Origin of the sequence: Arcicella gelida (assembly GCF_034931025.1) — a bacterium.
Taxonomy (GTDB): domain Bacteria; phylum Bacteroidota; class Bacteroidia; order Cytophagales; family Spirosomataceae; genus Arcicella; species Arcicella gelida.
In genome coordinates, this window is sequence record NZ_JAYGIL010000031.1 from 1 (window position 1) to 57,671 (window position 57,671).

The window sequence follows — 57,671 nt, forward strand, 5'->3', positions numbered from 1 at the left end:
TGTTCTGCCATATTAAGATTCTCTGCTTTGTAAACAAGCTGTAAATCCTTTACAAATTCTCTTAAATGCTTATCATAGACAAAGCGGGTAGAGTAACGGATTTGGTGAACTACACAAAGCTGTATTTGCGTTTTAGGGAATACCGCTTCAATGGCTTGTGGAAAACCTTTGAGTCCGTCAACACAACTAATTAAAATATCCTCAACTCCTCTTGCTTTAAAGTCAGTTAATACTGATAGCCAGAACTTAGCACCCTCTGTTTCAGCTAAATATATTCCTAATACTTCTTTTTTACCGTCTAAACCCAAGCCTATTACACTATACATGGCTCTGGAACTTACCTTCCCATCAACACGAACTTTGTAAAACATCGCATCCATCCAGACTACTGCATAAACCCTTGAAAGAGGTCTGGATTGCCATTCTTGAAGCCGTGGAATTACTCTATCAGTAATGTTTGAGAGTTCTCCCACTGAAAGATGATAGCCATAAAGTTCTTCCAACTGCTCATTAATGGATGAATAACTCATTCCATGTGAGTACATAGAGATAATCTGACGCTCTAAAGTATCTGTTAACACTAACTGACGTTTAGCGACTACTTGAGGGTTAAAACTACCGTCTCGGTCACGTGGAGTCTCTAATTCAAAGCTACCTCCATTACTCTTAATAGTCTTCTTTGATAAACCATTTTTGCGATTTTTAATTCCCTCAGCCTTGTTAGCATTGAGGTGATTATCCAATTCTCCTTGTAAAGCACTTTCTAAAAAATGCTTCAACATCGGAGCAAAAATACCATTCTCTCCAGTGAGAGGTTTGCCAGAATAAAGACCTTTTATCGCTTCTTGCTTAAAAGTCTCAAAATCAAAATTGTCAGGAGTATCCATAATAAAGTGTGTCTGAGTAAAAGTAAAAAAATAAACTTAATTTTAAACTGACACAGTTGGATGAACAGACTCTTAAAAAGATAGAAAATCCTATCTCGGAGATAAGACAACCTATCAGAAACAAGGAAAATCCCATCTCGAAGACGGAACAAGCTATCAAAAAGATGGGGAAACCTATCTCGGAGACAGGACAAGCTATCAAAATGATGCGACAATCCATTTCAGAGACAGGATAACTTATCAAAAAGATGGAAAATCCTATCTCTGAGATAGGATTTATTTGGTTTTAGATTCAATAGTGAATTGAATGCCAAATAATATTCTGAATTTACTTTAACAGCCCGCTTTAACGCTGCCCTAAAGCTTTCGTGGATTCAAATAACGCAAATGCTCTATTTTTCCAAAGTCTTTATCATTGTCAGATAACAAGATTAAGTCATTCACCATTGCAGTAGCGGCAATTACAGCATCAGGTAATCTTATTTTCTTTCTCCTTCTCATTTCAGCTGTATTGATGATTATATCTTCCGTTAAGCTAAACTCTTTTGATATTCTGATAAACTCATTTACTAAGCTCATAGTTTTGGGGTCAGTATTCCAACTCAATAACTCAATACGAGTAATAACGGAAATTTGGCATCCAAAACTATTGAAAATACTATCTACCAATTCATTCCCTTTTTCAGATAGCTCATCTTGAGTATATAAGGTAAAAATATTGGTGTCTATTAAATATCCCTTTGCCATTCGTTGCGGAGGTCTTGAATCTCTTTGTTATTTTGGTCTTTTTTTGCTTGGCTTAAATCTTTCAAGGCACCTCGAAAAAGTAAAGACACTTTTTCAGTTTTGGGAACTTCTTCTTCAACTTGCAATACTGTAATTAATACCTTGGCATTACGGGGCGGTTGGACTCCTTCATTAAAAATGACGTGTCCATTATGTATTGTTCCTTCGAATGTTTGTAACATAATTTTGACATTTAAACCTTAATTATCAGCAACTTCTCATTACAAAGCTATCATATTCTGGCACAAAAAATAAATTCCTCTCAACTATTTAAAGAATTTACAAATTGATATTTCCAAGTTGATAAAATGAAACAGCTTGGGAGATTGCTAATGTTGATAGTTTCATTTGAAAGATACAACAATTAAGAAAGTATTTTAAGTAGTTTTATGGTACTTCCTAAACAAAAGCAAAACGAGTATAGTAATACTAAATCCATTTTATTTTGTAATTTTATTATACATAAATTTCAAGAAAATGAAAACTTCAAAACCACAAACAGAGCAAAAGAGCCATAAAGTACCAAAGAAGAAAAAAAGCTTATGGGAACTTGCAAATGAATCAACTGTTCCAGAAGGATGGAGCGGTTTAATAAATATTTTAGCTCCTTATGAGCTACCGAAAAAAGACAAAAAAAAATGAATTATCTGCTGGATACAAACATATTTATTATTTTGCTGCTGGGTCAGAATGAAAAACTAAGTAAGAAACAGCAATCAATTTTGAAGGAATCAAATAATACGTTTTTTTTGTCAGAAGCGTCCTTATATGAAATTGCCATAAAAGTAAGGTTAGATAAAGCTAACTTTTCAGCAATAAATATGAATGTAATTAATGAACAAAGGAAAAATTTAAAAATAAAGCTTATACCTTCAAAAGAAGAGTTTTATTATAATATACCAAATGTTCCCAAAGTTTATATTTCAAAATCAAAACCACATGGTGACCCTTTTGATTTACTGATTATTTCACAAGCATTACTTGAAAATATCCCCATACTCTCCACAGATGATTTTTTCCCCAGCTATGAAGGCTTAAATGTTATTTCATAAGCATAAGAAAGTATTTTAAGTAGTTTTATGGTACTTCCTAAACAAAAGCAAAGACATTATAGCCGTTACAACGATTAAAATTAGTACGCCAATAACAGAGCTTGCACTCTTAAAAATACCTCCTACCAAACTACAAATAAGCGATTCTATAAAGAAAATGACTCCTGTATAAATCCACCAAATATTGTAAGTTGGTAGCTCTTCAATAGTTACTTCCATTTTGAAATTATCAGGAAAGAAAAGGCTTTGCCATTTGGGAAAGTCCCACAACAACAAGCCCAAAGAAGCAAAAAGTAAAAGGAAAGTAATGTACACCGTCCCTTGAAATTGTAAGGAAAAAGTAATCAAAAATATATTGGTAATAATACCCAAGAAAATGAGATTTCCGATAGTAGCAAAACGTTGAGTCATCAACAAAAATGCCGCCATTAATTGCATCAAGCCTAAAAACTGCCAATAAATACCTGTTTGATAAAGTGCTTCAAAGAAGAATCCGATAGGATTTGAGGTAGCAATAGAAGTAAAGCGATTACCCATTAATTTCGTTAAGCCAGAAGGGACAAAGGCAAAGCCAATTAAATACCGCATCCAGATTACAAAAAAAGAAAGGTATTGGTTACGTCGTACAGCAAGATAAAATTTGAATAAAGTATCCATAAGGTTCAAGGATGTTCTAATTGATTTTTCCAAATTAGTTGAAATAAGACAACCTTGAAACCTATTTGTTATGTGCGGTTGAGTATGAGGTTTGATAAGCTTGTAAAATATAATCCTTGAGGCACGAATCATATTTTTAAAAAATTAGCGAAATTGGAATATATTAGAACAAAGAATCTATACTTTCTAAAAATGGAACATAAACCCTTCACACAAAGTAACCTTTTACTGAATGATGTTCTGACTATTTTACAAGCAGCCAGACAAAAAGCCTATACGGCTGTTAATAACGCCATGGTGCAAGCTTATTGGCATATAGGAAAAAGAATTGTGGAAGAAGAACAGAGCGGAGAAAAAAGAGCTGTATATGGAGAAGGACTTATCAAACAACTTTCAAAAGATTTGAGTAAGGAGTTTGGAAAAGGTTTTTCGGTAGCAAATCTTGAAAACTTTAGAAAATTTTATCTTACTCTTTCGGATATACAAAATTCCTACGCAGTGCGTAGGGAATTAACTTGGACACATTATCGCTTAATAATGCGAGTAGAAAATCCAGAAGCAAGAAACTATTATTTACGAGAATGTGCCAACCAAAATTGGAGTACTCGTACTTTAGAGAGTAACATCAATACATTTTACTACCAACGTTTGCGGTCTTCACAACAAAAACACATTCAACAACCAACCGAAAAAACAGAAGTAAATGATTTTATTAAAGACCCTTATGTTTTTGAGTTTCTGAATATACCAGAACCAATTACATCTTCTGAAAGAGATATTGAAAGTGCCTTGCTTGAAAACTTGCAGGCATTTTTATTGGAATTAGGTAAAGGTTTCTCGTTTGTAGGAAGACAGTTTAGAATCTCTGCTGAAACAAGCCATTTTTATATTGACCTTGTTTTTTATAATTACTTGCTCAAATGTTTTGTATTGTTTGACCTTAAAACTACTAAACTAAGCCACCAAGATACTGGACAAATGGATATGTATATCCGTATGTTTGATGACCTCAAAAAACAGGATAATGATAATCCAACGATTGGAATAATACTCTGTACTGAAAAAGATGAAACTGTAGTAAAGTACAGTATTTTAAATGACCATAAACAACTTTTTGCCACTAAGTACATGCCTTATTTACCTACGGAAGAGGAACTAATCGCTGAAATCGCTCGTGAAAAACGATTGATTCAAGAAAGAAATGAGAGGTAATCAATTGTATAGCTTTGTCAACTTTCAAAATGTTGACAAAGCTATACTTATTCCTCACTCCGCATTCCAAACTCAAAACTCAAAATCAGTGTGCTTCTAACCAATTTAAACCAACGCCCATGCCTGTTTCCATTTTAACGGGGAAAGGAATGGCATTGACCATCAGTTCATTTACTTTGGTTTTCATCAACTCTAATTCTGATTTATGTACATCAAAAACTAATTCGTCATGCACGGTAAGAATGATACGAGATTGAAGTTTTTCTTGCTTGATAAAATCATTTACTTTAATCATCGCCACCTTAATCATATCCGCCGCCGAACCTTGAATCGGGGCATTTACTGCGTTGCGTTCGGCAAAACCACGTTCTACCATATTGTTTGAATTGATGTCACGCAAGTAACGTCTTCTTCCCAAAATGGTTTCTACATAACCTTTGTCACGAGCATCAATCACGGCAGTATCCATGTAGCGTTTAATGGCTGGAAATTCTCTCCAATAACTATCAATAATTTCTTTCGCCTCCGTTCTTGAAATAGCAATTTGCTGTGCCAAACCAAAAGCCGAAACGCCATAAATAATTCCAAAATTGACCGTTTTGGCTTTCCTACGCATATCAGAAGTCACTTCGTCCAAACTTACATTAAATACTTTTGCGGCAGTAGTAGCGTGAATATCTCTTCCTTGATTGAAGGCTTCAATCATAGATTCGTCTTTGGCAACAGCCGCCATAATACGCAATTCTATTTGCGAATAATCGGCTGAAAGAATCAAGAAATCATCATTTTTAGGGATGAACGCCTTTCTAATTTCTCGTCCACGAGCGGTACGAATCGGAATATTTTGTAAGTTAGGATTGGTACTCGACAAGCGACCAGTAGCCGTAACTGCCTGATTGAATGAAGTATGTACTCTACCCGTTCTTGGCGAAATCATCAAAGGCAAAGCATCTACATAAGTAGATTTAAGTTTTTGCAATTCTCTAAAATCCAGAATTTTACGAGCGATTTCATGCTCAGATTCTAATTTAGACAATACTTCTTCGCCCGTCATGTATTGACCCGTTTTTGTCTTTTTCGCTTTAGGATCAAGCTTTAATTTATCGAATAAAATTTCACCTAATTGCTTCGGCGAACCAATGTTAAATTCTTGTCCAGCTAATTCAAAAACTTTGGTTTGTACTTCCAACATATCTTTTTCCAAAGTCTTCGACATATCTTTCAAGAAATCAATATCCAGCCTTACGCCTTCCATTTCAATATCAGAAAGTACTTGCGTCAAAGGCATTTCTACTTCTTCCAACAACTTCACCGCACTTGGATTTTGTGCTAAAAGTGGATGCAATTTACCTTTCAATTGTAAAGTAATGTCGGCATCTTCAGCAGCGTACTCTTTGATTTTTTCAAATTCCACGTCACGCATATTGCCTTGCTTCGCTCCTTTTTTACCGATTAATTCATCAATCGACACTGGAGTATAATGCAAGAAATCCTCCGCCAAAATATCCATTCCATGACGCTTCTCTGGCTCAATGATATAATGTGCCAACATCGTATCATAAGTTTTGCCTTTTACTTCAACGCCATATTGGGCAAGTACCATTAAATCATACTTAATATTTTGAGCGATTTTAGTAATTTTTTCATTGGTAAAAATCGGCTTAAATTCATCTACAATCGCTTGGGCTTCTTCACGGTTGGCAGGAGTTGGCACATAATAAGCTTCGCCCGCACGATAAGCAAAAGATAAACCTACCAAGTCGGCTTCAACAGCATCAACGTTGGTGGTTTCCGTATCGAAACAAATTTCATCTTGCAAACTCAAGAAATGAATCAAAGACTGACGCAATTCTGGCGTATCAATCAAATGATATTGGTGAACGGTAGTATCAATCGTAGCTTTCGGATTACTTTCGGAAGGCGTATCTGTTTCATCAAAAAGTTCTAATTTCTTTTCTTCAACAATACTTCCAAACAAATCAAACTGACCAGACGAAGCCTTCGCTTTTGCAGCCGCAGTCACTTTTTTAGCTTCTGGAAAAGCTGAAGGTTGTTCTACGACGGCTTCTTCGCCCAATAATCTACGACGCAAAGTCCTAAATTCTAATTCATCCAAAAGCGGAGAAAGTAATTCTTTGTTTACTTCACAAACTTTTAAATCTTCCTCATCGAAAGTAACAGGTACTTCGCAGTGAATCGTCGCTAATTCTTTTGACAATAGACCCTGTTGAGCAAAATTTCTGACGTTTTCTTGTTGTTTGCCTTTTAGTTTATCGACGTTGGCAATTAGGTTTTCTAAAGAACCATACTCTTGAATCAACTTTTGGGCCGTCTTCTCCCCTATCCCCGGAATTCCCGGAATATTATCGGCAGAGTCGCCCATTAAACCCAAAGTATCTACTACTTGCGAAACATCTTGGATTCCCCAACGTTCACAGATTTCTTTAACGCCTAAAATCTCAACGCCTTTACCCATGAAAGCAGGTTTGTACATAAAAATTCGTTCTTCTACGAGCTGACCGTAATCTTTATCTGGCGTCATCATATAAATTTCCATATCCTCATGTTCACGAGCGGCACGTTTGGCGATAGTACCAATAACGTCATCCGCCTCGTAGCCTTCCATGATTAACATCGGAATATTCATGGCAGTACAAAGACGCTTGATGTATGGAATAGCAATCGTAATATCTTCTGGTTGAGCCTGACGTTGAGCCTTGTAGGCCTCAAACTGAATATGTCTAAACGTTGGAGTTGGCGTATCAAAAGCCACGCCAAGATGCGTAGGTTTTTCTTTAGTAAGCACCTCCAACAAAGTATTCGTAAAGCCAAATACCGCACTGGTATTCAAACCCTTAGAAGTAATACGAGGAGTTTTTTGGAAAGCAAAATGTGCTCGATAAATCAATGCCATTGCATCGAGAAGAAATAGTTTTTTCATCTAATTGTAACGAAGAGTATATGCCTTGAAAGACAAGATTTCCTCAAAAATACCAAAATCTATTGGTTCTGTTTCACGAAGATTGAAAAGATGGTTAATATTGTGTAAATAAATGAAAAGAAGATGTTACGAAAAGTAAGAATACAGAACTTCAAGAGCCTTAAAGATGTGACGCTCGAACTCCAAAAAGTAAACCTCCTGATTGGTCCAAACAATTCGGGGAAGAGTAATTTTTTGAAGGGGTTGGAGTTTGTGAGCTATGATTTTGAAAAAATGAACGAATCTGATATTTTAAGATTAAAATATAAAGGTATTGACTTTAATGAAATAGATATTCATGTTGTTGCTGACAAGTTTGATTACGTAGGAATTTTTCCTGAAAACCCTTACATCAATTTTTATGCTACAACTAAAAATCTATCCAAGAGCAAAGTTTGGCATTCCAAAACAGTCGATTTTCAATCTAATTTTCCAAATGAAAATCATGAAGATAATATGCTCAATAAATTTAATATAGAGTTAACGACAATCATTTATAAGCCAGACCCAAACACTTTCACAAAACCAGCATCATTAGAATCTGCTAACACTTTATTACCTGATTGCTCAAACTTAGTTCCTTTCTTATTTAATTTAAGTCAAAACCATAAAAAATTATTCAAAAATTTAGAAGATAATTTAGCTAAATGTGTTGGAGATTTAGTTTCAATTGGCACACCAGCAGATGGGAATAAGTTAAAGTTAAAGTTTTTTGACAAAGATGATAATGATTACTGGGCAGATGAAGTATCAGAAGGTGTTTTATACTTTCTTGCTGTACTCTGTATCATTCACCAACCAAATCCACCCATATTATTACTATTAGAAGAACCAGAAAAAGGGATTCATCCACGAAGAATTCATGAAATTATGAAATTTATTTTTCAATTAGTGGAAGATAAAGATATTCAAGTAATCATGACGAGTCATAATGAACACGTTTTAGAAGAATTTACTACGATGCCGGAATCAGTTTTTATTTTTGATAAAGACGATGAAGGAGCAACTTTCGTTAAAAATCTTCAAAAAGATATCATTGAACCTGGTATTATAAAAGCAAAAGAATTTGGTATCGAACCGATTGATTATACTGATAACATTGGGGAAAATTGGTTTATGGGCTTAATGGGAGGTGTACCAGCATGAAAGAAAAACTAACCTACACCTTACTTGGCGAAGGATACGCTGAGTATGCTTTTTTAGAAATCTACTTACGAAGAGTCTTTGAAAAAGAAAAACCAAACATTCAATTGGTTTCGAGCAGACAAATGAAACCAAGTGGAGGAAAATCCAGTTCCTCTGTTATTTTATCGAAGATTAAAGACCATTACATTACTTCATTTGTCAATAAAAATGACGTAAAACTTTTTATTGCTGGGATTGATTTGGATGATTCTGATTTTGAAGATGGTATGCCTAAATATCATGCAAGGATCGAAGAAATGAAAAGCAAGTTGGGTAATCTTTACAGTAAGTTTGAAAGTAAAACAATTTTATTTGTCCCAATCCAAGCTATAGATTACTGGGTTTTATATCAAGATAAAATCGAAGGAAAAATAGCAAACAGCTCTTTAGAAGCAAAAAGTAAAGATGAAATCAAGAAAAAACTTTACGGGACAAGTAACGCAAATCAGATTAAAATTGAAAAAGTCGCAACTGAAGTAGCTCAGAAAGCCGACTTTGAAGAATTAGCCAAACAATCAAAAAGCTTCACACTTTTCCACAAGCAAGTAAAATCATTCATAGATAATCTATAACACAAAAAACGGCTATTCTCATCTCTGAAAATAACCGTTTTTTCTTTTTACGTTACCTCAATACTCGTCTTTCAACATCTTTACAAACTCATCTTCATAAGCTTTTAGGGCTTTTAATAATGCTTGTAATTCTTTGTGATCCGACGAGCCTTTTTTGGCATTGTAAAGTTTGTCTGCTCGTTCCGAGGCTTTTTCGTATTCAGCTTCGTTTTTAATCTTAATCATTTGATTTATCGGTAATTGTTATTGAGTTTTCTCTTCCCAAATTTTACACAAATTTATAATAGTTTCCGTAGCTTTTTCCATGTCTTGTACTGAAACCCATTCGTGTTTTCCGTGAAATGCGTGTTCGCCCGCAAAGATATTCGGACAAGGCAAACCCATGAATGACAGCCTCGAACCATCTGTTCCTCCTCTGATACTCATTTGTTTTCCTGCAATTCCGCTTCTTTCAATCGCTTCCAAAGCATAAGCTGTTACTTCTGGATAATTATCCAATACTTCTTTCATGTTTCGGTATTGTTCAAATACTTCAAATTTAGCTTTTGAATTCGGATAATTCAATAATACTTCTTCCATAATTGTCTTCAAAACAGCTTCATGTTCATGCAATTTTTCTACCGAAAAATCACGAATAATAAATTCAATTGTAGCCGTCTCTACCATGCCCGAAATACCAACGGGATGAATAAATCCTTCTTTTCCCTCTGTTGTTTCTGGCGAAAGTGTTTCTTTCGGAAGATTTGCCACAATTTCTGCTGCAATTTTCAAAGCACTTTCCATTTTTCCTTTGGCAAAACCAGGGTGTTGACTCACTCCATGAATGGTAATTTTTACGCCATCTGCTGAGAAAGTCTCATCTTCTAATGAACCCAAAGTTTCGCCATCAATCGTATAACCAAAATCTGCTCCTAATTTTTCTAAATCCACCGCTGCTGTTCCTCTTCCAATTTCTTCGTCGGGAGTGAAAAGTATTTTGATTGTTCCATGCTTTATTTCAGGATTATTGACTAAATGAAAAGCCGCATCCATAATTTCAGCAACACCAGCTTTATTATCGGCACCCAACAAAGTAGTACCACTTGCCGTTATAATATCGTTACCAAATTGATGTGCTAAATCGGGATGGTCGGCAAATCGAATAATTTGTGAATTATCATCTGGTAAAACAATATCTTGTCCTTGATAATTTTGGTGAATGATTGATTTAACCCCTTCTCCAGAACAATCAGGCGAAGTATCCACATGCGAACAGAAACAAATGACAGGTACAGCTTTTTCAGAATTATTTGGAATGGTGGCATATACATAACCAAATTCATCCAAATGGGCATCTTGTACACCCATTTCAACAAGTTCCTGAACTAAAAGCTTGCTCAAATCCTTTTGCTTTAAGGTTGATGGTTGTGTAGCAGAATTTGAATCTGATTGTGTATCAATTTGAACATATTTCAAGAAGCGTTCGGTCGAAGTATTTTTATAATTCTTTAGCATTTATTCAATGATTAAATCTGTGTTTAATAAAACAGGTAATTTATTCACAAAGGTAACAAAGGTTTAAAATTTCGTGATTAACTTGCACCAAGATAATTGAAGAATATAAGGTTCTTATTTAAAAATAGAACTTTTTCAACAACTATCTAAATTTTGCAAAGAAAAACCCACTAAAACATTAGAAAGAGGATTTTTCATTTAATTTCGTATCAACAAAATAAAAACATATTTTTTCAAGATAAAGCCCAATAAAATATAGGTTATGTCAGAATTTGCAGAACTCTCGTTAGGTGACAAAAAGTATCAATTTCCTGTAATCACAGGAAGTGAAGATGAAAAAGCAATTGATATTGCCAAACTCCGTGATGAAACAGGTCATATCACCATTGATTCTGGTTATAAAAACACTGGAGCTACTAAAAGTGCGATTACGTTTTTGGACGGTGAGCTAGGGATTCTTCGTTATAGAGGTTATTCAATCGAAGAATTAGCTGAAAAAGCTACTTTCTTGGAAGTTGCTTATTTATTAATCTACGGCGAACTTCCAACTACTGAACAATACGCAGCATTTGAGCACGAAATCAAAATGCACACCATCGTTAACGAGGATATGCGTAAAATTTTTGAAGGCTTCCCTGTAAATGCACACCCAATGGGCGTGCTTTCTGCAATGGTTTGTGCGATGTCTGCCTTCTACACTGGCGATAAAGCAGGTGCTGATGAATTGAACATTATTCGTTTAATGGCTAAAATGCCTTCTATGGCTACTTGGTCTTACAAAAAATCTCAAGGACATCCAGTAAATTATCCAAACAACTCTTTGGATTATTGCTCAAACTTCTTGAACATGATGTTTGCTTTGCCAGTTGCTCCTTACAATGTTGACCCTGTAGTTTCGGCTGCTTTAAATAAATTATTGATTCTTCATGCAGACCACGAACAAAACTGTTCAACTTCTACAGTTCGTTTAGTTGGTTCTTCTCATGCTAGTTTATATGCTTCAATTTCAGCAGGTATCAATGCACTTTCGGGTCCACTTCACGGTGGTGCAAACCAAGAAGTAATTGAAATGCTAGAAGCGATTAAAGCTGACGGCGGTGATACTTCTAAGTACATTGCGATGGCGAAAGATAAAAATTCTGGTTTCCGTTTAATGGGCTTCGGACACCGTGTTTATAAAAACTTTGACCCACGTGCTAGAATTATCAAGAAAGCGGCTGATGATGTATTATCTGCTTTAGGAATTAATGATCCAGTATTGAAAATTGCTTCTGAATTAGAAGCAGCAGCTTTGAGCGACGAATACTTCGTAGCACGTAAGTTATATCCAAACGTAGATTTTTACTCAGGTATCATCTACCGTGCGTTAGGTATCCCAACAGATATGTTTACAGTAATGTTTGCAATTGGTCGTTTACCGGGTTGGATTGCACAATGGAAAGAAATGAAAGCTAACAAAGAACCTATCGGTCGCCCACGTCAAGTTTATGTTGGTGCTACTGAACGTGCTTATGTTGATTTAGCTGATAGAAAATAATTTTTCTTGATAGATATATTCAAAAGAGGTGTTTTGCGATAAGTGAGACACCTCTTTGTTTTTTATGGTTTAGGAATTTTCTTTTCTACTTTTCAAGATTTCTTGGACGGAATACCCGATTATTACAAATATTTAGCAATCTATCACTTGAACTAATGTGAGCTAAGTATTTTGATTATACTTAATTTTTACACTAAATTTAATGTATCATATCATTAAACTTAACTTTAGTTGATAGACACTTTTATTGCTAAAATGAGGATTCAAACTTTATTTCACATTCAGTCATGAAACAAGTAACGCTCAATATTCCAGAAAATAAGTTTGCTTTTTTTATGCAGTTAGTTAACTCTCTGAATTTTGTTCAAGTGGCTAACCCAAAAAGCGAATACAATCCTGAATTTGTAGATAAGATTCAGCAAAGCCGACAAGAGTATAAAGACGGTAATTTTATAAGTGTTGAAAAAGAAAACCTTAAAGATTTTTTAGGTATAGAATAAGTTACCGCATAGATTTTATAAACTACTCATGGCATGCCTTTACTAGTTTCATCATATTTGCCAAGCAAATGGAATTTATGCCTAAACCGTGGTCTGTGGCACACAGAACACAATACTTGGCTTGACTATTTTAGTTTATAAACTATGGATATGAAAATTTAGCGTTATGTTCTGTGTGCCACAGACCATGGTTAGAAAATTCAAATAACATCTCACCTAAAAACATTCCTAGCTAATTCTTAGAACGAGCAAATGCTCTATGTGGTTTTAAGTATTAGGAAATCCTAAGACCAGTACTTAAACCAATGAAGGAATCCAGTCTTTTTTTATTAGATTTGTTAAAATCTAAAATCCTTCATCAATCATGAAAAAAACACTACTATTTTTAGTATTACTGTTATCTCAACTATCTTTTGCCCAAAAGGGAAAGGAGAAAATTTTGGTTACCGATATGACCAAAATCAAACAAGTTGCTAATGTATCTATAGCTCCTGATGGCAAAAAAGCCATTTATGTTCTCAGAACTAATGAAAATAACGAAACAGATAAACTAGACTTTGACTATCGCACACATTTATGGTTGACTGACTTCCAAACGGCAAAACAATTAACTCGTGGGGCTGAAAGTGTTGGAGGAGCTACATGGTCGGCTGATAGTAAACAAATAGCCTTTGCCAGAAATGTAAAAGGTAAGTATCAAATCTTCTTGATGCCTTTAGATGGCGGTGAGGCTTTCCAATTAACCGATTTTAAATATGGAGCGAATAATCCACAATGGTCGCCAGATGGCACTAAGATTTTGTTCTCTGTCAATGTTACTTTTTCGGATATATTGAAAGATTCTTTAATTAATCCAAGTAAAAAATTGCCTTCATGGTCGATTGAAAAAGCTGGTTTTAAAAGTAATGATTTCTTGAAAATTGATAAAAAAGTAAAAGCTAATCCAAACGGAAGCATTGAAGAAATCAGAGCCTATCTTGAAAAAGATGTAGAAGATAAAAAAGCAAAAGTTATCACTCGTTTAAATTTTCAAGGAGAATCTACGACTGAACCAGAAATTCGATTCAATCTTTTATTTGTGATTGATGCGAAAGAAGGTGCTAAACCAGTACAGTTGACAAAAGGATTCTGGTCGTATAATGGTGGAAGTTGGTCGGCTGATAGTAAGAAAATTTATGCGTCGAGCGGTAGAGATAGTTTGCAACATCCTGACAGAGAATTGAATTCCTCAATTGTTGTACTGAATGCTGATGGTTCGGGCATTAAACAAATTATCGCTGAAAAAGGTATTTCATATAATAGTGCTACGCCATCGCCTGATGGAAAATTGTTGATTGCTACGATGTCTAAAACAGATTGGTTGGGCTTCAATCAAATCATTTTAGCCAATGCTGATGGAAGTAATAAAACAATGGTTACTTTCGACAGAGCTGCCAATAATTTTGAATGGACTGACGATAGCAAATTTGTATATTTCACGGCAAGTTCAAATGGTGGAGTACCTGTTTATAAATTAGATATTCAGACTAAAAAAATCGAAAAACTAAGTGACTACGATACAGGAATCAGCAGTTTTGACATTTCTAAAGAACGAATCGTTTTTGCTAAAACTGAAGTAAAAAACCCTTCTGAATTATATACAGCAGATTTATTGATGAAAAATGCTGTTAAATTAAGTACTCATAATGACGAATGGCTACAAAATAAAGCCTTGAGTTTTCCAGAGAAAAGAGTTTACAAAAACTCTAAAGGACAATCTGTAGAATATTGGATTATGAAACCTGCCAACTTTGAAGCTGGTAAAAAATATCCATTATTGCTAAATATGCACGGCGGACCAACAGCGATGTGGGGACCGGGCGAAGCATCGATGTGGCACGAATTTCAATACTTTTGTTCGCAAGGTTATGGTTTGGTTTATGCTAATCCACGTGGTTCGGGAGGTTATGGAAAAGATTTCCAGTTTTCAAATTATCAAGATTGGGGCAATGGACCAACGGAAGATGTTTTAGCGGCGACAAGTGATGCTGCCAAAGCAAGCTGGGTTGATACTTCTCGACAAGTAATCACTGGTGGTTCTTATGCTGGTTATTTAACAGCTTGGATTATCTCGCACGACCATCGTTTTAAAGCTGCTTTTGCACAAAGAGGAGTTTATGAATTATCTACTTTCATGGGCGAAGGCAACGCTTGGCGACTTACGCCAAATTATTTTGGTGGCTATCCTTGGGAAAATAACATCAAACCAATTTTAGAAAGAGAATCTCCTTATACTTATGTGGATAAAATCAAAACGCCTTTTTTGATTAAACACGGCGAAAATGATTTAAGAACTGGCGTGATTCAGTCTGAAATGATGTATAAATCATTGAAAATAATGGGTAAGGAAGTTGAGTATGTTCGTATGCCAGGTGGAACTCACGAACTTTCTAGAACAGGTAATGTTCGTCAGAAAATTGATAGAATGCTTAGAATTTATGAGTTTTTCGAGAGATATATCGGATTAAAATAGACAAGTGTCAATCTTTGACACGAAAATGGGGAAAATCAACTTGATTTTCCCCATTTTTTTATTCCTCTATTCCATAAAAATTATGCTCATCAATTAATTTGTGTAAAAAAAACCACACATTAAAGCAGAAATTAAGCTGGAACAAATCTTTTTAATTTTTCTACATCAACAGAAGAATATTCTATCTCTTCATAAAATTATTAAAATATGAAAAAGCTATTTTTAACATTCGCCATCTTAGCGACCGCTTTAGTTGCTACAACTCAGAAAGCTGCTGCACAATTCTCATTAGGAATTCACGGATCATATTTTGCACCCGATGCAAAAGATGCAAAAGGGCTGTATGGAGCAGGTTTACAAGCCAAAGTATTTGTTACTGAACAATTTGCAGTGGGTGTAGGCGTAAAATCAATCAAAGAAGAATTTAATGGAACGGGGTATCAATTCACAAATAACATTGTCCCGATTACTGGTATGTTTGAATATTATTTAACAAAAGGAATTGTTCGTCCGTATGTTGGTGCTGAGGCTGGTGTTTTCAGATCTACTTTAAAAGGCAATGTATTAGGTGTTAATTCAGAAACAACTTCATCTAAGTTTGGAGCTGCACCAAAATTTGGGATTGCTATTCCAGTAGGTAATTTGGGGATTTTTGCAGAAGGAACTTATAACTTTATTTTTGATAATAAAGACGGTTCAAACAACGGTTCGCCTAGCAATGCAGATTTTAGTACTTCCTCTAAATTCTTTATGGTGAATGCAGGTTTAACTTTTGGCTTCGGCGGAAAGTAAAAGCTTATCGAAAAATCTTATAAACAAAAAGGCTTCGCAAATTGCGAAGCCTTTTTGTTATTCTTTAATGCCAAGATTTAAAGGTCTGATTGCTGTTGAATCTAACCTGATTCTTCCATTTGAATCTTTTACAACCATCATATACATTGGTTTTTTACTGAGTAGTATATCAACCATTGATATTTGTTGTGTACTGTCTTTGGCAATTAATGGTACTTCTTCTTCCTCATTAAGGCTAAGGACGCCATCACCAAATGAGAGTACTTTAATCGCTACAGAAGCTGTTCCTTTGCCAATTAATCCTAAATCTTTCGCCGCTGCATAAGATACATCTAAAATTCTTCCTCTACTGTGTGGACCTCTATCGTTTACTTTTACGATGGTCACATTCCCATTTTCCTTATTGGTTACTTCTAATAAAGTACCGAATGGAAGCGATTTATGGGCAGCCGTTCTGCGGGTAGCTTTATAACGTTGACCGCTAGAAGTTTTTCGTCCTTCAAACTTACTTGCATAATATGAAATCTTTCCGCTAATCGTTTTTTTCGGTTTGGAAGGAGTCGTAAATGCAGTAACCGTGGCAGTAAAAAGTAGGAAAACTGTTTTTAAAATCATAATAACATATTTAGAAACCTACCGCAAAAGCCTAACTATGTAGTACAATTGATATTGAAAATGATTATATCAAATCGTTTTACAATAAGGGTTTCGTGAAACAATCATTTAATATTCAGATACGCTAACGTGAACTTAAACCTTAAAAAATTGTAAGAAAAATTCATCAAATGCTAATTTTAAAATAGTTTTTGACAAATCAAGGATGCAATTTACACATTTTTATCTAAAAAACTGAGGGTTTATCTCTTACATTACTTAACCAAAACTCCTGTTAAGTTTTTAAAAGACAGTTAAAATCATCTTTTATTAATGATTTTCCAAAAAATACTTACTCCAAATTTCATACAAATTAACTGATTATCAGGACATTTCAAATTTACAATCCTACATTAACAAAATAAAAGACTTGTTGATGAAGCAACAAAGTCTAAAAATTTCGATTATGTTAAATCTAAGCCCTCTTAACAAAAAATTAACATAAAAGACTTTTGAATTTCATATCAAAGAAAAAAGGTTTCGCTTTCAACGAAACCTCTTCATTCAACATATCTGTAATCTATTACAAAGCACCTACTTTGATTTCTTCAACTACACTTGGGTCTAACAAAGTAGAAGTATCGCCTAAATTATTCGTTTCTCCTTCGGCTACTTTTCTTAAAATTCTTCTCATGATTTTACCTGAACGAGTTTTTGGCAAACCACTCACAAATTGTATTTTATCAGGTTTAGCAATTGGTCCGATTACACGAGTAACGGTTGCTAAAATATCTCTACGAGTTAAATCAGAATCATGACCTGGAGATTTCTCACAAATTACATAAGCATAAATGCCTTGCCCTTTAATATCATGCGGATAACCCACTACAGCCGATTCTACTACACCTAAGTGCATATTGATAGCATTTTCTACTTCTGCCGTACCAATTCTATGTCCAGAAACATTGATTACATCATCCACACGACCTGTAATTCTGTAATATCCATCTTCATCACGCATACAACCATCACCTGTAAAGTAAAGGTTTTTATAAGTAGAAAAGTACGTTTGGATACAACGATCATGGTCGCCATAAGTAGTACGAATAATACCCGGCCAAGGGAATTTAATACAAAGATTTCCAGAAACGCCATTTCCGACAATCTCCTCTCCTTTTTCATCCACCAAAATTGGCTGAACGCCAGGCAAAGGTAAAGTAGCGTACGAAGGCTTCGTTTTGGTAATTCCTGCAATTGGAGAAATCAAAATTCCACCCGTTTCAGTTTGCCACCAAGTATCTACAATCGGTGATTTTCCTTTACCAATATTATCGTTATACCAATGCCAAGCTTCTTCGTTGATAGGCTCGCCAACTGAACCTAATACTTTTAATGAACTTAAATCTTTACCATTTACGTAGTCAAGTCCAAAACCCATTAACGAGCGAATCGCTGTGGGTGCGGTATATAAAATATCTACTTTATGTTTATCAATTACTTCCCAAAAACGACCAGCATCTGGGTAAGTCGGTACGCCCTCAAACATCAATGAAGTTGCCCCATAACATAATGGTCCATAAACGATATATGAGTGACCAGTAATCCAACCAATATCAGCCGTACAGAAATGTACTTGTCCGGGTTGATATTGGAAAACATTTGCAAAAGTATAAGTGGTGTAAACCATATAACCTCCGCAAGTATGTACAACGCCTTTTGGTTTACCTGTTGAACCAGAAGTGTAAAGAATGAAAAGCATGTCTTCCGCATCCATTTCTTCGGCTGGACAATCAGATGAAACCGTTTTCACTTCATTTTCCCACCAAACATCACGTCCTTTCAACATTGATACTGGTGTGCGAGTTCGAGTTGAAACGATTACTTTTTGTACTGATGGACATTGAATCAAAGCATCATCCACTGTAGATTTTAATCCAATTTCTTTATTTCCACGGAAAGAACCATCTGAAGTAATCACAATATTACACTGTGCATCGTTAATACGGTCGGCAATTGATTGTGCAGAAAAGCCACCAAAAACTACCGAATGTATCGCTCCGATTCTAGCACAAGCCAATACAGCAATTGCCAATTCAGGAATCATTGGCATATAAATACAAATTCTATCTCCTTTTTTAGCTCCGTGTTTTTTCAATACATTCGCAAACTGACAAACCCTTTGATGAAGCATTTTGTAAGTAAGCGTTATAGACTCTTCCTGTGGGTCATTTGATTCCCAAATGATAGCGGGCTGGTCGCCACGAGTAGCCAAATGACGGTCAAGCGCATTTTCAGTAATATTCATTTTACCCCCAGCAAACCATTTTGTAGTTCCTGTCGTAAAATCCCATTCTAATGTTTTTTTCCAAGGTTTACGCCATTGAAAATTTTGTGCTATTTCAGCCCAAAAACTTTCAGGGTCTGAAACTGAATGGTTATATGCTGATTCGTAATCATCAAAGGAGCTAATTTGTAAATTCATCATTAATCGGATATTAGAAATTGAGTTGGTATTGAATTGCTTCAGATTTTAATATTTTCTACTGTAAAAGTACAAGACATTTTTTTTATTTGAATACTGTTTTACAGGTTTTACGCTAAAAAAGTATAGCTATCTTCACTAAACAAAGTATAGCTTTTCAATTGATATTTTGAACTTTTATTATAATATAAGCCCAATTTGACTGAAATTAGTTTTTCGTGCTATCTATAAGTAAAAATCCATACTTCAATATTCGTTCTTTCTTAATTTGAAACAATGCCCAATGCCAATGTATTGATTTTTGCTACCAAAGTACGAGTAGAAAAAGGTTTAGAAACATATAAATCTGCCCCAGTCAAATACCCTTTTTCAATATCAGCTTCTTTATTTTTTGCACTTAAAAAAACGATTTTTATATGTTGAAAACGAATACTTTCTTTGATAAGTCGGCATACTTCATAGCCATCTACATGAGGCATCATAATATCTAATAGAATAATGGAAGGCACTTCTTTTTCAATAATCTCCAAGGCTTCGGAGCCATCACGGGCGATAAAAACACTGTAGCCTTCTTTCTTCATTAAAAATTCAAGAGACATCAAAATGCTAGGTTCGTCATCAACGATTAATACTTTTATTGTCTTTTTCATATCGTATAAAATAAGTAAATGTTGATTTTCTTTATGGTAATCTAAACGACAGGTATTGAAAAGGTGAATTTTGAACCTTTCCCTACTTGGCTTTCTACCCAGATTTGTCCGTTGTGTAATGCTATAATCTTCTTAGAAATGGCTAAACCCAAACCACTTCCTTTTGGTTTTTTGATAGTTTGGTCTTCTGCTTGGAAAAATTTATCAAAAATTAATCGCTGAAAATTCTTATCAATGCCAGCGCCATTATCATGAACACTGGTATAAACACAGCCTTCTGCATAGTGTGTCGCTAAAATAATTTCGCCCTTTTGTGGTTCACAATATTTAATGGCATTCGATAAAAGATTGACCACTACTTGTATTAATTTATCTTTATCCGCTTCAAATCTTGGTGTAAAACGGTCGGGCATAAAGATTACTTTTATCTCTTTTTCTTTCGCTTGCTGATAAAGTGCATCTATAGAATCTTTGACAACTTCTTGAATATCAATATCTTCCAAAATCAATTTTTGTTTGCCAGATTCGTATTTCTCTAAATCAAGTACTTGGTTAATTAGCCTACTGAGTCGGTCTGATTCTTTTACGACTGTTCCTAAAAAGTGTTCTCTTTCGTTTAAATCCATTTCTGGATTATCAAAAACGATTTCGGATAAAGCTCTAATAGAAGTAAGTGGCGTTCTGATTTCGTGAGCTACCGTTGACAGGAAATCGTCTTTGAGTTTGTCTGTTTTTTGAAGTATCTCGTTCGCTTCTTTTAATTCTGTTGTTGCTTTTTCTAAAGCAATCGACTTTCTTTTAAGTTCTTTGTTGGCCGATAATAAACTTTGAGAGGATTTTAAAATACTGATTACTTCTTCGGTAGAAATTTTTTCTTCTTTTGAAACGGAAGAAATCATAATTCTAGCAGAGGCTGTTCCAACGATTCCAGCTAATAATTTTTCCACATAGCTAACTATTTGTGGCTCGGCTATTACAGAAGTTAATCTGATTTTATGTTTTTGTGCATAAAGTTTCAGTATTTTTTCAGCTCTTTTTTCTCCAAGAAAATTACTTAATAACAATTGAATATCAGAAAAATAAGCTGTTCCTCTCCAAATTGTTGGGCTTTCTACTTGTTCTGAATATTCAAAAATATCTACAAAAATCACCGCTTGGTTATGCTCAATCGAACTTTGATAACTGTTCAGTGAAAAGCAGACGTAGCAAAAAATATTCAAGAGTAAACTCCAAAACAAACCATGAGAAATACTATCCATGCCTTCTAATCCAAATAATGCTAAAGGTTTTAAGGCAGAAAAACCCATAAAACCTTGGTCAATTATAGATTGTGGAAAGAAACCAGCCCCGACCATTGATGGCAATACTAATGTATAAAACCAAATAAATACGCCAACTAACAAGCCTATTAAAGCACCTTTTTGTGTTCCATTTTTCCAAAAAATTCCACCAATAATGGCTGGTCCAAATTGCGAAACTGCTGCAAATGATACCATTCCGTTAGAAACCAAAGAGTAATGTTCAGCAATGGTTTTGTAATATAAATACGCCATTAAAAGAATCAAGACGATGGAAGTACGGCGAATTGTCTTTACTAATAAGCTAAAATTGCCTGCTAATTTCTCTTGTAATGAAGCACTTTTTAAAAGTGCTGGCATTACTAAATTATTGGAAATCATCACACTAAGTGCAATCGTTTCCACAATAATCATACTTGTTCCTGCCGAAAAACCACCGATATAAGTAAATAAAGTAATAAAAGGTTGGTTGAATTTTAGAGGAATTGCCAATACATATTCATCCGAATTGATAGCGTGGTTCGGAAATAATAATACGCCTCCCATTGCAATCGGAATTACAAAAAAGTTGATTAACAATAAGTACAAAGGAAAAAGCCAAAGTGCTTTGTTCAGATGCTTTTCATCAACATTTTCGATGACGGAAACCTGAAATTGGCGTGGTAAAAACATTATCGCCATCATCGACAACAGTAAATGCCAAAACCAACCTGCGGTATCTTGTTCAGAATGAAATACAAAAACTTTTTGTAGGGCAGGAATATGAGAGGCTTTTTGGAAAATATCTGAAATTCCATCAAAAATAAAGTAACTCACAAAAATGCCCACGAGTAAAAAAGACACCAATTTTATGATAGATTCTGCGGCGATGGCAGCAACCATTCCTTCATGGCGTTCGGTAGAATCGATGGTACGAGTACCAAAAATGATGGTAAAAATTGACAATACAATGGTAATGTAAAAAGCTAAATCGCCAATAAAAAAATGTTGAGTATTGATTTCACCATCAGGTTGAGTCACAATCAAAAAGCTATTTGAAATGGCTTTGAGCTGAATAGCGATATAAGGCAAAATACCCAAAATACAGATAATCGTTACAATTACGCCCAAAGTGGCATTTTTACCATAACGTGAAGAAATGAAATCGGCGATTGAAGTAATCCGTTGTACTTTACAGATTCTGATGATTTTACGAAGTACAATCCACCACAAAGGCATCATTAAAGATGGTCCAATGTAAACGGAAATAAACTCAATTCCATTGGTTACTGCTCTTCCTACTGAACCGTAGAAAGTCCAAGCGGTGCAATAAACAGCCAACGACAGTGCATAAATATATGGATTATTAACAATGCTTTTGCCTTTGGCAGAACGTTGTTCAGCCCAATAAGCTACTCCAAAAAGAAAAACTAGATAGAGTAATGAAGTCAATATTAATACTACACTATTCATCTTTATTAATTTCTTGCTCTTCGTTACGGACGCTCCAGTAAATTATACCAATGAATAATATCCAAATCGTAAAAACATAAAAATAAAGTGTTGGAATGCCTTTAATCTTTGTGTCGTGGTTAACAATCGATAAAATAGGAAAGTTAAAAAGAATCATAAATACGATTCCAAGTACCAAAAGTTTTTGATTTTTTAACTTTTCTTTCATGAATGAAAAAGATTTTAACCCTTGTATTGAGTTTTAATTTTATCACAATTTAGGGTAATAATTTAACTCTTCTTAGAAAGAAATAACTATACTTGCTAATTTTTTATAGTCAAACTATTGAAAAATGTATGCCAAATGTGTTATCATACATCAATGGCATACATTCAGCACTAAAGAATTTATCTTTTAATTATCGTATTCTCCGGAAAGTGCATACTTTCCAAAAATCAATAATCCACCTGTAATAATTGGCGTGAGGATTATCATGATGATGATTCCAAACACCAAATCTTCTTGGTTTCCAGAAGCAAATTTCGGAATACCTAATTCATAAATTCCGAAGTAAGCTGTTGCTAAACCTAAGAGTATCCAAACGACACCTAATATTCTTTTAATTCCGTTCATGTCTTTTTATGAAAATATGTTTAAAATTAATTTCAGTCCTAAAATACTTAATCTCTGATACTTCTGTCTTCTTTGATATACAATAAACCTATCACAAAACATACTCCTGCAATTAAAATCGGATAATTCAAACCTTCTAAATATGGTTGCGTATTTTTGATAGCTTCGCCTGCTTTTTCGGCAACTTCATTCGCATCTTTTGCTTTGGTTACTAAGTAAGTAGCAATAGCTGGCATCAATCCGCCGAATACTCCGTTACCAATATGATATGGCAACGACATTGAAGTATAGCGAATTTTTACTGGGAACATTTCTACTAAGAAAGCGGCAATTGGTCCATAAGCCATCGTTACAAAAACCAATTGTACAAAAACTAACCAAACGAGGGTCCATAAGTCACTGTCATTGATTTTAACAGTTTTAGCTACTTCTGCTTTTGGTTGTTCTGATTCAGCTTTGGCTGCTAAAATTGTCTGTTTTTTTACTTCTTTATAAGTAGTTCCGTCGGTATAAAATTTATTGGTTGTTGTGCTTATTAACGAATCTGTACTTGAATTAGCAAGCAAAGTTGCTTTTACTTCTACCTTTGTTTGAGCCGTAATTTCTTCTTTATTTTTCAAATTAGCGGTTTGATACATTTTCTCATAAATAGGACGATAAGCAAAAATAGCCAGTAATAAACCTGCCAACATAATTGGCTTACGACCAACTTTATCGGATAACCAACCAAAAAATACAAACAAAGGCGTACCCATAATCAAGGCAATGATTAGCAAAGTATTGGCTTGGTCGAAATCCACATTCATGATTTTTAATAAGAATGTTTGTGCATAAAACTGACCTGTGTACCAAACTACGCCTTGCCCCATCGTTGCTCCAAAAAGTGCTAACAAGACAAATTTAAAATTCAATTTATTACCAAATGATTCTTTCAGCGGATTGGTTGATGTTTTCCCTTCGGCTTTAGCTTTGGCAAAAAGAGGCGATTCCGACATGTTTTTACGAATCAAGACAGAAACATAAACCATGATGATTGAAACCATGAATGGGATTCTCCATCCCCAATCTTCCCATGATTCTTTCGACATCGAATTTTTTGTCAATAAGATTACTCCTAAAGAAATAAACAAACCTGCGGTAGCTGTAATTTGAATCCAAGAAGTCCAAAAACCTCTTGCATTTGCTGGCGAGTGTTCGGCTACATAAGTGGCTGCTCCACCATATTCACCACCAAGTGCCAAACCTTGTAATAATCTAAGAATCAAGACAATTAATGGTGCAAAAAAACCAATTGTTTCATATTTCGGTACTAATCCAATGGCAAAAGTTGCTCCGCCCATCAATACCAAAGTAACCATAAAAGTATATTTACGACCAATCAAATCGCCTAAACGACCAAAGAATAATGCACCAAAAGGACGCACGACAAAACCTGCTGCAAAAGTGGCTAATGTTGAAAGAAAAGCTGCTGTGGGATTATCTTTCGGGAAAAATTGCGTTGAAATAATGGTTGCTAAACTTCCAAATATATAAAAATCGTACCATTCGATGAGTGTGCCTACTGATGATGCCCCAATAATGGCGGCAAGTGCTTTAGTGGATGTTTTTTTTACTGTGTGTTCTGACATAGTGTTTATAGATAAGGGGTTTTGATTGAGTGAATATCGTTATTTTGGGTGTTGGATTTAGGATTTCGGTTATTCAAGCTAAAATTATTCTTATTGATTAAAGCTGTGCATTTCGATTGTCGAAATCAGATAAACATGTTTCAAAACCGAAGGCTTATTTGTACTTTAACGTGTTTATATTGTACAAACACAAAATCCAAAGGTCACAAAAAAAGCTATACAGTCAATAGTATTGATATAGCAACGGTATTTAAGTATAGTTTACATAAAAAATGGGTTTAGAATATTTTTCTAAACCCATTTTCAATCTATTTAACAAATCTTTATTCTGTAAAAGACTAATGCTTTAAACGCTCCCACTTTATTAACATAAATTTATCTCCTAGCTCCGTTACAATCATTCCAGAATCTCTCAAATTCTCTCTATCTGCATAAAAAGCGGCTAACTCTTTGTGATTCATAATTTTATAGGTAGGATAATAATCTGAGTTTTTAGGGATTTTGATTTGATATTTCTTTACCCAATTCATTACTGATACGTGTGAAACCCCCAAAAGTCGCTCTATTTCACGATAACTTACTCCTTCGATATACAATTGTAAGGCTTTGATGACGTAATATGCCGAAATGCCTTTTCCTAGTTTTTCAACAGTAAAGTTATAATTACAGTCTTTGCATTTAAAACGTTGTTTTTCTTTAATTACGCCACTTTTAGTAACATTTTGAGCGTCGCAGCGAGGACAATTTGGATTTTTCATAGAAATAATACGATATAGTATATTTAGCAAATATATATCAATTAAGCAACAATACAACGTCTTGAATAAACTTATTTTTTCAATCGAAAAAAGAATAAAAACTATTTTATTTCAAAATTATATTCTGAAATATCAAAAATATCAAAATTTTATTCTTTTTGTACAACAAATCATCAAAAGCCTTGTACATTTCAAAGATTTATAAGAAGTAAAAGGAAATCGTATTTGATTTTCAAGCACTTAAAAAACTTCTGGTTGGTTTAATAAATTTTCCAAGATTTACTTAATTCAATTTTGCAATTGATTCTTTAATTTTTTCTCTGGCTTCACGTTTTTGCAATACATAAGGAGGTTTCATTCTGTCCGTACAGTCCATTGCACCGCAACGTTCACATGTTTCATTTACTTTTCGGTGAATCAATGATGAATCTGGAAGAAATTTCACCATACTTTTCAGGTTATCGTCGATGGCAAAACCTAAAGTAACGCTACTATTCATTTTTAAATTGGGTGGCGAAGGTTTCGCCAAACAAATCACCAAGTAATGATTCCCCGTGTCAATATATTCCGAAACTTGTGCTTTACATAATACTTCTTCAGCATCATAGCCTTTCTCTTTCTGAATTTTCTCTAAATCTTTTAAAATTGTTAATGCCTTCCATCTTCTGCAATAATGTTCTGTCAATGCTGTTCCATGCGGTGTATGCAATTTTGCTAAGTGCATTTCCTTGGTCAGATAAAACAAATCGTCATCAACCTGATTATTAAAACGTAAGAAGAAAAGGTTATTAATCTTAAAATGGCTCGTCATCAAATTCGATAATCTGTGCATAAATACTTCGGGCGTTACGTTAAATAAACGCATGATGCTCAGCAACATATTTTCGTCCCATTTAGGCGAAGCAAAAAAGTAAGTGAGTCTATCAATCAAAATATCTTTGTTGATTAAAATCGCTCCCGCAAAATAAGATGCTCTGAAGTTATTAAGTACTTCTTCAAAAGAACCTACTTCTATTACAGAAGAAATATTCGATCTTTTTTTAAGTTGCAAAAACTGATACCCAATTTCACGACCATAAGTAAACGTTTTTTGTTCGGTACTTAAATCTTTATTGATTAATAGTTTAGAAGTAACTGGGTTATAAACCGAGCGAATAGTAACTAATTCGGGATATTGTTCTTTTGAAAATTCTTCAATTCGGTAACCATAAAAGTTTTCTAAGATTTCTGCCAACAGTTTTTCATTAGGTGAAGTAGTAGCCGAGATTTCAAAAAGCTTTCTGAATTGCTGGGCAGATTGCTCTAAATCTTCAAAATAGTTATCGTACATTTCTTGATATGACCGCAATACTGAAAAGTAAAACTGCTCCACACGCATATCGTAATTCCTGCTGATTTCGATAATCGTACTGATAAATGCACTGATTTTAGCTGGTGCTTCCGACATCAATTCGATAAAATCAGAAGGTTCAACGCCAAAAATATCTAATGGCAATTCTGTAAGAATATTAGAGTTGAGCAATTCTGCAATGGGTTCTAATTGCTTACTCAATTTCAGTGAAACAAGCGAATCGTAATCTATTGCTAAGGCTTCCGACAAAGCCATTATTTTCTCTGTTTTTGGATATTTTTTTCCTTTTTCAATTTCATTCAAATATGAAATTGAAAGTTTAGACTTTTCGGCGACTTCGCTTAATGATAGTTTTTTATCAAGACGCAATTGCCTAATTTTTAGTCCGAAAATTATTTTTACTTTATCGCTATTCACACTCATCGCTTTATAATTTTCACAAAGCTAATAAGATTTATCGAAACATTTTTCACAAGAAGCAAAATAGCGAAAATTCGCTTAATACTCTTTTAATAACATCTACATTGCAAAACACTCCATCCAACTGCTTTAAATGCTAAAATTCTGCATTTTTTCAATATTTAACATGATTTTTTATGCCAAAATAAAATTATTTTCATTTTTAGCGAAATTTCGCTTGTTTTTAATTTTACGCTAATTACTTTTGCAATGCGTTCGAATGCTTCTAAATTTTATTTGAGTCCTGATCAAATTAACAATTACAAACATGAAACATGACATCCTTACTTCTGATTTTAGCAAAGCTGCTAAACAAAAAGTAAATCACCCATTATTAAGTCTTCATGCTGATATTCACTTGAATCTCAGCGTTTCAACCTTGGTTGAGGAAGCTTTAAAAAATGGAGAAGGTACGCTTACCGATACAGGTGCATTTATGTGCGACACAGGTAAGTTCACTGGGCGTTCGCCAAAAGACAAGTTTTCTGTCTATGACGACAAAACTGCTGATACTGTGGCTTGGGGAGAAATCAACCAAGCTTTTGATGCAGATAAATTCGAAGCACTTTATCAAAAAATGTTGACTTTTATTGCCAACAAAAAGCTTTATGCACGCTACGTTTGTGCTTGTGCTGCACCAGAACATAAAATGAATATCTTGGTGATAAATACCTTGGCTTGGCATAATTTGTTTTGTAATCATTTATTTATTCGACCAACTGAAAATGAATTAGCTAGTTTTGAACCAGAATGGACGATTTTAGACATTCCAGCATTTGAGGCAAATCCTGAAATTGATGGTACTCGTCAAAGTAATTTTACCATTATTGATTTCACTCGTAAAATCATCCTTATCGGCGGAACAGCGTATGCAGGTGAAATGAAAAAAGGAATCTTTACGGTACTGAATTATATTTTGCCAGAAGAGAAAAAAGTACTTTCGATGCACTGCTCAGCCAACATTGGGAAAGACGGAGACACTGCTTTATTTTTTGGTTTATCAGGTACTGGAAAAACAACACTTTCTGCTGACCCATACAGAAATCTGATTGGTGATGACGAACACGGTTGGGACGACAAACAGGTTTTCAATTTTGAAGGAGGCTGTTATGCCAAAGTAATCAATCTGAGTGAAGAACAAGAACCTGAAATTTTTAGAGCAATTCGCTATGGTTCAATTTTAGAAAATACCCGTTTTATAGCAGGAACGAAAACGGTAGATTACAGCAACCAAAGTGTTACAGAAAATACTAGAACTGCCTACCCAATTCATTATATTCCGAATGTAGCTGTTCCTTCTGTAGGCAATGCACCTAAGAATATTTTCTTTCTTACAGCAGATGCTTTTGGCGTATTACCTCCTATTTCAAAACTAAGTATCGAACAAGCCATGTATTACTTTGTGGCGGGTTATACATCAAAATTAGCAGGTACAGAAATGGGTATTAAAGAACCACAAGCTACCTTTTCTGCTTGTTTTGGTGCGGCTTTTTTACCGCTTCACCCATTAAAGTACGCTAATCTTTTAGGTGAAAAATTAGCGGCTGGCAATGTCAAAGTTTGGTTGATTAATACTGGCTGGTCGGGTGGTGGTTATGGTGTAGGTTCACGCATTAAATTAACTTATACTCGTGCGATGATTCATGCTGCATTAAAAGGTGAATTTGACAATGTAAATTTCATAAAACATGATATATTTGGTTTAGAAATGCCTACAATGTGTACAGATGTGCCTCAAGATTTACTTAACCCTAAAAATACGTGGTTAGACAAAGAGGCTTATGACCAAAAAGCGAAAGATTTGGCAATTTCTTTTGAAGAAAACTATATAAGAATTAGTGGGAAATAGCTTGAGCTATTAGCAGTGAGTCTTGAGCTATGAGCTATTAGATTTTAGATTTTAAAAACCAAAAAACTCAAAGCTCATAGCTCATGGCTGATAGCTTGCAAAAAACTATGATCAATAACCATAATCTCGCTTTACCTGTTGGAACGACGCTTGATAGATTTATCAATCGCCAACAAGAAGCTTTTCCTTATGCCAAAGGAGAGCTTTCTCAATTGCTAAGAGACATTGCACTTGCCTCCAAAATTATCAATCGTGAAATTAATCGAGCAGGCTTGATTGATATTACGGGTGCTTTAGGAAGTGAGAACATTCAGGGTGAAGCCCAACAAAAACTAGACATGATTGCCAATATTCGCTTTATAAGAGCATTGGTAAATGGTGGTGAAGTGGTTGGAATTCTTTCTGAAGAAGACGATGAAATTATTCAAACAGGTAATGTTAATGCGAAGTATGTAGTAGCAATGGACCCACTAGACGGTTCTTCTAATATTGATGTCAATGTTTCTATCGGAACAATTTTTTCAATTTATAGAAGAGTAAGTCCAATTGGTACTCCTGCTGTTGAAGAAGATTTTCTTCAAGGCGGACGCAAGCAAGTGGCAGCGGGTTATATCCTTTACGGTTCTTCCACGATTATGGTTTATACTACTGGTAAAGGAGTAAACGGTTTTACTTATGAAAATTCTTTGGGCGAATATTTTCTTTCACATGCTGATATAAAAATGCCTGAAAACGGTAAAATCTATTCAGTAAACGAAGCTTATTTTGAGGAATTTAGCAATCCTATCAAAGATTTTATCGTGGATATGCGAAAACAGTCAGGTTGTATGGCTCGTTACATTGGTTCGTTAGTCGGTGATTTTCATAGAAATTTATTAAAAGGTGGCGTTTACTTGTATCCACCAACCCGAAAAGCCAAAGAAGGAAAATTACGATTATTGTATGAATGCTATCCATTAGCTTTTGTGATTGAACAAGCTGGTGGATTATCATTTGATGGCACACAAAGTATTTTAGATATTATTCCAGAAAATATTCATCAAAGAAATATTACTTATTTGGGTTCAAAAGAACAAATGTCAAAATTGAAAGATAATCTGGATAAGTATCATGCTTTAATTTTGGAGCAAATGGAAAATGGACTTTAAGAACTTTTATTCGTTTCTATCCAAAATTACTGTTCTCAATAAAACAGATAGGTCAGGATATTACATCCTCATTAAAAAAGATTATTTTGCACAAAAATCACAAGCTGTGTAAAATAATCTTTTTTCTTATGAAAATTATATTCAACATACTCTTCTTCATTGGCTTAAATCTTCTAACATTTTTTGACATTCAAGCACAAAAGCAATTTGCAGAAATTTGGCTAACCAGTTCAGACGAATCTATTCTATTTAAGAAACAAGCCAAAACTTTCAATTTTGAATATACCAATAATACTTTACCGAATATTATTATTGATGAAAGTAAGGTTTTCCAGAAAATGGATGGCTTTGGCTTTACTTTGACGGGGGGAAGTGCCATGCTTATCAACCAGATGAATACCAAAGAAAGAGCAGCTTTATTGCAAGAACTTTTTGCCACAAATGATGCGAATATTGGTGTTAGCTATCTAAGAATCAGCGTTGGTGCTTCTGATTTGGATAATCATGTTTTTTCTTATGATGATTTACCTGAAGGAGAAACCGACCCAGAATTGAAGAAATTCAATTTGGCAGGCGACCAACAATATTTAATTCCTGTATTAAAACAGATTTTAGCGATTAATCCAGAAATTAAAATACTTGCTTCGCCTTGGTCGCCACCAGTTTGGATGAAAAGTAATGCCAGTTCAAAAGGAGGAAGTTTAAAGCAAGAATATTATACTACTTATGCGAAGTATCTTTTAAAATATATTCAAGAAATGAAGAAAGAAGGCATCAGAATTGATGCTTTGACAGTTCAGAACGAACCACTTCATCCCGGGAATAATCCAAGTTTATTGATGTTGCCCGAAGAACAAGGACTTTTTGTAAGAAGACATTTAGGACCAATTTTCAAAGCCGCAAAAGCTGATACTAAAATCATTATTTATGACCACAATGCCGACCGTCCAGATTATCCAATCACAATTTTAAACGACCTAGAAGCCCGAAAATATATTGACGGTTCAGCCTTTCATTTGTATGGAGGTTATATCAATACTTTGTCGGATGTACACAATGCTCATCCCGATAAAAACTTATATTTTACTGAACAGTGGATTGGTAGTCCAGGCAATTTTTCTGGCGATTTAACTTGGCATGTAAAAAATCTCATCATCGGAGCGCCCAAAAACTGGTGTAAAACAGTATTGGAGTGGAATTTAGCTTCTGACCCCAAACAAAATCCACATACAGAAGGCGGATGTACAGAATGTTTAGGAGCGATTACAATTGATAAAAATAGTATTAAGAGAAATCCAGCATATTACATTATTGCACACGCTTCCAAATTTGTAAGACCGAATTCTGTTAGAATATTTTCAAACACAACGGCAAGTTTACCTAACGTTGCTTTCAAAACTCCTTCTGGCAGAAAAGTTTTGATTGTTCAAAACGAAAGTAATAAAGCACAGAAGTTTAATATTTCTTATCAAGGAAAAAAAGCTGTACAAACCCTTGAAGCTGGCGTTGTAGCTACTTATGTTTGGTAGGTTTCTTGAAAATTAAGTAAAAAACATATTTATCAGAAAAATTAAAAACATAAAAAGCGGTCGAAATTAGTTTTCCGACCGCTTTTTATGTTTTTAATTTTTCTGAATAACTATTTCTGAGCGATTACTTTATTGGTATCAGCCTTAGATACTTTATCTTCCCAACCGATGTTTACTTCTACATTTGGCAAGGCTTTTTGCAAGGCTACTACGCCAGCTTTCGTTACTTTTGTTTGCCAGCAATATACTTTCTTTAAGTTTTTTAGCTTGCTTAATTCTTTCAATCCTGCATCACTTATTTGAGTATCAAACAGATTGATGTATTCTAAAAATTGTAAATCTTTCAATTGAGCAATTCCAACATCCGTAATGGCTGTATGTTCTAAATGCAAACGTGTGAGATGTTTTAATTTCGCAATTTCAGTGAATGATTTATCAGAAATTTTAGTACTTCCTAGTTTCAACCAGATAATTTGTTCTGATAAATTAGTCAAGAGATTAATTTTTGAATCATCAAAGTTTCGGGCATTCACAAAATTAACATCCAGAAAATTATGGCTTTTTGAAACTGGCATGACCATCACATTCATTGCTGATAGTTTCTGAATATCACTTTCAGCAGCAGCAGAAACTTTCTCGTTGAAAACGGCTGAAATACTTTCTCCAGCTGTTGCTATATTACTTCCTTCACTCCCACTTGCCAGTGAGGCTAACAATGGCTTTACCTTTTCATCAGGTTTTAGTTGAGCTACTTTTGTATCAAAAGCCGCTCCGTTTTGAATCCACCAATGCAAAAGAGAAATTTCTTGTTCCGTCAAAGGCGTTTTACCTTTTGGTGGCATGTGGTGTTCGTCTTCTTCTGGCAACAGCAAACGCTTAATTAATTCACTATTTGCAACATCATTTGCTTTGATGATTACTCCGTTTTTACCGCCTTTCATCAAAAGCTCCTGCGTATCCATTCGCAAACCGCCTTTGATTTTATTCGCATTATGACACGACCAACATTTTTGTTCCATCACTGGTGCTACAATATCTTGATACACCAATGCTTCGTTGATATTTTCAATTTTCTTTTTTGCACCAGATTCTCCTTTTGCTCTTGGTGGTAAACCCGCTAAAGAACGAAAAGGCTCTGGCGTAAAACTATAAAGGTAATCTTCGCCGTGCGTCATATTTCCACCCAAATGGCCTGTACCCGTTAATAAAATCACAATGAGGTAAATGGCAGGCATATATGCCTTTTTCATGGTTGGGTCTTCTTGCCAATTTACTTTCATGTACCAAGCGGCTAAAGCTACCAACGCTACACCAATGCCCATCCATTGATGAAGAAATAAAGTTTCTTCACTGTATTCACCAGAACTTGAAAGTAAATAACCAAAAATACATGAGATAACCGCCGTGAGCATTCCCAAAAATAAAATGGGAGCAATGGCAGGTTGTAAGGCAGTTAATCCTTTTTTGCGAGAAATCAATTCTAAAATCGCTGCAATCATCAACATCCCAATCGGTAAATGAACTACCACAGGATGAAAATGTCCAAAAAACATTGCCCAGTCTGAAGGAGCATTGGCTTGTAAAAAAATCATAATTTCTTATTTTAGAGAAAAGCAATAGGCTTTAGCCTGTAAGCTTTTTCTACTCAAAATTTACTCTTTTTAAAAGTACTTTAATTTCTATGGCTGGTTTCCAGTCCCTTGCTGTTGGAAAGGAAATATTAATTCCCTAATACACACACAAGGGGAGTTCTAATACAGCATTTCTGAATTCTAACTCAGTTTGAGTGAGCTGGTACTCAGATTTATTGAGTATTAACTCAGTTTGGGTGAGCTGGTACTCAGATTTTCTGAGCTTCAATACAGTTTGAGCGAGCTTTAACTCAGATTTATTGAGTACTAACTCAGTTTGGGTGAGCTGGTACTCAGATTTTCTGTATTCCTGCTCACTAAATCTGTACTCTAATACAGAAAATCTGAGTTACAATACAGTTTTAGCGAGTTAAGACCCTTTTCCGTGGTCTGTGGCACACAGAACACAGTGATGTAAGTGTTCTGTGTGCCACAGACCACGGGAAAGACACTCAAAACTCCGAACTAAAATTCACTCCTCATTCCGCACTCAAAACTCTAAACTAAAATTCACTCCTCATTCCAAACTCAAAACTCAGCATTAAAATCACTCCGCACTCAAAACACATCACTCCTAAGCAATTCTTTCTAATTTAATCGGATATGTTTTTTTAGAACTCCATTGTGGAACGTAAATATTTTCGTCTGAATCAACCCAAACATCGTGTGGGTGCATGAATACTTGATTCGGGTCGTCTTTATACTGGCGTTGTAGTTTTCCGTCTTTGTAAATCGGCTCAGAACCGCCCGGCGTTGATATTACTTTCATGTTTTTATCCATTACTTGGATATAGCCCGAATTATTCCAAGATTGGTCTGAACTTCTGTATGCTGCCGCAAAAATATAATCGCCATGCAATACTGGGCGACAGACGAACGTACCGGGCAAATGATATACCGCTAAAAATTTACCGTCTAAAGTAAATCTTTTCATACAAGTATGCGAACGGTCGGTTATCAATAAAGTGGGATTCTTTTTATCACGAGTATCTACTAAAATGCCATGACAAGTATCAAATTTTTCATCTGAATATTCTTTTGAATATCCACCAAAATGACGAATGTATCTTCCTTTGCTGTCGTACTGTGTAATGTATTGTGAACCGTAACCATCAGCCACATAAATATCTCCATTGGCTGGATTTACCGCTGTTTCCGTTGGGACAAATCGGTTGGGAGATTCGTAAACGCCCGTTTCTTTTGGGTACTCCAACTTCATTACTTCACGACCTTTCAAATCTGTTTTAATCACTTGATGACGAGCATTATCGCAAATGAATAGAAATTGTTCACTGCCTTCGTTTGAAATCGTCAAACCATGTGCGCCGGGATAAGTCGTTCCCCAAGCTTCCAACAATTTTCCTGATTTATCATAAATCAAAATATTGTTTTTGGTTTCGTTGGTACACATAATCAAACGACCTTTGGCATCTTCCACCATTTCGTGGCAATCATTTACAGGGTTTTTATCAGCATCCAAAACGCCCCAGCCAGCCACTACTTTGTACTTATGAGAATTGTGTCCAATAACAATATTTTCCATTTTCTTTTGAATTTTATTTGCTGAAACTGAATTAACGACTAAACCAGTTCCCATCGCTAAAGTACTGGTTTTCAGAAAATTTCTTCTTGATTGATGCTCGTTCATTGATTATGATTTGTGATATTCGTTGAAAAGTAATTTATTTCCAAAAGGGTCAATTAAGTTGATAATTCGGGCATCCCAAAAAGCCTCTTCAATTGAAGGACGATAATACTTGTATGGCTTCGCTTGCAATTCTTGAAAGAAACTTTCGATGTCTGTACAGTTGATGAATACTTTTGCAACAGGCGAACAATCTCCAACGTGTTCAGTCAAATGAAAAGTCAATTCCTCTCTTGAAATCTGGATATAATAGGGCGTATTTTCTTCAAATTGATGAGACCAATCTTCTTTAAAACCCAGCCAATCAATGTAAAATTCTTTAGCTTTATCGACATCAAAAATTCTCAACAAAGGAATTGTCTTTTCTATTTTCATCTTATTTCTCTAACTCAATTACATTATCAATTTCGTTCTTATCTAAAGCAGCAATGTCAAAAACGAAGTAATTATTATCTAATTTTTGGAATTTAATCGGCGTTCCATTCTTAAATAATTTAGCCGTTTTAAATGCTTGTGGGATTTTTAACATGAATTTATCATCCTTGAACTTCAGTAAATGAAGATAGGTTTTGCTCCCTTTTTCAGTAACCGCTCCCCACTCTTGCGGACGAATAAATCCACCTTTTGTGCCGTAAATAGTCTCGCCATAAACTTTTGTCCATTCTCCTACTTTGGCTAAACGCTCTACAAATTCTGGTTGAATTTCTCCATTCGGCATTGGTCCAACGTTTAATAAGAAATTCGCACCATAACCAGAAGCACGCACCAAGTAATCTACCAATTGTTTTGGCGATTTATAATTATCATCTTTGATATTATAACCCCAAGCTCCGTTGAGTGTCTCACAAGTTTCTAAGGGTAAAGTAGAAATTTCTTGTCCACTCAAACCACCTTTATTTTCGCCCGGCAAATCACGCTCAAACATTTGGAAATCTTCTCCCGGAATCGGACTTAAATGATGATTATTTCCAATTAAACATTGTGGTTGAAGTTTGTGAATCAAACTATAAATTTCTTCATACTTCCAATCAATTTTAGATTGTAAGGTTTTATCGTGGTCGTTGTCTAATTGGTCCCAATGTCCGTCAAACCAAATGGCTGATACTTCTCCATATTTAGTCAACAATTCTGTTAATTGACTTTTCATGAATGCCAAATAACTGGCATAATCGCTTTTTTTCGTGCGTCCAGTTCCTTTACCTGTTTTTCCTGTTTCATAAGGATAATCGTCACGATACCAGTCTAATAATGAGTAATAAAAACAAATTTTGATGCCTTGTTTGTGACATTCGTCTGCCAATTCTTTTACAATATCTCTTTTGAATGGCGTGTTCATAATGTTCCAGTCCGACTGCTTAGTAGCGAAATTGCTGAAACTATCATGGTGACGAGTAATTAAAGTAATGTACTTCATGCCTGCACCTTTGGCGATGTCCACCCAAGTTTTAGCATTGAAATCAACAGGATTGAAGGTTTTCTGTAATCGCTTATAATCCTTCACAGGAATATTTTTTATCTGCATTACCCATTCGCCATCACCCAGAATACTCGAAACGCCCCAGTGAATAAACATTCCAAAACGGGCTTTTTGAAATTCTTCACGAGCTTTAATATTTTCAGGACTTGGCGTGTAACCAGTCTGAGCAATGGCAGACAAACTTGTCAATAAAACTAAAAATGCAATTTGTATCTTTCTCATGATATTATATAAGGTTTGTTTTACAGAGGTAAGATATATCTTGCTGATATATACTCTTATTACCTTATCCTGCCCAATCAGGACAGCACTGATTGAATCACTTTTCCACTTGTATCGGTCAGTCTAAAATTTCTTCCTTGAAATGGATACGTAAATTCTTCATGGTTGAAACCCAAACAGTGCATAATCGTCGCTTGTAAATCAAAAACAGAAGTACGGTCTTTGATACCGACATAGCCCACAGGGTCGGTTTCGCCATGCGAGTAACCGCCTTTGATACCTCCGCCTGCCATCCAAACTGTAAAAGCTTCTGTATGATGGTCTCTTCCTTTGAAGGCAGCGGCTTTGCCTTCACGGTTTTCTGCCATTGGTGTTCTGCCAAATTCTGCTCCCCAAACGATGAGTGTTTCGTCTAATAAACCACGCTGTTTTAAATCTTGAATTAAAGCAGTAACTGGTTTATCGACTGTAGCACATTTATTTTTCAAGCCATTTTTTACATCAGTACTTTCGGAAGCACCTCCGTGCGAATCCCAACCCCAATCAAACAATTGAACAAAACGTACTCCTTGTTCTACTAATTTTCTGGCTAATAAACAGTTATTAGCAAAAGATTCTTTTCCCAATTCTGTACCATACTTTTCATGAATATAGGCTGGTTCTTTAGTAATATCCATTACTTCAGGAACAGTAGTTTGCATTTTAAAAGCCATTTCGTATTGCGAAATTCTGGCTAAGGTTTCGGGGTCGTGAAATTCTTCGTAAGATTCTTTATTGATTTCGGTAATGGCATCAATCGTATTTTTCCTTAAATCTCGATTAATCCCTGTTGGGTCAGAAATGTACAAAACGGGTTCACCTTGGTTTCTACATTGAACGCCTTGATAAACCGAAGGCAAAAAACCACTTCCCCACAATGCTTTTCCGCCATCTGGATTTTTTCCGCCCGAAGTAAGTACCATATAACCCGGCAAATTTTGGTTTTCTGAACCTAAGCCATAGGTTGCCCAAGTACCCGTACTTGGTCGTCCCAAGCGAGCTGAACCTGTGTGAAGTAATAACTGAGCAGGAGCATGATTGAACTGATCGGTGTACATTGATTTTAAAAATGAAATATCATCTGCAACCGTTTGTAAATGAGGAATATTATCCGACATCCACGCTCCGCTTTTTCCTACTTGCTGGAATTGGGCTTGCGGTCCCATCATTTGCGGAACACCACGAATAAAGGCAAATTTTTTCCCTTCCAGAAATGACGGTGGACAACTTTGTCCATCCAACTTCATGAGTTCAGGTTTATAATCAAATAATTCTAATTGCGAAGGAGCACCCGCCATGTGCAAGTAAATAACCGACTTTGCTTTTCCTGCAAAATGTGGCATTTTTGGCGATAATGGATTGGTAATACTTGCCAAATTATTTTGCGGAGTACTTCCGCAACTTTGTAATAAAGAACCCATAGCCATCATACCCAAACCAGTAGTACACTGTTTTAGAAAATGCCGACGTGTTTCGTGGCGAAGCGTTTCAAAAAGAAGTTCTTCTCGTAAATTTTTCATAATTGCCATCAACTTTATACTAATTTGATAAAGGAGTTTTGTACATTTTTTCCCGCTTATTGTCAGAGATTTTTACTGAATTTTCAATAATAAACCAGGTGCGGCTAAAGTCGCACCCTATTGAAAAAATCATCCAAAATCAATAGGGTGGGACTTCAGTCCCATCCCATTGAAAATTCCCATCCGAAATCATGAATCCCAAATCCCAAATTCAGGTGCGGCTAAAGTCGCACCCTATTGAAAAAAAATTATTCCGAAATCCCAAATTCATGTGCTAAAGTCGCACCTATTGAAAAAAATTCTATCCGAAATCCGAAATCACAAATCCCAAATCAAAATCATTCTTTCATGATAAATTCATCCAAATTCAATAAAGTACTTGCTACCAATGTTTTGGCAGCTAAGTCTGGAATATTTTTTAGTTTTATATTATCATCAGGACAAACATTGAGTAATTTTTCAGCCTCAACTCTATTTTTCTGATAAGTTTGAAAAGTAATGGTATAAAGCTTTTTCAAAACCGCTAATTTCTTTTCACTAATCGTTTTACACATCGTAAATTGGTAAGTATTGCTAATCTGTTCGTCAATCGTCCCTCCTACTTTATCCATTTTTTTTGCCAGATTTTTGGCACATTCCAGATAAACAGGGTCATTCAACGTAACGAGTGCCTGCAAAGGCGTATTGGTTCTGATTCTTCTTGCCAAACAAATATCACGATTCGCCCCATCGAAAGTAATCATGGAAGGATAAGGTGTTGAGCGTCGCCAATAAGTATATAACGCTCTTCGATACTGATCTTCTTTATCACTCAGTTTCCAAGCCATACTGCTGTAAGGCGTGTTCCAAATGCCATCAGGCTGATAAGGCATTACACTTTTTCCATACATTTTATCGCTCAATAAACCACTGACCAACAAAGCTTGGTCACGAATTTGTTCGGCAGACAAACGTACTCTTGGTCCACGTGCTAACAAACGATTCATCGGGTCTTTAGCTAATAATTCTTCATTGGCTTTTGAATCTTGCTGATAAGTTGCCGACATCACGATTTCTTTCAATAGCTTTTTAGGTTTCCATTGATATTCATCTGTGAATTTTACCGCTAAAAAATCTAATAAAGCTGAATTCGTTGGCGTAAAACCTTGTGTGCCAAAATCTTCTAAGGTTTCGACCAAGCCTGTCCCAAAAATCTGTTCCCAAAAACGATTAACTGCTACTCTGGCGGTTAATGGATTTTCTTTACTTCCCAACCACATTGCTAAACCCAAGCGATTTTTGGGTGCATTTTTAGGTAATTTCCCTAATGAAGTAGGAATATCTGGTTGTACCAATGTTGTTTTGGTTAACCAATTGCCTCGCTCCCAAACGTGTGTTTGGCGAGCGTACTCTTTCGGAGAATCGAGCATTACTGGCGTATTTTCTGTATTGGCACTGACCAATTCCAAAAATATCTTTTTCTTTTCGGCAAAATCAGCTCTTTCTCTTCCCGGAAATTCTGGCAATAAAGTAAAGCTTCCGATGATACAAGTACTTTGGTCAGGTTTTACTTTAGCATTTTTAAAAGTTAAATACCAATCTTGACGACCGTCCATTTTGGGTAAATCATACAATTGATAATCCCAAGAATTTGTCCAACCTCTTTTCTCAGTTGTGTCTAATTTTATCGTCGTTAATACTTTTCCAGTTAAAGAGCCTAAACGAATTTCCATCAAAGTAGAACTTCCAGTTTTATTTCCATAAGCTACCAAAAGCTGGCGTTTCCCTGCTAAGGGCAAAGATTTAAAACGAACAGAACCACCATTTCTAACACCTAAGTATTTAGTATCTGCCAAAGCTCCATTGATAAATTGGTCGCCCGCATGTGGATGAATTTTAGGTTCTAAAAAAGTTAAGTATTCAGTAATTTCTTTTTCTTGCTGAAGACTGAAATTTGTCTTTAACCAATACTGTAAATTCGCCAATTTAACTTTGTCTTCGGGCTGATTGAATTGTCGTAAATAAGGCGAATCATCTGGCACATCTTCATCACGAGTATTATAAAAAAACGCCATTGATTTATAATAATCCTCATGCCGAATAGGGTCGTAAGGATGAGAATGACATTGTACACAGGCAAAAGTGGTTGATTGAAAAACCTCCCAAGTTGTGTTTACTCTGTCCACCATTGTAGCATTTCTAAACTCTTCATCATCCGTTCCGCCTTCATCATTATTTACTGTATTACGGTGAAAAGCCGTGGCAATGTACTGCTCTTCGGTAGGGTTTTTCAATAAATCTCCCGCCAATTGTTCCTTAATAAACTGATTGTAAGGCATATCTTTATTAAAAGCCTTAATTACATAGTCTCGATATTGCCAGATATTTCTGCCTTCGTCTTTTTCGTAGCCTTTGGTATCCGAATATCTTGCCATATCCAACCACATTCCAGCCCAACGTTCACCGTACTGTGGAGAAGCCAATAAAGTATCAACTAATTTCTCATAAGCATTTTCTGAATTATCTTTCAAAAAATCCTGCATTTGCTTTTCGGTTGGTGGCAAACCTGTTAAATCTAAACAAACTCTTCTTAATAAAATCGCTTTATCAGCTTGTTTTGAAGGTGCTAAATCTTCTTCGTCTAACTTATTTTTTACGAAATAATCAATGTCATTTTTCTCCCATTTTTCAGAAAACAAACTAAAGAATCCAGCGAAAAAGCCTTTGTTGGGTACTTTTGGCATTTCGGGTTTTACAAAAGCCCAATGTTCGCCCCAATTTGCTCCTTCGTTCACCCATTTTGTTAGGATTTCAATTTCTTCTTTCTTCAAAGGTTCTTTTTTCAAAGGCATCCTTTCCTCTCGGTCTTTATGCGTCAGGCGAATGATAAATTCAGAATGTTTGGCATCGCCAGGAATGATGGCAGGTTTTCCAGATTCTGTTTTACCCAAAGCTTCTTCTCTAAATAACAAACTAAAACCACCTTGCTTTTTTACGCCACCGTGACAAGCAATACAGTGTTTGTTCAGAATCGGTTTTACTTCTGTGCTGTAATTTACTTTGTTGCCTTCTCCCAAAAATGAATACACAGAATATCCTCCGATAATGATAATGATACTAATGAAGAGTAATTTATTCGTATTCATAAAAATTTATTGAGTAATTCTTTATCTATTGAGTGATTGATTGAATGAGTGATTTAGTGATTATAAGTAATGTCCTGAATCCATAATTTGTTATATTTTATAACCAAACAATCCGTAGCGGCAACCCTTGCGGTTGCCCATCTATTATGAGAAGGCAACCGCAAGGGTTGCCGCTACGGATAAAAGAAAAAATAAAGTTATAAAGCCTTTTAGTCTTAATGTATTTCTCGTAATTACCAATCCCAATTTATCCACTTCTAAATAGTAGATAAATCTTTAAAATACTGTCCGTAAGTGTAATGAAAAAGCGATAGGCTATATGCTTTAGGCAAGGACAACTCCTCACTCACAATTCACAACTCAGGCTAATGTCCCAAAAACACATCTTCCAACTCCTCCAATGTCTTTCCTTTGGTTTCTTTTACTTTTAATTTAACGAACCAAAAACCTGCAAAACACACCACGGCGTACATCCAGAATGGACCAAAAGTACCAAGTTTTTCCGCCAAAATAGGGAATGTAAATACCAAGACAAAATAGGCTCCCCACAAAGCCAAAATAGCAATAGAAGAAGCTTTTCCTCTGATTTTATTAGGGAAAATTTCTGAAATTAACACCCAAGTAACAGGTGCTAAAGAACAAGCATAAATACTAATTGCCATCAATACAAAAAGAGAAAGTACTCGTGGGTCGGCTTGGTTTTTCAAGAGTAAAGCAATGATAATGTACAGAAAAGAAAGTCCTAAAGCACCAATCAACATCAAAGGTTTTCTACCTAATTTATCTACTTGATACATCGCTACGATGGTAAATATCAGATTGATAACTCCTATCGCAACAGTTTCAAAAAGTTGTCTGTCGAGATTTGCACCAACTGTTTCAAAAATGGTTGAAGTATAATTAAAAACCACATTGATACCACATAATTGCTGAAAAACAGCCAAACCGATTCCTACCAAAACAGCAGGACGGTAATCAATGTTGAAGAGTAAGGCAAAAGATTCTTTTTGAACATTTAATAATGATTTTTCAACATCAACTAAAGTCTTCTGAGCAAAATCTTTTCCTCCAATTTTTGTTAAAATCGTTTCTCCTAAAGCTACTTGTCCATTCTGAATTAACCAACGTGGACTTTCAGGCAACCAAAATACTCCGATAAAAAAAGCAAGCGAAGGAATTGTGCCTAAACCAAACATCCATCGCCAAGCATCTGGTCCAATCGTAGAAAGCTTGTAATTAACCAAATTGGTAATTAAAATTCCAATAACAATCGTTAATTGGTTGATTGACACATTTCTACCTCTAATTTCAGCAGGAGAAACCTCTGCAATGTACATCGGACTAAGCATTGAAGCCATTCCTACACCAACGCCAGCAATAAATCTCATACTAATAAAGATGGATAAAGTACTGGAAAATGCCATTCCTAAAGAAGATAAAGCAAAAACCAATGCAGAAATCATCAGGGCTGGTCTTCTTCCATATTTATCGGCAATTCTTCCCGCCAACATACAACCTAACATACAACCTAATGCTAGTGAACCAGTTAAAAAACCTTCCCACCAAGCATTGAGAGCAAATACTTCTCTTAAAAAAGGTAATGTTCCAGAAATAACGGCAAAGTCGAAGCCAAAAAGATAGCCACCAAGTGCTGAAATGAATGAAATGACAAATGTATATCGAGTATTGTTATTTATATTTTCCATTAATCTATTTAAATATATTTATATTTAATTGCAAATTTATTAGTTTCAATACTACTTTTACATATCTATTTTTACGAAATACATAGATAATATTATTAAACAAGATTTTAATGATTGAGAAACAAGAAGGCTTTGTCGGGCAACGAACTTATATCATGCCTAATGAATTATTAACCCGAATTGCCAAGCATCCATTAGTTGAAGCCTTGCACATTACGGATATTGGTTATTATCCAAAAGCGGGTTTTCATGCACGAGAAAGGCAATATGGTTGCCAGCAACATATATTGATTTACTGTGTGCAGGGCGAAGGTTGGTTTGAAATCAATCAACAAAAACATCTTGTAAAACCCGACCATTTTTTTATTCTACCTGCCAATATTGCTCATAGTTATGGTGCAAACCTAAGTAATCCGTGGTCTATTTATTGGGTGCATTTTACGGGTTCTCGTTCATCGCATTATCTTGATTTTTTAATAGATGATTCTGAAAATTATGCCCCGATTATGATGCCGCCAAACAGCGAACGAATCGTAATGTTTGATGACATTATTTCACACATCGAGATGTCTTTCAACGACGATAATATTGTTTATGCAAACACCAGTTTTTCACATTTTCTCACTACTTTCAAAGCATCTGTTTTCAATCCCAATCCACAGCAATCATCCGACGCAGATCCAATCAGTGTTGTGATTTCTTATATGAAAGCACATCTTACTAAAACGCTTACTTTAGAACAATTAGCGGAAGTTGCTGGGATGTCAGCTTCGCACTTTTCAGCAGTTTTTCGCCAAAAAGTACAAAGCTCTCCTATCAACTTTTTCACTTTTCTCAAGATTCAACAGGCTTGTCGTTTATTGGAATATAGCAAGTTGAGAGTAAAAGAAATTGCCTATCAAATTGGTTATAATGACCCTTATCATTTCAGCAGAGTATTCACTACCGTTATGGGAATTTCTCCACGAGATTTTAGAAAAATGGGCAAACATTAGATTATTATGCTGCTTTAAGCTGTAGGCAATAGGCTTTATGCTGTTGGCTGAAAGCCAAATTCAGGAATAAAGTATACTTTTTTGCTTATAGATTAGTGCCTACAGCTTACAGCCCAATGCCTAAAGCGAAAAACTTTTCAAAAAGTCGATCATATTTTTATGTAAAATAGCTCCTTGATGATTGATATTCATTACTAAAATTCTATCAAAAAAGATTTGGGCTTCTTCATAAAATCCTAAACCTAAATGCCCTAAAGCGATTAAATAAAGGCAGTGAATTTGATTTCTTTCATTTAAATCAGCATCAAAAACCAATAAATCGGGTAAAGACACAGCGAAGTAATCAATTTTTACTTCATCGTTTTGATGAACTTCTCCAAAGCCAATCAGTCTATGAAAAAGTGCTTCTGCCTTTTCAATATTTCCTAATTTTTTCCAAGCTAAGCCTTGGTAGAAAATCTTATCAGGTTGTTGATCATTATAAAAAATTGCCTGTGCGGGTTCGTCTAAACCTATAATTGCTAACTGAAAATTTTCTTTCGCTTTTTCAGACATAGCTAAACCTTCATACGCCAAACCTTTTAAATAGAAAATATCGTTTTCTTGTACGCCAAACAATTTGCCTTCACCTAAATTAATTGGATACTTTTCTGCTGCATTTAACAAGTGTAAAGCTTCTTCAAAATTTTGATTGAGAATAGCTTTTTTGGCTAATTCAAGATGACAAATCAAGTATTGTCCAACTACTTTTCCTTCGCCACCTTCCCAAGGATGAAACTGTCGGGAAGCTAATAATTCAACTGCTTTTTCATAATTTCCTAATTGATTATGTAAAGTGATTCTTTCTAAAAATAAATCATCTCGCTGATTACTCACCTCAAGGTCATTTTCCAATAAATTCAATCGTTCTTGTGGATTGTAATTCAGCTTTTTATACAATTGGTCAAGCTCCATCAACACTCTGGCATCTTTCTGATCTAAAGAAAAAGCCTTTTCCATTGCTTCAAGCGATTTTTTAGCATCATTGAGTTTATTAAAATAAGCTAAAGATAAATTTCTAAAAACCGTCGGGAAATTATCATTTAAACTCGCCGAACGTTCCCAACAAGCAATGGCTTCGGGATATTGGCGATTGGCGTACCAAAAATTTCCTAAGAAATAATGGGCATTGGCATCCAATGGATTTTGTTCAATTGCCCAAGTAAGCACTACTACTTCGTCTAAACGATTTGGAAATACATAAGCAGGATTGGCTTCTTGTGCTTTTTCCAGAAAGCGGTTTTGTTGTAATTTATCGCCCAAATTATTATTGATAAACGCCATAAAATAATACAACATTGGATACGCTTCTTTACTTTCGGAAAGGTGAACCGACAATAAATCCGCAGCTTCCTGATATAAACCAGCCTCTAAATAATCGGTAGCATATTCCAGATAAGTGTGTACATTTTGGCGAAGAAGAGTAGTAAAACTTGTGAAAGTTTCTTTGGCTAAATTTTTATCAAAAGCCTTTTCAATAAGGTATTTTTCAAACAAGCAACCCACATTGAATTGATCAATCTGTAAACTTTCTTCTATCAGCTTTAGGGCTTCTTCTTTTCTGTTCAAATGCCGAAGAATGACTACTTTCAAATGGCGAGCGGAATGTCCATGCCAATTTTTAATCATCGACTTCGACACTTCTTCTAAAGCCTGAGCATATTTTCCTCTTCTGGTAGAAATTCTTGCCAAAGCCAAATAAGCATTGTCTTGCCAAGCGGCGTTCCAAGTGGCTTTAAAAAATACTTCGTAGGCTTCGTCATACAATCCCAACTTGGTTAAACATAAACCTAAATTGAAAAATGCTTCTCCATCATAAGGATTTGGATTTCTTTGGCTTAGTGTCTGAATAGCTTTTTCAAAATACGGTTTTGCTTTTAAAAATTGTCCACGTTTGTAATACCACAAGCCCATTGCATTGTTTGAACGAATATCTTGTGGGTCACGGCGAAGTACTTCTTCGTAATAATCTGTCGCCAAATAAGTAGCGTGACGATACTGCTCGATGTGTTGACCTGTCAGAAACAATTGTTCGTTACTCTCAATTTCAGCAGGCATTTTCGCAGCCATTGCAGGTGCTGGAATCTCTTTATCAACCTGTAATTCTGGCTGATAAGCCACTAATTTAGTGCCATCGGAAGCTGATAAACGCAAACGCAATTGTTCCACTTGAATATCCGTGTAAGGCAAATAATGATGAAATGTTTGTGCTGGCGAAATATCAATGATGTCGGCAAAAATAACTTTATCATTCAAACTCAATTCAATCTTAGCTTTCGGGTACGAAGCCGTCGTGTAAGCTTTGATATGAATAATATTATTTTCGTACTCCAAATTAATGGCCGCTTCTTTAGTGGCATTTTTTACAATACCGATTTCGCTGTAAGGCATAAAGTACTGCACAAAACGACGTTCTTCGTTGGGCATAATCCATGAAAAATCGGGCTGATTATCAGTAAAAACGCCCGTCATCAATTCAATATAAGGACCGTCTTCATCCGTCAAATTTCTGTCCCAAGCATAGCCAAATTCTCCATTTCCCCAAGTCCATTGTTTTTTTCCGGGCGAAACATGATGATTTGCCACGTGTAGCAAACCGCCTTTACTGTCGTTTTCATAACCGCCCATAAAATCATACTTCGATTTTATCGCCATATAAGAAGTAGGCACAGGAATATTTTTGTACCAAGAAATATCAGTTCCGGGCGAATAATCTACTTTATAATAAGTGCCTTTGGCGATTGGAAACGAAGAAACATCTCGTTTTCCGTGGTCAAAAACAGCATAAACATCTGGCGGAAAAACAGATTGATAATGATCATTTACCTTTACTGCTGGATTTGCCCACCAAAGAAAAGTCTGCGGAATACTTGTTCGGTTATACAATACTCCCTGAATTTCTAAATAAGCTTTATCTGGATGCAAAGTAAAACCCGCCATGCCTTTGGTACGAAACATGCGTTCTACTTCACTAACCCAAACTGTTTTTGAGCCATCTGCATTTTCTTCAATCGTAAAATCAATAGGTTCAAAAGTACTCGGACGATGATGTTGTGGCCAATTAAATTCTATTCCGCCCGAAATCCACGGGCCTGTTAAACCCACCAAAGCGGGTTTGATAACTTGATTGTAATAAATAAAATGGCGTTGTTTTACTTTGTCATAAGCCATTTGGATTCTTCCACCCAACTCTGGCAAAATCATAATTTTCAAATATTGATTTTCCAGATAAATAGCTTGATAACTTTTATCTTCTTTGGTATCTTCTATTTTTTCAATGACAGCGTGCGGATATACTACTCCGCTACTTCCTTGGTAAACTCTTTTTTCTAAAAACATCGGATTCTTCTCGGGCTTTCCAATGCCATAAGTAGGAATCACAACAGTTTCTTCCCAAACATTCACTAATTGATTATTCATAATTTGTGTGTAATTTCTTGGTTAAGGTTTTACAAAATACCCTGTGAAAATGTAAAATCTACTTAGTTTTTACTTTCGAACAATCCTTTCAAAGCAGGTATTTCCATTTGTTGGGTCGGATTAAACGCTTTGCAGTTCAGATATTTTAATAAACTATATTTTAACTGACGAGTAGCAGGACGTTGGTCGATATTGTTAGTTAAATCAATGCTACAAACCATCAATTTGCCTTTGCCTACTTTTGCCTCAAAAGCCAAAGCAAGTCTGCGATTTTCAAACCAAGTATCAATGGGTTGAATACTTGCCTTCAAAGAAGTAGGGAATTCATCCAGAATTATCGCTTGTGAATGACTCATAATGTCTTGCCACTGATAATTGCTAAAAGACTCTGTTGGAAATTCATTGAAAATAGGACTTTTCGGATTACAAGTAATTCCTAAAGTGTGTGGCCCTTGTCCGCTTGTCCAAGCTGTATTCCAGAAAATACTCGAAAAACCAACTTTTACGTCTGCTCCTTTTCCTTTTTTTACTTGATTATAAGCTAACAGTAAAACCGTTTTTCCAGCTTCTAATTGTTGTATAATTTCAGGATTCAGAGACTCGGCAATTAGCACATTTCCAGTAGCAGATGCTACCGAAAGTTTGGAAGGATAAACCCAAAAATCCCAGCTATTTTTAATCTCAGTACCTTCAATACTTAATTTCAAGACCAATTTCTGAGCTTTCGTAAAGACTGTTAACGATTCTTTTAGCTGACCAATGGTTTGTACATTATCAATATCAACTTGTTCTTTGATGAAAAATCCTTTCCGTTGCACTTTACCTGATTCATCCACAATCTGCCACAAAATTTTAGCATTCTTTAACGCCTTTGCTCCGAAATGAGCCATTTCTAAAGTAGCTTCCATATTTTCCTGATTGGTATAAATCAAAGAAGTAAAACGAGCTAACAAAACAGTGGTGTTGCAAAAAGTACGATATTCTTCGGGCGAAGTATAGCCTTTTGATTCCCAAAAAGCATCTAAAGCACCGACCAAAGCCGTTCCTTGTCCAGGGAAATCGTGTAAGCCCAATAACTGAAAACCACCAAAACCGGGAGTACGCAAAGCGGCTTCAATATCAGCTTTATAACAAAGTGTTTGCAAACGCCCAGAAGCATATAGAAAATCTTCTGCTTGATTGCCCATGCCTTTAGCTTCTAAAGTTTCTTTGAAAATCTCAAAATTAGTTGCCTTCAAAACACCCGTATATTTCGATATTTCCTTTAAGTTGGGGTATGCACACCATTGTCCTATTTCGTGACTAATGTAAGGCTGATTGGCTGTGCCACCAGTTCTTTTTCGCCAATCGTAAAATGTGTTGGGTTTTTCTTTGTTGATGATACTGTTCGTCTCTTCGCCCCAACGCTGAATACGGGCATCTGAATGAATATTGAATTGGTTTTCGGGCAAAATTGGCCAACCTGCACCACTGGTATATAAACGACGAGTATCTTTTTGTTTGAAATGCTCAACCCATTTTCCAAGAAAATCATTTTGATTGATTCCCGCAGGTTCGTTGCCGTAAGACATCATGCAAAAAGAAGGATGGTTGCCATAATTTTTTAAAATGCGTTCTGATTCTTTGTAAATAAAATCATCGACTAAACCGCCCGTGCCAACCGCACTTCCTTGATTTGCCCAAAGCGGACTTTCTACATACAAATAAACGCCCAAACTATCTGCGACTTGAAAGGCAACTTCTGGCGGACACCAAGAGTGAAAACGCAAGTGATTGAGTCCATAACTTTTGATGGTGGTGAAGATTTTATTCCAATAAGTACGCTCAGTAGAAGGATAGCCCGTCAATGGAAACCCTGCACAATCTACATCGCCACGCAAGAAAATTGGGCGACCATTGATGGCAATTCGAGAACCAATTGTTGACATTTCACGCATTCCGAAAGTCGATACTTTTTCAGAAACGATTGTTCCTTTTTCATCCACTAATTGCGTTTTTAATTGGTATAAATTAGGTGAAAATTCATCCCAAAGTTCAGGGTTTGGAATGCGATAAGTAGTGCTAAGGTTTGTCGTTTCCGTTGAAAAAGTGACTGCTTCTTCTTGTGCTGGCAAAAGTGTTTTATTTCCTTGCAGACTTTGTACTTGGTAAATCACTTTTCCTTTAAAAGCCTGATTCCTTGTCTGTTTTAAGCCCAAAGCAATCTGTACCGACGAAGAAGAAAGATGGGGAAAAATCTGAATATCTTCGATATTCGTAGAGGCTTTTGCTTCTAAAGAAATCTCCCCAACTATTCCATTCCAATTGGTTTGTGTATGCTCAGTAATGCTTGAAGAATTTGGGCCAATATAGATTTTAATTCTGTTGTCAACACGAATCACAATCTCGTTATTTTTCTCTTTCAAAAGCCCTGTAATATCATATTGATGTGCCGTTACTAAACTATTTTGTGTACCTGCAAACTTGCCATTTACAAAAACACTTGTTTCCCAATGGCAACGTTCTAAGTTCAAAATAACGGTTTTCTTAGCCCAATTTTCAGGAATGGTAATTTTCTTTTTGTACCAAGCAGGAGCAGCAAAATACTTCGTGGATTTCAACCAAAAAGGGATTTTTATATCATTTTGGCGATATTTTGCATATTTTTCAGAGAAATAATAGCTACTATCAATCACATCGCCCGTCCAAGGGGTTTGTAAAGTAATGTCATCGCCTTTGCCATTTTCAGTTAATGAACCGGGCAATTGTACTTTTTCTGAATAGGAAACTTCCCACCAATGTTCTTGCAAACCTTTGTCTTTAGGGTCGAGTTTTAGCTCCCAAGTTCCTGCTAATGAAATTTTCTGTTGGGCAAAAATATCGAAGGAGAAAACCAAAAAAAATCCTAAGATAGATAAACTAATCAGTATTTGTCTTTTATTCATTTTTCTAAAATCTGTATTTTGTTTGATTCAAATATTTCTACAAAACAAGTTATTTCGAGTACTTCAAACCATAGCGGATTCATTTATTTTGATGGATAATTTTATGATTAATATTTTCATCGTAAATTTTTATTATCAAAACTCAATACTTTTAAAGTAGCATTATTCCGAGAAACAATTACCGACTTTTTAGTACTTGAATTACGAATTGAAATGATACTTTTACAATCTCCATCGGTGAAAAAACCTGTTTTCTCTAAAGCCAGTACTTCAAAATTTCCTTTACCATTTCCTTTCAAAACCGTTCCGTAAGAGGCATCATATCGCCCAGCAACAGGTTCTACGCCATAATCATTTCCGATTAAAATCATGTCTAAATTTCCGTCAACATCGAAGTCTTCTATCAAAATATCTTGACAAACTGACCACTGAACTGCATTGGGCAATGTCTTGAATTTAAAGTTATTATTACCCAAATTTTCAAGGTAAATACTCTCTTGAAGAAATACTTTTGTTATCATCGCAGCTTTGCGTTGTTCTTCTGAAAGTACATCGTTCATGGTGGCTTTGGCATACAATGCGTAAGTATTATACTTTGCTTTGAAGAAAGGAATTTGCCGAACAAGCTCGTCTCTGGATGGAATTGGATATTCAACGCCTTTCAAGAAATAAGAAGGAATGGCATCCCAACGACCATTATTATCGTAATCTGCCCCATAAATGGTCAGCGGTTCTTGTTTTGAAAAATGATAGCGATTGTTTGTTCCGAGGTTTCCTACCACAAAATCTATATCACCATCTTTGTCAAAATCAGCGGCTTTAATACAATTCCACAAACCATTTGATGCTGGAAAAGTATTGGTTTCTACCAATTCACCTTGCTTATTTTGAAACAAAGTGATGGGCATACACTCGCCAACGACGATTAAATCTTCCCAAGAATCATGGTCAACATCTGCCCAAATTGCCGAAGTAACCATGCCGATTGTTCGCAAATTAGGAGCAGAATTGTCCGTAATATCTTTAAAATAACCGCCTTCGTTACTCAACAAATAGCTTTCTCCAGCTTTTGGATATTGCAATGGATTTAGCCTTCCTCCTCTGAATATGTCCAAATCTCCGTCATGGTCAAAATCGTTTGCAATTACACAAGAACCACTATGCCCAATGTTAGGCAAGTGGTTCTTTGCCTGTGTAAAACTTCCTTTCCCATTATTCAAGTATAGGCGATCCTGATAATATTCTGAGCCATCGAAGTACTCGTTTGAGCCACTAACGATGTATAAATCCAAATCTTTATCGCTGTCTGCATCAAAAAATAATACGCCAACGTCTTCTTCATTTTTCTCCTGATTTTCTTTGGTTAAGGCAGTTTGTTGAAACTTTCCATTGGGCTTCTGAATGAATAACTTTCCTTCATGCAAGTACGAACCACCCACAAAAAAATCTTCTAAGCCGTCACCATTTACGTCACCAGAAGCCATTTTAGGTCCTTGTTGCGAAAGTTTGTGCATCAATAAAGTTTCCTGATTGTAATCCATATAAGGTTCTTCTTGATGAACAAAACCCTTCATAAAATTAGATTCATCTGAAAAAAGTGTAGTTTTTAGTGTGTTAATAATACTTTGCTTTTTAGCATTTTTATAGTCAGCCAGAAGTGTTTGATTGGCTTTTACATTTCGTAATACTTGTGTTTTCCCGTCAGACCAAAGTACTTGAACTGAATCAATTGTCGGGTTTTCTCCCAAACCAAAATGAACCAAAAAATCACTGGAAGACTGAAAACCTTTAGTAACCGACTGATGAATTTTCTGCAATTTTCCTTGTTGAAAAAGCGTAACATCACTTCCTAAACCAAAAGTATTTTGTGCTGTTCCTTGTAGTTTTACTTTTAAAAAAGCTTTTGTAGGCGTGTTATTTTTTAACAGAAAAGCTTCTTGATTGATGTTGTTCACAACTAAATCTAAATCGCCATCATTGTCAAAATCTGCATAAGCCGCACCATTTGAAAGCGAAGGCAAATCACCAAAAGCATCATTTGAAATATCTTTGAAAGTTAAATCTCCATTGTTGCGAAACAAATAATTTACTTTCTTAAGTGTATTCATTTTCAAAGCTCCTTTTTTCATCAAGTCGTCCACTTCCTTTTTTGAAGTACTTGCCTGAGCCATTTCTGTATTATAACTTACAAAATCTAAATCGGTAATATCTCGTAAATAACCATTGCTGATGAATAAATCTTTTTTCCCATCATTATCAAAATCTGCAAACAAAGGCGACCAACTCCAATCTGTACTATGAACACCTGCCAACTGAGCAATTTCAGAAAAATGCACTTTTCCATCAGGCGTTTTTCCAACATTCAGATGCAACATATTTCGCATAAATTGTGGATGATAGCCCAAAGCCAAACTTTGTTCGTACTGTACATAATTAGCTGGCCCCGCCATTTTTTTACGCTGTTCGTTATCGGCTGGAAGCATATCAACAGACATCAAATCAAATTTTCCATCATTATTAAAATCTGCAACATCGCTCCCCATTGAAAACTGACTATGATGCCCGAAAACCTCTTTGGCTGATTCCGTGAAAGTTCCATCATGATTATTGAGATAGAGTAAATCATTGGAAAGAAAATCGTTGCCTACAAAAATATCTTCCCAACCATCTTCATTTACGTCAGCTATGGATAAACCCAAACTCATTCCATCGTGAAGAATTCCAGCTTTTCGAGAAATGTCCGAGAAAGTGCCATTTCCATTATTTTGAAAAAGTTTATCGGCAGATAATCCACTTCCATCTGAAATGGGAGCAATTAAAGCATTAGGATTTCGGGTAGAATTTGTACTTGTGATGAAAAATAAATCTAAATCATTGTCTTTATCAAAATCAAAAAAAGCGGCTTGGTTACTGAAAGTTGTATCTGCCAAGCCATACTCTTTGGCAGATTCTATGAAACTAATTTTCCCTCCGCTAGAATGATTGATATATAATTGATTAGCTCGCTGAAAAGATGGATAATTTCCTGATTTGCAAACATAAATATCCAAAAGTCCATCGCCATTTACATCCGCCATGGTTACGCCCGTACTCCAACCTCCTTTTTTGATGCCTGCTTTTTCGGAAATATCTTCAAATTTGAAAGCAGATTTTTCTGTACTTCCCAAATTCAAATACAATTTATCGGCTACTTGGTTTCCTGTAAAATACACGTCCGTCAAACCATCATTATTAATATCGCCAACGGCAACACCGCCACCGTTATAGACATAATAATAATCAATCAGATTGAAGGAATCATTTTCAATGACAGTATTCTGAAAAGAAATGCCCGTTTCTGTCGAAGGCATTACTGTAAATAACTTTTCTTTTTCAGGTTGACAAGCACAAAAAAACAAGAGGAAAAGTACCGTTAATCTCTTCATAGAATTGGTTCAAATTAAAACAGAGGTTGAGTAAATATCTCGTCTTCAAAAAACAAAACATTCCAAATCTTGAAGATTTGGAATGTTAAAACTATTATTTTCAATCAAAAACTATTGCCATTCAGGATTTTGCTTCACATTTGGATTTCCTTGAATTTCAATCAATGGAATCGGCAATACATAATCTTTGGCTTTTACAGTTCTTCCTACTTTATAAGTATCAGAATAGCGTTTGATGTAAGCACCAAGATAATCTGGATTTCCGCCAAATTTACTTTTACGACGAAGTTCTGGATAACCTACTTGTTCAAAAGCAAATTCATGAATAATTTCATCAACAATCGCATCTCTCAAAGCCGATTGCGAAAGTCCTTTCAAAGGTTCTAAACCCGCTCTTTCACGCAATTTGTTAATACTGGCAAAAGCATCGCCTTGCCCGCTTTCATTACAAGCTTCCGAATGACCGAGTAAAACATCGGCAAAGCGTAAATAAATGGTATTTCTTTCAGCATTTGTATAAGAAGAAATATTTAATTCCACCAATTTTCCTGACCATGCTTTACTGAAAATTAGCTCAGAAGGATTGTTAGGATTTGCATTCGGGTCAACTAAACCACCAAAACGAGAAAGATTATAATCTGCTTTTTCGCTCCATTTTACCATTGGAAACTCTCCTTTTGAATTTTTAGCAGTACGTCCTGTTGGATACGATTCTATAAAAGTTGCGTCAATTCTTTTGTCGTTACTTTTATAAGACATTCTGAAATCTTTCGTCGCACTTAACCAACTCCAACCAGCACCGCCCAAATCACTTGGAAAATCCTCTGGATTAAAGTGTGCAGAGTGATTCGTATATTCTGCTGAATTTGCTTTGGCAGAAGCTTGTCCTTCAAAGATTCTTTCCCCTTGATTTTTATGACTTATATCAAAATTATTGCCAAAATCTGCATAAAGTGAAAGCCCACTGTTATTGATAATATCTTCAGAAGTAGCTTTTGCTTCTGCCCATTTTTGTCCCCATAATTGAGCCTTCATCAACAAAGTTTTTGCCGCCCATTTGGTTGCTCTACCAGCATCTGCACCTGTATAAGAAGCAGGTAAAACACTGGCTGCTGCACTACAGTCTGCATAGATTTGCTCAAGTACTTTTTGTTTTCCACCGTCATTACTTGGCAAATCGTTGTAGCTCTGGGTTGAAGTAATTTTCAAAGGCGGATTGTCAAAATATCTTACTAATTCATAATAATAAAACCCTCTTAAAAACTGTGCTTCTGCTTTGATACGTTTTAATTTATCTGCATTGGCGGCATCTTGGATTTTATCTGCCGTTTCGATAATATTATTCGCACGGTCGATTGAACGATAACACTGTTGCCAATAAGCGTTGATGTAGTCATCAGAAGCACTGATATTTCCTAAATTATATTGCAATGGACCTTTCTCCCAACCAACTTGATAACCGACCAAACATTCAAACACATAACGATTGTAAAAGTGATTGAACCAATCGCCATTACCCATCGTAAGGTCATCATAAACAGCATTTACGCCTAATTCAAGCTCTTTAGCTGATTGATAAAAAGTACTTGGGTTAATAAAATCTGGATTTTCTTTCAAATCCGAACATCCCGTTGCCGACAGTATCATCGCTGAAGCAAGTATGGATTTTGTATTTTTTATGATGAAATTTCTCATTTCTGTATTGCTAAAATTTTAATTTACAGTAAAATTCAATTTTGACAAAAGCTTAAAATCCAAGATTCAAACCGAACGTAATTGTTCTTGCTCTTGGATAAGCGTCATAGTCATCTCCACGATTCAAATTACTTTGTCCGCCATTGTTTACTTCTGGGTCAAAACCTTTGTATTTGGTAATTAAGAATAAATTTTGTCCGCTAACCGATACTCTTGCCGAACGAATAAATTTGTTGTTTACTGGAATTCTGTATCCCAACGAAATATTTTGCAGACGAATGAAAGAACCATCTTGAATAAAGAATGAAGACTTACGGAATGAAATAAAGTCTCTTCTTCCGTCAATTACTGGACGAGTACCATTTTGGTTTTCTGAACTCCAAGAATCAGTTAGGATATTAGTTAATTGATTGATTTTCTGAACACCATCACCAATTTCTGACTGTTGAAGGTTACGAATTTGGTTACCTTGAACACCTCTGAAAAATACGCCTAAATCAAAGTTTTTGTATTTAAAAGAAGTATTCATACCCCACACAAATTTTGGATTTGGATTACCTATAATTTTGTAGTCATCAGAAGTATATGCTCCATCATTGTTTACGTCAGTGTATTTTGGATAACCTGCTTTGGCTGAGTAACTCGCTCCTTCTGCATCCGTTTTGAATAAACCTGCGTATTCGTAACCACGCCAAACACCAATTGGATTGCCAGCTTCTACCCAACTTCCATCAATACCTAAGTGACCACTTGGGCTGCTTGCAAAGTATGGCGTACTTTTTCCTAAATCAGCAATTTCGTTTCTTACAAATGAAATATTTCCACCAATATCCCATTTAAAATCTCCTTTGTCGATGGCTTTGTAATTGGCTTCAAAGTCAACTCCTTTATTGGTCAATGAACCAGAATTCAACAAAACTGTGCTGAAACCTGTACTTTGTGCGATAGAAACGTAGAGTAATAAATCAGAAGTTTTAGTATTGTACCAGTCAACGGCTAAGTCTAAACGATTATTCAATAATCGAGTATTCAAACCAATATTCAACATCGCTGTTGATTCCCATTTCAAGTCTGGATTCGCAATATTGTTTGCACCATAACCAGCAGCCAATTGTCCACCAAAAATATAATTGAAAGGCACTAAACCAGAAACAGATTGATAAGGAGGAATATTTGAATTACCAGTAATACCATAACTTGCACGAAGTTTTAGGTCATTGATGACTTCCGAAATTTTTGAATTTTTGAAAAATTCTTCGTTAGCAATTTTCCAACCAATCGCTGCCGAAGGGAAAGTTGCCCATTTATTATTCGGACCAAATTTTGAAGAACCATCTCTACGAACCGTAATAGTCAATAAATACTTGTCTAAAGCAGAGTAATTTACTCTTCCGATAAAAGATTCTAAATTCCATTCTTGTCTTCCTGAGTATGGTGTTTGTGGTTTTGCTCCATTTTGTAAATTCATTGAATTGACATCATCTGAAGGCAAACCCCAAGAAGAAGCGGCATCATATTGGTTTACTTCGTGTTGATTGGTATAACCAGCCGTTACGTCAAGATTATGTCCTTTGCTCAAAGTTTTGGTATAAGTCAATAAATTTTCGTTCAATAAATTCGTAAGATTACGATTGAATTTATCTAGCTCACGACCATTCTGACGACCCAAACGAGTAAAACTATTATAGAATGATTTACGATTAGCATTCACCACATCAACCCCGATACTTGTCTTGAATTTCAAACCTTCGAGGATGTTGAACGTTACCCCAGAAGTACCAAAAATACGGTTAGTTACATCTTTGTCATAACCTTGTTTCGCTTCTGCTAC

Annotated in this window: 41 protein-coding genes (1 of these 41 running past the window's edge); 13 read left to right on the top strand and 28 right to left on the bottom strand. The window is 35.4% G+C overall.

The features are described 5' to 3' along the window. The 3 genes from VB776_RS19625 to VB776_RS19635 all read right to left on the bottom strand — a co-directional run. A partial coding sequence (locus VB776_RS19625) for an IS256 family transposase (RefSeq protein WP_323698568.1) occupies nt 1–887 on the bottom strand: 887 nt, incomplete at its 3' end. Between the two features lie 357 nt (nt 888–1,244). After that, the gene (locus VB776_RS19630) at nt 1,245–1,634 is read right to left on the bottom strand and encodes a type II toxin-antitoxin system VapC family toxin (protein ID WP_323698569.1); all 390 of its coding nucleotides are present in this window, start codon (nt 1,632–1,634) and stop codon (nt 1,245–1,247) included. After that, nucleotides 1,616–1,855 carry a hypothetical protein gene (locus VB776_RS19635; protein ID WP_323698570.1) on the bottom strand — a complete coding sequence of 80 codons (240 nt, stop codon included), beginning with the start codon at nt 1,853–1,855 and terminating at the stop codon, nt 1,616–1,618. The genes VB776_RS19630 and VB776_RS19635 overlap by 19 nt, the downstream gene beginning before the upstream one ends. Before the next feature lie 295 nt (nt 1,856–2,150). Here VB776_RS19635 and VB776_RS19640 point away from each other — a divergent pair, with 295 nt between their 5' ends. Both VB776_RS19640 and VB776_RS19645 read left to right on the top strand, forming a co-directional pair. After that, nucleotides 2,151–2,315 (top strand): hypothetical protein, encoded by a 165-nt coding sequence (locus VB776_RS19640; protein WP_323698571.1) that lies wholly within the window; start codon nt 2,151–2,153, stop codon nt 2,313–2,315. Further along, nucleotides 2,312–2,725, top strand: a complete 414-nt coding sequence (locus VB776_RS19645) for a type II toxin-antitoxin system VapC family toxin (RefSeq protein WP_323698572.1) — start codon at nt 2,312–2,314, stop codon at nt 2,723–2,725. The genes VB776_RS19640 and VB776_RS19645 overlap by 4 nt, the downstream gene beginning before the upstream one ends. Before the next feature lie 15 nt (nt 2,726–2,740). Here the strand turns inward: VB776_RS19645 and VB776_RS19650 are convergent, their stop codons facing one another. Beyond that, complete coding sequence (locus VB776_RS19650) at nt 2,741–3,382, bottom strand: hypothetical protein (RefSeq protein WP_323698573.1); 642 nt, start codon at nt 3,380–3,382, stop codon at nt 2,741–2,743. A 192-nt stretch (nt 3,383–3,574) separates the two neighbouring features. Here VB776_RS19650 and VB776_RS19655 point away from each other — a divergent pair, with 192 nt between their 5' ends. Next, nucleotides 3,575–4,594: a PDDEXK nuclease domain-containing protein gene (locus VB776_RS19655; protein ID WP_323698574.1), complete on the top strand. Its 1,020-nt coding sequence runs from the start codon at nt 3,575–3,577 to the stop codon at nt 4,592–4,594. Between the two features lie 85 nt (nt 4,595–4,679). On the opposite strand, the gene polA is transcribed toward VB776_RS19655, so the two are convergent. Further along, nucleotides 4,680–7,535, bottom strand: a complete 2,856-nt coding sequence (gene polA, locus VB776_RS19660; RefSeq protein WP_323698575.1) for a DNA polymerase I — start codon at nt 7,533–7,535, stop codon at nt 4,680–4,682. A gap of 123 nt (nt 7,536–7,658) precedes the next feature. On the opposite strand from polA, the gene VB776_RS19665 reads away from it, so the two are divergent. Continuing rightward, nucleotides 7,659–8,720 (top strand): AAA family ATPase, encoded by a 1,062-nt coding sequence (locus VB776_RS19665; protein WP_323698576.1) that lies wholly within the window; start codon nt 7,659–7,661, stop codon nt 8,718–8,720. After that, on the top strand, nt 8,717–9,331 hold the full coding sequence (locus VB776_RS19670) for a hypothetical protein (protein WP_323698577.1): 615 nt from the start codon (nt 8,717–8,719) through the stop codon (nt 9,329–9,331). Before VB776_RS19665 ends, VB776_RS19670 begins: the two co-directional genes overlap by 4 nt. 57 nt (nt 9,332–9,388) lie before the next feature. Here the strand turns inward: VB776_RS19670 and VB776_RS19675 are convergent, their stop codons facing one another. Together VB776_RS19675 and pepT are read right to left on the bottom strand one after the other, a co-directional pair. Continuing rightward, on the bottom strand, nt 9,389–9,556 hold the full coding sequence (locus VB776_RS19675) for a hypothetical protein (protein WP_323698578.1): 168 nt from the start codon (nt 9,554–9,556) through the stop codon (nt 9,389–9,391). 18 nt (nt 9,557–9,574) lie between these two features. Beyond that, a complete protein-coding gene (gene pepT / locus VB776_RS19680) occupies nt 9,575–10,825 on the bottom strand; it encodes a peptidase T (RefSeq protein ID WP_323698579.1) in 1,251 nt (416 codons plus the stop codon). A 262-nt stretch (nt 10,826–11,087) separates the two neighbouring features. Here pepT and VB776_RS19685 point away from each other — a divergent pair, with 262 nt between their 5' ends. The 4 genes from VB776_RS19685 (at nt 11,088) to VB776_RS19700 (ending at nt 16,166) form a co-directional block, all read left to right on the top strand. Beyond that, nucleotides 11,088–12,362, top strand: a complete 1,275-nt coding sequence (locus VB776_RS19685; protein WP_323698580.1) for a citrate synthase — start codon at nt 11,088–11,090, stop codon at nt 12,360–12,362. Nucleotides 12,363–12,649: 287 nt separating this feature from the next. Continuing rightward, a complete protein-coding gene (locus VB776_RS19690) occupies nt 12,650–12,862 on the top strand; it encodes a DUF2683 family protein (RefSeq protein ID WP_323698581.1) in 213 nt (70 codons plus the stop codon). Nucleotides 12,863–13,226: 364 nt separating this feature from the next. Continuing rightward, on the top strand, nt 13,227–15,374 hold the full coding sequence (locus VB776_RS19695) for a S9 family peptidase (RefSeq protein ID WP_323698582.1): 2,148 nt from the start codon (nt 13,227–13,229) through the stop codon (nt 15,372–15,374). A 207-nt stretch (nt 15,375–15,581) separates the two neighbouring features. Further along, nucleotides 15,582–16,166, top strand: coding sequence for a hypothetical protein (locus tag VB776_RS19700; RefSeq protein ID WP_323698583.1), 585 nt, complete (start codon nt 15,582–15,584; stop codon nt 16,164–16,166). 57 nt (nt 16,167–16,223) lie between these two features. Here the strand turns inward: VB776_RS19700 and VB776_RS19705 are convergent, their stop codons facing one another. The 9 genes from VB776_RS19705 to VB776_RS19745 form a co-directional block, all read right to left on the bottom strand. After that, nucleotides 16,224–16,781 carry a septal ring lytic transglycosylase RlpA family protein gene (locus tag VB776_RS19705; RefSeq protein WP_323698584.1) on the bottom strand — a complete coding sequence of 186 codons (558 nt, stop codon included), beginning with the start codon at nt 16,779–16,781 and terminating at the stop codon, nt 16,224–16,226. Between the two features lie 562 nt (nt 16,782–17,343). Next, nucleotides 17,344–19,245 carry an acetate--CoA ligase gene (gene acs / locus VB776_RS19710; protein ID WP_407653851.1) on the bottom strand — a complete coding sequence of 634 codons (1,902 nt, stop codon included), beginning with the start codon at nt 19,243–19,245 and terminating at the stop codon, nt 17,344–17,346. Between the two features lie 260 nt (nt 19,246–19,505). Further along, entirely contained in the window at nt 19,506–19,892 is a 387-nt protein-coding gene (locus VB776_RS19715) for a response regulator (RefSeq protein WP_323698585.1), read from the bottom strand. 41 nt (nt 19,893–19,933) lie between these two features. Then, nucleotides 19,934–22,642 (bottom strand): sensor histidine kinase, encoded by a 2,709-nt coding sequence (locus tag VB776_RS19720; RefSeq protein ID WP_323698586.1) that lies wholly within the window; start codon nt 22,640–22,642, stop codon nt 19,934–19,936. Continuing rightward, nucleotides 22,635–22,850 (bottom strand): hypothetical protein, encoded by a 216-nt coding sequence (locus tag VB776_RS19725; RefSeq protein ID WP_323698587.1) that lies wholly within the window; start codon nt 22,848–22,850, stop codon nt 22,635–22,637. The genes VB776_RS19720 and VB776_RS19725 overlap by 8 nt, the downstream gene beginning before the upstream one ends. A gap of 186 nt (nt 22,851–23,036) precedes the next feature. Beyond that, nucleotides 23,037–23,255, bottom strand: coding sequence for a DUF6814 family protein (locus VB776_RS19730; RefSeq protein ID WP_323698588.1), 219 nt, complete (start codon nt 23,253–23,255; stop codon nt 23,037–23,039). Nucleotides 23,256–23,302: 47 nt separating this feature from the next. Then, nucleotides 23,303–24,883, bottom strand: coding sequence for an MFS transporter (locus tag VB776_RS19735; RefSeq protein WP_323698589.1), 1,581 nt, complete (start codon nt 24,881–24,883; stop codon nt 23,303–23,305). Nucleotides 24,884–25,221: 338 nt separating this feature from the next. Next, a complete protein-coding gene (locus tag VB776_RS19740) occupies nt 25,222–25,641 on the bottom strand; it encodes an IS1/IS1595 family N-terminal zinc-binding domain-containing protein (protein ID WP_323255216.1) in 420 nt (139 codons plus the stop codon). Between the two features lie 283 nt (nt 25,642–25,924). Next, complete coding sequence (locus tag VB776_RS19745) at nt 25,925–27,415, bottom strand: helix-turn-helix domain-containing protein (RefSeq protein WP_323698590.1); 1,491 nt, start codon at nt 27,413–27,415, stop codon at nt 25,925–25,927. Between the two features lie 304 nt (nt 27,416–27,719). Between VB776_RS19745 and pckA the strand changes: the two genes are divergently transcribed. The 3 genes from pckA (at nt 27,720) to VB776_RS19760 (ending at nt 31,977) form a co-directional block, all read left to right on the top strand. Then, nucleotides 27,720–29,300, top strand: a complete 1,581-nt coding sequence (gene pckA / locus VB776_RS19750; RefSeq protein WP_323698591.1) for a phosphoenolpyruvate carboxykinase (ATP) — start codon at nt 27,720–27,722, stop codon at nt 29,298–29,300. Nucleotides 29,301–29,383: 83 nt separating this feature from the next. Further along, a complete protein-coding gene (gene fbp, locus VB776_RS19755; RefSeq protein WP_323698592.1) occupies nt 29,384–30,448 on the top strand; it encodes a class 1 fructose-bisphosphatase in 1,065 nt (354 codons plus the stop codon). A 128-nt stretch (nt 30,449–30,576) separates the two neighbouring features. Beyond that, on the top strand, nt 30,577–31,977 hold the full coding sequence (locus tag VB776_RS19760) for a glycoside hydrolase family 30 protein (protein ID WP_323698593.1): 1,401 nt from the start codon (nt 30,577–30,579) through the stop codon (nt 31,975–31,977). A gap of 110 nt (nt 31,978–32,087) precedes the next feature. Here the strand turns inward: VB776_RS19760 and VB776_RS19765 are convergent, their stop codons facing one another. From VB776_RS19765 to VB776_RS19795, 7 genes are all read right to left on the bottom strand, one after another. After that, entirely contained in the window at nt 32,088–33,569 is a 1,482-nt protein-coding gene (locus VB776_RS19765) for a c-type cytochrome domain-containing protein (protein ID WP_323698594.1), read from the bottom strand. Nucleotides 33,570–34,182: 613 nt separating this feature from the next. Continuing rightward, complete coding sequence (locus tag VB776_RS19770) at nt 34,183–35,256, bottom strand: NHL repeat-containing protein (RefSeq protein ID WP_323698595.1); 1,074 nt, start codon at nt 35,254–35,256, stop codon at nt 34,183–34,185. 3 nt (nt 35,257–35,259) lie between these two features. Then, a complete protein-coding gene (locus tag VB776_RS19775) occupies nt 35,260–35,628 on the bottom strand; it encodes a glyoxalase superfamily protein (RefSeq protein WP_323698596.1) in 369 nt (122 codons plus the stop codon). A gap of 1 nt (nt 35,629) precedes the next feature. Beyond that, nucleotides 35,630–36,952, bottom strand: a complete 1,323-nt coding sequence (locus VB776_RS19780) for an alpha-L-fucosidase (protein WP_323698597.1) — start codon at nt 36,950–36,952, stop codon at nt 35,630–35,632. A 77-nt stretch (nt 36,953–37,029) separates the two neighbouring features. Then, nucleotides 37,030–38,511: a DUF1501 domain-containing protein gene (locus VB776_RS19785; protein WP_323698598.1), complete on the bottom strand. Its 1,482-nt coding sequence runs from the start codon at nt 38,509–38,511 to the stop codon at nt 37,030–37,032. Nucleotides 38,512–38,849: 338 nt separating this feature from the next. Then, nucleotides 38,850–41,636, bottom strand: coding sequence for a DUF1553 domain-containing protein (locus tag VB776_RS19790; RefSeq protein ID WP_323698599.1), 2,787 nt, complete (start codon nt 41,634–41,636; stop codon nt 38,850–38,852). Nucleotides 41,637–42,001: 365 nt separating this feature from the next. Then, complete coding sequence (locus VB776_RS19795) at nt 42,002–43,342, bottom strand: sugar porter family MFS transporter (protein ID WP_323698600.1); 1,341 nt, start codon at nt 43,340–43,342, stop codon at nt 42,002–42,004. Between the two features lie 110 nt (nt 43,343–43,452). Here VB776_RS19795 and VB776_RS19800 point away from each other — a divergent pair, with 110 nt between their 5' ends. Beyond that, a complete protein-coding gene (locus tag VB776_RS19800) occupies nt 43,453–44,337 on the top strand; it encodes an AraC family transcriptional regulator (RefSeq protein WP_323698601.1) in 885 nt (294 codons plus the stop codon). A 120-nt stretch (nt 44,338–44,457) separates the two neighbouring features. On the opposite strand, the gene VB776_RS19805 is transcribed toward VB776_RS19800, so the two are convergent. The 5 genes from VB776_RS19805 to VB776_RS19825 form a co-directional block, all read right to left on the bottom strand. Then, nucleotides 44,458–47,796: a DUF5107 domain-containing protein gene (locus VB776_RS19805; RefSeq protein ID WP_323698602.1), complete on the bottom strand. Its 3,339-nt coding sequence runs from the start codon at nt 47,794–47,796 to the stop codon at nt 44,458–44,460. A 62-nt stretch (nt 47,797–47,858) separates the two neighbouring features. Beyond that, nucleotides 47,859–50,720 carry a sugar-binding domain-containing protein gene (locus tag VB776_RS19810; RefSeq protein ID WP_323698603.1) on the bottom strand — a complete coding sequence of 954 codons (2,862 nt, stop codon included), beginning with the start codon at nt 50,718–50,720 and terminating at the stop codon, nt 47,859–47,861. Between the two features lie 116 nt (nt 50,721–50,836). Continuing rightward, nucleotides 50,837–54,145, bottom strand: a complete 3,309-nt coding sequence (locus VB776_RS19815; RefSeq protein WP_323698604.1) for a VCBS repeat-containing protein — start codon at nt 54,143–54,145, stop codon at nt 50,837–50,839. A gap of 111 nt (nt 54,146–54,256) precedes the next feature. Further along, nucleotides 54,257–55,840 (bottom strand): RagB/SusD family nutrient uptake outer membrane protein, encoded by a 1,584-nt coding sequence (locus VB776_RS19820; protein WP_323698605.1) that lies wholly within the window; start codon nt 55,838–55,840, stop codon nt 54,257–54,259. A 52-nt stretch (nt 55,841–55,892) separates the two neighbouring features. Then, a protein-coding gene (locus tag VB776_RS19825) for a SusC/RagA family TonB-linked outer membrane protein (RefSeq protein WP_323698606.1) crosses the window boundary here: on the bottom strand, nt 55,893–57,671 show its 3' portion. 1,293 nt of this gene lie beyond the right edge of the window; 1,779 of the gene's 3,072 nt are visible here — the last part of the coding sequence; its start codon lies off the right edge, out of view; its stop codon occupies nt 55,893–55,895.

Bases quoted from the DNA above. Each gene is read 5' to 3' on its own strand.
- VB776_RS19630 (WP_323698569.1), bottom strand. From the start codon at position 1,634: ATGGCAAAGGGATATTTAATAGACACCAATATTTTTACCTTATATACT.
- VB776_RS19635 (WP_323698570.1), bottom strand. From the start codon at position 1,855: ATGTTACAAACATTCGAAGGAACAATACATAATGGACACGTCATTTTT.
- VB776_RS19640 (WP_323698571.1), top strand. From the start codon at position 2,151: ATGAAAACTTCAAAACCACAAACAGAGCAAAAGAGCCATAAAGTACCA.
- VB776_RS19645 (WP_323698572.1), top strand. From the start codon at position 2,312: ATGAATTATCTGCTGGATACAAACATATTTATTATTTTGCTGCTGGGT.
- VB776_RS19650 (WP_323698573.1), bottom strand. From the start codon at position 3,382: ATGGATACTTTATTCAAATTTTATCTTGCTGTACGACGTAACCAATAC.
- VB776_RS19655 (WP_323698574.1), top strand. From the start codon at position 3,575: ATGGAACATAAACCCTTCACACAAAGTAACCTTTTACTGAATGATGTT.
- polA (WP_323698575.1), bottom strand. From the start codon at position 7,535: ATGAAAAAACTATTTCTTCTCGATGCAATGGCATTGATTTATCGAGCA.
- VB776_RS19665 (WP_323698576.1), top strand. From the start codon at position 7,659: ATGTTACGAAAAGTAAGAATACAGAACTTCAAGAGCCTTAAAGATGTG.
- VB776_RS19670 (WP_323698577.1), top strand. From the start codon at position 8,717: ATGAAAGAAAAACTAACCTACACCTTACTTGGCGAAGGATACGCTGAG.
- VB776_RS19675 (WP_323698578.1), bottom strand. From the start codon at position 9,556: ATGATTAAGATTAAAAACGAAGCTGAATACGAAAAAGCCTCGGAACGA.
- pepT (WP_323698579.1), bottom strand. From the start codon at position 10,825: ATGCTAAAGAATTATAAAAATACTTCGACCGAACGCTTCTTGAAATAT.
- VB776_RS19685 (WP_323698580.1), top strand. From the start codon at position 11,088: ATGTCAGAATTTGCAGAACTCTCGTTAGGTGACAAAAAGTATCAATTT.
- VB776_RS19690 (WP_323698581.1), top strand. From the start codon at position 12,650: ATGAAACAAGTAACGCTCAATATTCCAGAAAATAAGTTTGCTTTTTTT.
- VB776_RS19695 (WP_323698582.1), top strand. From the start codon at position 13,227: ATGAAAAAAACACTACTATTTTTAGTATTACTGTTATCTCAACTATCT.
- VB776_RS19700 (WP_323698583.1), top strand. From the start codon at position 15,582: ATGAAAAAGCTATTTTTAACATTCGCCATCTTAGCGACCGCTTTAGTT.
- VB776_RS19705 (WP_323698584.1), bottom strand. From the start codon at position 16,781: ATGATTTTAAAAACAGTTTTCCTACTTTTTACTGCCACGGTTACTGCA.
- acs (WP_407653851.1), bottom strand. From the start codon at position 19,245: ATGATGAATTTACAAATTAGCTCCTTTGATGATTACGAATCAGCATAT.
- VB776_RS19715 (WP_323698585.1), bottom strand. From the start codon at position 19,892: ATGAAAAAGACAATAAAAGTATTAATCGTTGATGACGAACCTAGCATT.
- VB776_RS19720 (WP_323698586.1), bottom strand. From the start codon at position 22,642: ATGAATAGTGTAGTATTAATATTGACTTCATTACTCTATCTAGTTTTT.
- VB776_RS19725 (WP_323698587.1), bottom strand. From the start codon at position 22,850: ATGAAAGAAAAGTTAAAAAATCAAAAACTTTTGGTACTTGGAATCGTA.
- VB776_RS19730 (WP_323698588.1), bottom strand. From the start codon at position 23,255: ATGAACGGAATTAAAAGAATATTAGGTGTCGTTTGGATACTCTTAGGT.
- VB776_RS19735 (WP_323698589.1), bottom strand. From the start codon at position 24,883: ATGTCAGAACACACAGTAAAAAAAACATCCACTAAAGCACTTGCCGCC.
- VB776_RS19740 (WP_323255216.1), bottom strand. From the start codon at position 25,641: ATGAAAAATCCAAATTGTCCTCGCTGCGACGCTCAAAATGTTACTAAA.
- VB776_RS19745 (WP_323698590.1), bottom strand. From the start codon at position 27,415: ATGAGTGTGAATAGCGATAAAGTAAAAATAATTTTCGGACTAAAAATT.
- pckA (WP_323698591.1), top strand. From the start codon at position 27,720: ATGAAACATGACATCCTTACTTCTGATTTTAGCAAAGCTGCTAAACAA.
- fbp (WP_323698592.1), top strand. From the start codon at position 29,384: ATGGCTGATAGCTTGCAAAAAACTATGATCAATAACCATAATCTCGCT.
- VB776_RS19760 (WP_323698593.1), top strand. From the start codon at position 30,577: ATGAAAATTATATTCAACATACTCTTCTTCATTGGCTTAAATCTTCTA.
- VB776_RS19765 (WP_323698594.1), bottom strand. From the start codon at position 33,569: ATGATTTTTTTACAAGCCAATGCTCCTTCAGACTGGGCAATGTTTTTT.
- VB776_RS19770 (WP_323698595.1), bottom strand. From the start codon at position 35,256: ATGAACGAGCATCAATCAAGAAGAAATTTTCTGAAAACCAGTACTTTA.
- VB776_RS19775 (WP_323698596.1), bottom strand. From the start codon at position 35,628: ATGAAAATAGAAAAGACAATTCCTTTGTTGAGAATTTTTGATGTCGAT.
- VB776_RS19780 (WP_323698597.1), bottom strand. From the start codon at position 36,952: ATGAGAAAGATACAAATTGCATTTTTAGTTTTATTGACAAGTTTGTCT.
- VB776_RS19785 (WP_323698598.1), bottom strand. From the start codon at position 38,511: ATGAAAAATTTACGAGAAGAACTTCTTTTTGAAACGCTTCGCCACGAA.
- VB776_RS19790 (WP_323698599.1), bottom strand. From the start codon at position 41,636: ATGAATACGAATAAATTACTCTTCATTAGTATCATTATCATTATCGGA.
- VB776_RS19795 (WP_323698600.1), bottom strand. From the start codon at position 43,342: ATGGAAAATATAAATAACAATACTCGATATACATTTGTCATTTCATTC.
- VB776_RS19800 (WP_323698601.1), top strand. From the start codon at position 43,453: ATGATTGAGAAACAAGAAGGCTTTGTCGGGCAACGAACTTATATCATG.
- VB776_RS19805 (WP_323698602.1), bottom strand. From the start codon at position 47,796: ATGAATAATCAATTAGTGAATGTTTGGGAAGAAACTGTTGTGATTCCT.
- VB776_RS19810 (WP_323698603.1), bottom strand. From the start codon at position 50,720: ATGAATAAAAGACAAATACTGATTAGTTTATCTATCTTAGGATTTTTT.
- VB776_RS19815 (WP_323698604.1), bottom strand. From the start codon at position 54,145: ATGAAGAGATTAACGGTACTTTTCCTCTTGTTTTTTTGTGCTTGTCAA.
- VB776_RS19820 (WP_323698605.1), bottom strand. From the start codon at position 55,840: ATGAGAAATTTCATCATAAAAAATACAAAATCCATACTTGCTTCAGCG.